This is a genomic window from Hamadaea tsunoensis DSM 44101 (assembly GCF_000428945.1).
Classification (GTDB): Bacteria; Actinomycetota; Actinomycetes; order Mycobacteriales; family Micromonosporaceae; genus Hamadaea; species Hamadaea tsunoensis.
Genome location: NZ_AUAX01000002.1, coordinates 287203 through 344414 on the forward strand (window position 1 = coordinate 287203; position 57212 = coordinate 344414).

At 71.2% G+C, this 57212-nt stretch carries 55 protein-coding genes (1 of these 55 running past the window's edge); 14 read left to right on the forward strand and 41 right to left on the reverse strand.

Going from position 1 to position 57212, the window contains the following annotated elements:
• The 4 genes from G401_RS52325 to G401_RS58240 all read right to left on the reverse strand — a co-directional run.
• Positions 1–152, reverse strand: the 5' end (the start) of a protein-coding gene (locus G401_RS52325) for a hypothetical protein (protein ID WP_051366098.1). 1198 nt of this gene lie to the left of the window's left edge; only the first 152 of its 1350 coding nucleotides appear in the window; the start codon lies at positions 150–152; its stop codon lies beyond the left edge, outside the window.
• Positions 153–182: 30 nt separating this feature from the next.
• Entirely contained in the window at positions 183–1181 is a 999-nt protein-coding gene (locus G401_RS0103885; protein ID WP_027341468.1) for an alpha/beta hydrolase family protein, read from the reverse strand.
• Positions 1182–1348: 167 nt separating this feature from the next.
• A complete protein-coding gene (locus G401_RS0103890; protein WP_027341469.1) occupies positions 1349–1831 on the reverse strand; it encodes a hypothetical protein in 483 nt (160 codons plus the stop codon).
• On the reverse strand, positions 1828–1953 hold the full coding sequence (locus tag G401_RS58240; protein ID WP_281174133.1) for a hypothetical protein: 126 nt from the start codon (positions 1951–1953) through the stop codon (positions 1828–1830). The genes G401_RS0103890 and G401_RS58240 overlap by 4 nt, the downstream gene beginning before the upstream one ends.
• A gap of 296 nt (positions 1954–2249) precedes the next feature.
• Here G401_RS58240 and G401_RS0103900 point away from each other — a divergent pair, with 296 nt between their 5' ends.
• Positions 2250–3341 (forward strand): winged helix DNA-binding domain-containing protein, encoded by a 1092-nt coding sequence (locus G401_RS0103900; protein ID WP_034590648.1) that lies wholly within the window; start codon positions 2250–2252, stop codon positions 3339–3341.
• A 257-nt stretch (positions 3342–3598) separates the two neighbouring features.
• On the opposite strand, the gene G401_RS0103905 is transcribed toward G401_RS0103900, so the two are convergent.
• The 6 genes from G401_RS0103905 to G401_RS0103930 form a co-directional block, all read right to left on the reverse strand.
• A complete protein-coding gene (locus G401_RS0103905) occupies positions 3599–4162 on the reverse strand; it encodes a hypothetical protein (RefSeq protein WP_157545294.1) in 564 nt (187 codons plus the stop codon).
• Between the two features lie 181 nt (positions 4163–4343).
• On the reverse strand, positions 4344–4865 hold the full coding sequence (locus G401_RS43295; protein ID WP_084556797.1) for a YdeI/OmpD-associated family protein: 522 nt from the start codon (positions 4863–4865) through the stop codon (positions 4344–4346).
• Complete coding sequence (locus G401_RS43300; protein WP_051366100.1) at positions 4862–5398, reverse strand: DUF2306 domain-containing protein; 537 nt, start codon at positions 5396–5398, stop codon at positions 4862–4864. The genes G401_RS43295 and G401_RS43300 overlap by 4 nt, the downstream gene beginning before the upstream one ends.
• Positions 5385–6083, reverse strand: coding sequence for an HAAS signaling domain-containing protein (locus G401_RS0103920; protein WP_027341472.1), 699 nt, complete (start codon positions 6081–6083; stop codon positions 5385–5387). Before G401_RS0103920 ends, G401_RS43300 begins: the two co-directional genes overlap by 14 nt.
• A complete protein-coding gene (locus tag G401_RS0103925; RefSeq protein ID WP_027341473.1) occupies positions 6065–6403 on the reverse strand; it encodes a PadR family transcriptional regulator in 339 nt (112 codons plus the stop codon). Before G401_RS0103925 ends, G401_RS0103920 begins: the two co-directional genes overlap by 19 nt.
• Positions 6404–6618: 215 nt before the next feature.
• A complete protein-coding gene (locus G401_RS0103930; protein ID WP_027341474.1) occupies positions 6619–7146 on the reverse strand; it encodes a hypothetical protein in 528 nt (175 codons plus the stop codon).
• Between the two features lie 134 nt (positions 7147–7280).
• Between G401_RS0103930 and G401_RS0103935 the strand changes: the two genes are divergently transcribed.
• Entirely contained in the window at positions 7281–7916 is a 636-nt protein-coding gene (locus G401_RS0103935) for an MBL fold metallo-hydrolase (RefSeq protein WP_027341475.1), read from the forward strand.
• Between the two features lie 5 nt (positions 7917–7921).
• On the opposite strand, the gene G401_RS0103940 is transcribed toward G401_RS0103935, so the two are convergent.
• The 4 genes from G401_RS0103940 to G401_RS0103955 form a co-directional block, all read right to left on the reverse strand.
• A complete protein-coding gene (locus G401_RS0103940) occupies positions 7922–8992 on the reverse strand; it encodes an NHL repeat-containing protein (protein WP_027341476.1) in 1071 nt (356 codons plus the stop codon).
• 153 nt (positions 8993–9145) lie between these two features.
• Positions 9146–11782, reverse strand: a complete 2637-nt coding sequence (locus tag G401_RS0103945; protein WP_027341477.1) for a glycosyl hydrolase 2 galactose-binding domain-containing protein — start codon at positions 11780–11782, stop codon at positions 9146–9148.
• A gap of 62 nt (positions 11783–11844) precedes the next feature.
• Positions 11845–13425 carry a beta-N-acetylhexosaminidase gene (locus G401_RS0103950; RefSeq protein WP_027341478.1) on the reverse strand — a complete coding sequence of 527 codons (1581 nt, stop codon included), beginning with the start codon at positions 13423–13425 and terminating at the stop codon, positions 11845–11847.
• Between the two features lie 158 nt (positions 13426–13583).
• A complete protein-coding gene (locus tag G401_RS0103955) occupies positions 13584–15011 on the reverse strand; it encodes a hypothetical protein (RefSeq protein ID WP_027341479.1) in 1428 nt (475 codons plus the stop codon).
• Positions 15012–15118: 107 nt separating this feature from the next.
• Between G401_RS0103955 and G401_RS0103960 the strand changes: the two genes are divergently transcribed.
• Positions 15119–16681 (forward strand): amidohydrolase, encoded by a 1563-nt coding sequence (locus G401_RS0103960; RefSeq protein ID WP_027341480.1) that lies wholly within the window; start codon positions 15119–15121, stop codon positions 16679–16681.
• Here G401_RS0103960 and G401_RS0103965 read toward each other — a convergent pair.
• A complete protein-coding gene (locus G401_RS0103965) occupies positions 16678–17292 on the reverse strand; it encodes a TetR/AcrR family transcriptional regulator (protein WP_027341481.1) in 615 nt (204 codons plus the stop codon). The genes G401_RS0103960 and G401_RS0103965 overlap by 4 nt on opposite strands.
• A gap of 105 nt (positions 17293–17397) precedes the next feature.
• Here G401_RS0103965 and G401_RS0103970 point away from each other — a divergent pair, with 105 nt between their 5' ends.
• Together G401_RS0103970 and G401_RS43305 are read left to right on the forward strand one after the other, a co-directional pair.
• On the forward strand, positions 17398–18390 hold the full coding sequence (locus G401_RS0103970; RefSeq protein WP_027341482.1) for an NADP-dependent oxidoreductase: 993 nt from the start codon (positions 17398–17400) through the stop codon (positions 18388–18390).
• Positions 18391–18513: 123 nt separating this feature from the next.
• Entirely contained in the window at positions 18514–19080 is a 567-nt protein-coding gene (locus G401_RS43305; RefSeq protein WP_051366101.1) for a helix-turn-helix domain-containing protein, read from the forward strand.
• A gap of 142 nt (positions 19081–19222) precedes the next feature.
• On the opposite strand, the gene G401_RS0103980 is transcribed toward G401_RS43305, so the two are convergent.
• Positions 19223–20260, reverse strand: a complete 1038-nt coding sequence (locus G401_RS0103980) for a hypothetical protein (RefSeq protein WP_027341483.1) — start codon at positions 20258–20260, stop codon at positions 19223–19225.
• Positions 20261–20481: 221 nt separating this feature from the next.
• Here G401_RS0103980 and G401_RS0103985 point away from each other — a divergent pair, with 221 nt between their 5' ends.
• A complete protein-coding gene (locus G401_RS0103985) occupies positions 20482–20889 on the forward strand; it encodes a hypothetical protein (RefSeq protein WP_051366102.1) in 408 nt (135 codons plus the stop codon).
• 138 nt (positions 20890–21027) lie between these two features.
• Positions 21028–21459, forward strand: coding sequence for a nucleoside deaminase (locus G401_RS0103990; protein WP_027341485.1), 432 nt, complete (start codon positions 21028–21030; stop codon positions 21457–21459).
• 28 nt (positions 21460–21487) lie between these two features.
• Here the strand turns inward: G401_RS0103990 and G401_RS0103995 are convergent, their stop codons facing one another.
• The 14 genes from G401_RS0103995 to G401_RS55575 form a co-directional block, all read right to left on the reverse strand.
• Positions 21488–22117: a hypothetical protein gene (locus tag G401_RS0103995; RefSeq protein ID WP_034590651.1), complete on the reverse strand. Its 630-nt coding sequence runs from the start codon at positions 22115–22117 to the stop codon at positions 21488–21490.
• Complete coding sequence (locus tag G401_RS0104000) at positions 22117–22737, reverse strand: MBL fold metallo-hydrolase (protein ID WP_027341487.1); 621 nt, start codon at positions 22735–22737, stop codon at positions 22117–22119. The genes G401_RS0103995 and G401_RS0104000 overlap by 1 nt, the downstream gene beginning before the upstream one ends.
• The gene (locus G401_RS0104005; RefSeq protein WP_027341488.1) at positions 22734–23759 is read right to left on the reverse strand and encodes an NAD(P)/FAD-dependent oxidoreductase; all 1026 of its coding nucleotides are present in this window, start codon (positions 23757–23759) and stop codon (positions 22734–22736) included. The genes G401_RS0104000 and G401_RS0104005 overlap by 4 nt, the downstream gene beginning before the upstream one ends.
• A complete protein-coding gene (locus G401_RS0104010; RefSeq protein WP_027341489.1) occupies positions 23752–25008 on the reverse strand; it encodes an ATP-grasp domain-containing protein in 1257 nt (418 codons plus the stop codon). The genes G401_RS0104005 and G401_RS0104010 overlap by 8 nt, the downstream gene beginning before the upstream one ends.
• 67 nt (positions 25009–25075) lie before the next feature.
• Entirely contained in the window at positions 25076–25630 is a 555-nt protein-coding gene (locus tag G401_RS0104015) for a YbaK/EbsC family protein (protein ID WP_084556798.1), read from the reverse strand.
• A 17-nt stretch (positions 25631–25647) separates the two neighbouring features.
• On the reverse strand, positions 25648–27405 hold the full coding sequence (locus tag G401_RS0104020; RefSeq protein ID WP_027341491.1) for an ABC transporter substrate-binding protein: 1758 nt from the start codon (positions 27403–27405) through the stop codon (positions 25648–25650).
• Positions 27402–27731, reverse strand: coding sequence for a hypothetical protein (locus G401_RS0104025; RefSeq protein WP_027341492.1), 330 nt, complete (start codon positions 27729–27731; stop codon positions 27402–27404). Before G401_RS0104025 ends, G401_RS0104020 begins: the two co-directional genes overlap by 4 nt.
• 20 nt (positions 27732–27751) lie before the next feature.
• Positions 27752–28693, reverse strand: a complete 942-nt coding sequence (ddaH, locus tag G401_RS0104030) for a dimethylargininase (protein ID WP_407636823.1) — start codon at positions 28691–28693, stop codon at positions 27752–27754.
• A gap of 24 nt (positions 28694–28717) precedes the next feature.
• Positions 28718–29959: an ATP-grasp domain-containing protein gene (locus tag G401_RS0104035; protein WP_027341494.1), complete on the reverse strand. Its 1242-nt coding sequence runs from the start codon at positions 29957–29959 to the stop codon at positions 28718–28720.
• Between the two features lie 14 nt (positions 29960–29973).
• Positions 29974–31197 carry an MFS transporter gene (locus G401_RS43310; protein ID WP_034590654.1) on the reverse strand — a complete coding sequence of 408 codons (1224 nt, stop codon included), beginning with the start codon at positions 31195–31197 and terminating at the stop codon, positions 29974–29976.
• A gap of 18 nt (positions 31198–31215) precedes the next feature.
• Positions 31216–32826, reverse strand: a complete 1611-nt coding sequence (locus tag G401_RS0104045; protein WP_027341495.1) for a class I tRNA ligase family protein — start codon at positions 32824–32826, stop codon at positions 31216–31218.
• A complete protein-coding gene (locus G401_RS0104050) occupies positions 32823–33191 on the reverse strand; it encodes a cupin domain-containing protein (RefSeq protein ID WP_027341496.1) in 369 nt (122 codons plus the stop codon). Before G401_RS0104050 ends, G401_RS0104045 begins: the two co-directional genes overlap by 4 nt.
• Positions 33173–34510, reverse strand: a complete 1338-nt coding sequence (locus G401_RS43315) for a SidA/IucD/PvdA family monooxygenase (protein ID WP_064741677.1) — start codon at positions 34508–34510, stop codon at positions 33173–33175. The genes G401_RS0104050 and G401_RS43315 overlap by 19 nt, the downstream gene beginning before the upstream one ends.
• Positions 34511–34548: 38 nt before the next feature.
• Positions 34549–34725: a hypothetical protein gene (locus tag G401_RS55575; RefSeq protein WP_157545296.1), complete on the reverse strand. Its 177-nt coding sequence runs from the start codon at positions 34723–34725 to the stop codon at positions 34549–34551.
• Between the two features lie 471 nt (positions 34726–35196).
• On the opposite strand from G401_RS55575, the gene G401_RS0104065 reads away from it, so the two are divergent.
• A complete protein-coding gene (locus G401_RS0104065; protein ID WP_027341497.1) occupies positions 35197–36417 on the forward strand; it encodes a helix-turn-helix domain-containing protein in 1221 nt (406 codons plus the stop codon).
• A gap of 205 nt (positions 36418–36622) precedes the next feature.
• Positions 36623–39223 (forward strand): aminopeptidase N, encoded by a 2601-nt coding sequence (pepN, locus tag G401_RS0104070; RefSeq protein ID WP_027341498.1) that lies wholly within the window; start codon positions 36623–36625, stop codon positions 39221–39223.
• A 79-nt stretch (positions 39224–39302) separates the two neighbouring features.
• On the opposite strand, the gene G401_RS0104075 is transcribed toward pepN, so the two are convergent.
• The 5 genes from G401_RS0104075 to G401_RS0104095 all read right to left on the reverse strand — a co-directional run bounded on the left by G401_RS0104075 (position 39303) and on the right by G401_RS0104095 (position 45978).
• Complete coding sequence (locus tag G401_RS0104075) at positions 39303–39512, reverse strand: hypothetical protein (RefSeq protein WP_157545298.1); 210 nt, start codon at positions 39510–39512, stop codon at positions 39303–39305.
• A 148-nt stretch (positions 39513–39660) separates the two neighbouring features.
• A complete protein-coding gene (locus G401_RS0104080; RefSeq protein WP_027341500.1) occupies positions 39661–39849 on the reverse strand; it encodes a hypothetical protein in 189 nt (62 codons plus the stop codon).
• Between the two features lie 185 nt (positions 39850–40034).
• Positions 40035–40595 (reverse strand): hypothetical protein, encoded by a 561-nt coding sequence (locus tag G401_RS55580; RefSeq protein WP_157545300.1) that lies wholly within the window; start codon positions 40593–40595, stop codon positions 40035–40037.
• A gap of 275 nt (positions 40596–40870) precedes the next feature.
• Positions 40871–43555 carry an NB-ARC domain-containing protein gene (locus G401_RS0104090; protein ID WP_027341502.1) on the reverse strand — a complete coding sequence of 895 codons (2685 nt, stop codon included), beginning with the start codon at positions 43553–43555 and terminating at the stop codon, positions 40871–40873.
• Positions 43552–45978, reverse strand: a complete 2427-nt coding sequence (locus tag G401_RS0104095) for an NB-ARC domain-containing protein (RefSeq protein WP_169734145.1) — start codon at positions 45976–45978, stop codon at positions 43552–43554. Before G401_RS0104095 ends, G401_RS0104090 begins: the two co-directional genes overlap by 4 nt.
• Before the next feature lie 250 nt (positions 45979–46228).
• Between G401_RS0104095 and G401_RS0104100 the strand changes: the two genes are divergently transcribed.
• From G401_RS0104100 to G401_RS0104110, 3 genes are all read left to right on the forward strand, one after another.
• On the forward strand, positions 46229–47116 hold the full coding sequence (locus G401_RS0104100) for a hypothetical protein (protein WP_027341504.1): 888 nt from the start codon (positions 46229–46231) through the stop codon (positions 47114–47116).
• A 112-nt stretch (positions 47117–47228) separates the two neighbouring features.
• Positions 47229–47924, forward strand: coding sequence for a response regulator transcription factor (locus G401_RS0104105; protein ID WP_157545346.1), 696 nt, complete (start codon positions 47229–47231; stop codon positions 47922–47924).
• Positions 47917–48927, forward strand: coding sequence for a sensor histidine kinase (locus G401_RS0104110; protein ID WP_027341506.1), 1011 nt, complete (start codon positions 47917–47919; stop codon positions 48925–48927). The genes G401_RS0104105 and G401_RS0104110 overlap by 8 nt, the downstream gene beginning before the upstream one ends.
• Here G401_RS0104110 and G401_RS0104115 read toward each other — a convergent pair.
• The 5 genes from G401_RS0104115 to G401_RS0104135 are packed head-to-tail and all read right to left on the reverse strand — an operon-like array spanning position 48887 to position 52365.
• The gene (locus G401_RS0104115; RefSeq protein WP_051366105.1) at positions 48887–49321 is read right to left on the reverse strand and encodes a hypothetical protein; all 435 of its coding nucleotides are present in this window, start codon (positions 49319–49321) and stop codon (positions 48887–48889) included. The genes G401_RS0104110 and G401_RS0104115 overlap by 41 nt on opposite strands.
• A complete protein-coding gene (locus G401_RS0104120; RefSeq protein ID WP_051366106.1) occupies positions 49318–50472 on the reverse strand; it encodes a molybdopterin-dependent oxidoreductase in 1155 nt (384 codons plus the stop codon). Before G401_RS0104120 ends, G401_RS0104115 begins: the two co-directional genes overlap by 4 nt.
• Positions 50448–51077, reverse strand: a complete 630-nt coding sequence (locus G401_RS0104125) for a methyltransferase domain-containing protein (RefSeq protein WP_027341509.1) — start codon at positions 51075–51077, stop codon at positions 50448–50450. The genes G401_RS0104120 and G401_RS0104125 overlap by 25 nt, the downstream gene beginning before the upstream one ends.
• A complete protein-coding gene (locus G401_RS0104130; protein WP_027341510.1) occupies positions 51074–51709 on the reverse strand; it encodes a DUF2064 domain-containing protein in 636 nt (211 codons plus the stop codon). Before G401_RS0104130 ends, G401_RS0104125 begins: the two co-directional genes overlap by 4 nt.
• Positions 51706–52365, reverse strand: coding sequence for a glycosyltransferase family 2 protein (locus G401_RS0104135; protein ID WP_211240663.1), 660 nt, complete (start codon positions 52363–52365; stop codon positions 51706–51708). The genes G401_RS0104130 and G401_RS0104135 overlap by 4 nt, the downstream gene beginning before the upstream one ends.
• Positions 52366–52469: 104 nt before the next feature.
• On the opposite strand from G401_RS0104135, the gene G401_RS0104140 reads away from it, so the two are divergent.
• Complete coding sequence (locus G401_RS0104140; protein WP_027341512.1) at positions 52470–53474, forward strand: NAD-dependent epimerase/dehydratase family protein; 1005 nt, start codon at positions 52470–52472, stop codon at positions 53472–53474.
• Entirely contained in the window at positions 53471–54742 is a 1272-nt protein-coding gene (locus tag G401_RS43320) for a hypothetical protein (RefSeq protein ID WP_034590656.1), read from the forward strand. The genes G401_RS0104140 and G401_RS43320 overlap by 4 nt, the downstream gene beginning before the upstream one ends.
• 1 nt (position 54743) lies before the next feature.
• Here G401_RS43320 and G401_RS0104150 read toward each other — a convergent pair whose 3' ends face one another.
• Entirely contained in the window at positions 54744–56978 is a 2235-nt protein-coding gene (locus G401_RS0104150; RefSeq protein ID WP_084556800.1) for an MMPL family transporter, read from the reverse strand.
• Positions 56979–57212 lie beyond the last annotated feature (234 nt).

Below are 57212 nucleotides of genomic sequence, written 5' to 3' on the forward strand. Positions count from 1 at the left end.
AGCCGGGTGAACACAAGGTCGACCAGCAGTTCGTAGGCCTCCGTACGGAGCCGGCGTCGCTGGTCCGGACCGGCGTTCTCGAAGTACCTCGCGAGTTGTCCACGCCGCGCCAGGGTCCGGACACCGGGCGGATAGTCTGGCGGTTCACGCACGATGGATACCTCGATCTTTCGACAGCCCGCTCACCGGGCCGAAGCGGCCAGGGCGAGGAGGAGATGCATCGACTCGGGGTGCCAGATGTCGGAGTGCGCGCCCTCGGGACGCCACCAACGTCCCTGGCGGAACCGCCAGTGCGCGTCCACGTTCCAGACCCGGGCGGACATCTGGGCGAAGTCGTACGGCTCGTCGAGGCGATGCAGGTTCCCGACCGAGGTCTGCCCGGCCGGTGACGTCGAACCTACGGCGCCAATGCCCTTCACGCCCTCGGCAAGTCGGTGCCACAGACGGGTCGCCCTATCGTATCGGGAGAACGTGAGCGCGACCGGGCCGCTGATGGGCGCGTCCCGCAGGAGACCGGCGAACTCCTCATCGAAGATCGTCGGCCGGGCGGCCATCTGAAAGACGAGCAGAGTATCCACCGCGTACGGGTAGTCGGGGTTGGTCCAGGGCCAGGCGAGCCGGGGTGGCCCCGACGGCGAAGCCGCCGCCATGATCGCCTCGCCGAGGAATCGGCCGCCGAAGGAATGCCCCACACAATGCAGGTACTGCGAGTCGACGGTCCCTAGGCGCGGTCCTCCCGCGATAGGTACCCGGCGTTCCCGGTTGAGGTATCCGAGCAGGTGAGCAAGGACATGTCCGGCCTGCCCCTCAGTCGTCATCGCGTGGGCGCGATCACGGATCCGGCGATAGCCCCAGGGAAAGGGATTGCTCATCGACGGCCACCGGACACCGACGGCGTACGGTCGGAAGTCCGGAATCCCCGGATAGCGCGTCCGGTGCTCCGCGTACTGGCTTTCGAGTCCGTCCAGGAGCCGCCGCACGGAGGCAGCCGCCCGAGGCCGGTCGTTGCGCCATCCGTGGGCGAATACCACGATGTCGGTGGCCGCCGACGGAACCCGCAGGCGCGCGGGCAGAAAGTGCCGGAGGTCGGCCGGGGCGACCGCCTTCCCGTTACCGTCGAGAAGGCTTCCGGCCTCATCAAGGTCAAGGAAGTCGATGCCAGGCTCAGCCGCCTTCGCCATGACCGGCATGATATGCGTGCGAGTGCGCCCTGCTCTGGCGCGAACCCGACAAGTGTCTGCTGTCCGGTGGTGTGTGCCCTATCGGCGTCAGCCGCGGTACATCCGGTCGAGGTCGATCAGTTGGTCACGGACTCCGCCTGCCTCCAGTTTCAGCCGTCAATATGTGGCTACGCCGGAGGCAGGAGCACCAGCGCCCTGTTCTTCGGGCCAGCGAAGTCCAGCACGACGCGCTCCACCGTCCCGCCCCGGGCATCGTGGAACTCGGCGATCTTGTCCGCCAGCTCGTCGCGACCGAGCTTGGTGTCGCGCGACCAGAAATTGCAGCACGGTACGACGAAGACGGGCGCTCGGTCGGCGGACTCGACCACCGCCCGCAGGGCCTCATCCGGGTGCAGGCCGACGAGCAGGTCGTAGTAGTCGGCCATCGCCGCGTCGAACTCCTCTGCTCGGCCCGGTACGCCCTTGAGCGTCCAGCCGCGCGGATCGATCACCTCGGCTTCCAGGCCGAACTTCTTGCGCAGGATGCGGGTCAGCATGCCCTGGCCGCCGGCCACGTCGGCGACATAGCGCGCGGCGGGGAAACGACCGGCGACGAACTGAGCCACGACGTCGAACCGCGCCGGATCACCGTGGAACCGGTGGCGGCTCACCGGAGGTCCCGCAGGACCCGGTTGCGCGCCGGATCGTGGTCCAGCCCGCTCACGCGGCGCGCCAGGTCGTCGGCCGCGGCGACGCCGTCCGCCAGTTCCGGCCCGGAGAGGTCGAAGTTCACACACCATGATGACCTACGCCGCCGTCACGGTGCGTACCGTCGTCCCTGGCCGAGCGAATGTCCATCAGGTGGGACGCCCGGCGGGGGCGTCCCACCTGCTCGGCGATCTCTACGCGATGGTGACGCCGACCGGCCTTCGCTCTGCGGAGTTTGCCGCCGCTCCCGGTCATCGGCAGTGCGAGGACGATCAGGCGAGCGTGAACCAGGCGGGGCCAAAGCGAGGCGCGGAACGGCCGAGCCGCGCCCGCGCCGCATTTGCGGCCGTTTCCCGCGCGAGGGATGGCAGGATCGTGGGCATGCTCACCGACCGCGCCCTCAACCGGGCCCTGCTCGACCGCCAGCTGCTGCTGGACCGGTCGGCGACGGACCCTCTCACCGCGATCGGGAGGGTTGCCGGGCTTCAGGCCCAGTCGCCGAACCCGCCCTACCTCGGGCTGTGGTCGCGGCTGGACCGGTTCGCGCTCGCCGACCTCACCGAGCTGATCGAGACCCGGCAGGTCGTGCGCGTGGCTCTCATGCACGGCAAGGTGCAGCTCGTCGCCGCCCGCCACGCACCGGGCCTACGCCAGGTCGTCCAGCCCGCCCTCCACGACGCGCTGCTGGCGACGCACGGCGAACGGCTACGCGGGGTGGCCTTGACCGAGGTCGCCCAGGTGACCCGGGAGCTGCTCGAAGACCTCCCCCGAACGATCGCCGACCTCGGCACCGAGCTGGCCGCCCGCTGGCCGGACGTCCCGGTGACGTCGCTGACCGCCGCCGCCCGCACCGAGGTCGCCCTGGTCCCCGTGCCGCCCGGCGGTGTCTGGGGTGCCGTCGGTCAGCCCGCCTGGACCACGCTGTCCGCGTGGCTCGGCCACCCGCAACCCGCGACGTCGACCGTGGCCGACCTCGTCGAGTGGTACCTGTCGGCCTACGGCCCGGCGACCCTCGCCGACCTACGGGCCTGGTCAGGCCTGCCGGGATTGAACGAGATCGTCGAGGACGCCGGCCTGCGCCTGGTACGCCTGCGCGGCCAGGAAGGCGCGCAGCTCTTCGACCTGCCCGACGCGACGCTGCCCGACGAGGACGAACCCGCGCCCGTCCGATACCTGGCCGAGTTCGACAACGTGCTCCAGGCCCACGACGACCGGGCACGCATCATGTACGACGACGACCGCAAGGCCATCTTCGCCACCCCGGGCGTCGTACCGGGCGTCGTGCTGGTCGACGGGTTCACCCAAGGCACCTGGAAGATCACCCGGTCGGGCCAGTCGGCATACCTGGTGGTGCGGCCGTTCGCCCAGATCCCGACCCGCGACGTTCACGACCTGACCGAGGAGGGACTGCGGTTGCTGGCATTCGCCGCGCCGGACGCATCGACCCACGACGTGCGTTTCAACTCCCGGTGACCGACGCCCCATCCGCTTGGATGCCTGCTGAGCCATTCGTGCAGTCCCCGCTCCGCAACTCGGCCCGCTCGCAGCTGGCCGCCGCCCCTGTGGACGCAAGCCAGTCCGATCGCGGTCGCGTCGGCGGGCACCGAGCCCGCCGATCGGGTCGACCTCGTGCAGTAGAGGTCACCTGTTAGGGCGGTTGACCCATTCCCCGGCGGACGCCTCGTGGCCCTGAGCCGCCCTGACGAGCTGGCCCGCCTCCTGGCCGGCGTCTAGCGGATCATGACTCTCGATCCGTTGACGTCCCGCGCGGACAGTTCGTTCGAGGAGCACGTGTACGCGTCGTCGGACCATGTGACGTCGGAGGAGTCCGTGACGGTCTCCTTGTGCTCCTCGCCGTCCAGATACCAGGTGTAGGTCGTCTCTCCGGTGCTGCTGGGCGTGTAGGAAATGACGCCGTCCTTCGCTTTGTACTTGTAGGTGAACTTGCCGTTCACCGTTTCCTTCCAATCCTTGCCGTCGATCGTCAGCGTGAGCGTCACGGCGAATTGCACATATCCGGTGCCGTCGGCGGCGAATCGCTGCGTCTTGTTCCCGGTCGCGTCGAACACATGGGCGACGCCGTCGATCTTCTTCGTACGCTCGTGCTCGCTACGGCTCCAATCGGTCGACCACAGCCCGAGCAGGCACTGGTCGATCGCCCGGCTGGGGCTCGGAATGCCGCGCGGCGACGGCGACGTGGCCGACGCACCGGAGGAGCTGCCCTCGTCGGCCGTGGGCGAGGTGTCGTCGCGCGTGGCGAGGACTCCCACGACCGCCACGATGATTCCCAGCACCGGAATCAGGATGCTCGCGACGATGTTGAAGGGTGTCCATTGACGACCGGACGATCCGCTGGATTCGCGCGACAGCTTCATCGGATCCCTTCAGGACATCGGTACCCGAATGCTATGGGCCCGATTGTTGAAGCATCCATCGTCCGAAGCGACGACCAGGCGTGGATCAGCGGGCGCGCTTCTAGTTCAGAAGGCTGATGCTGTTGGCCACCCGACGCGTACGCGTCTCGGCCGTCTTGGCGCCGGTGATCTGAAGGACATGCCACTGCCGGGCGCTGTAGGACAGGCCGTCCCAGAACGCCGACGCCTCGGGATTGTCCTTCAGCGCAGCGGCCAGATCATCGGGAACATCGACTGTACGCGGCGCCGTGTCGAGCACGACCTCGACGTCCACCACGTCGCCGGCCTTGATCCCGGCCGCCTCGCGGCGATCGGCGCTGACCCCGAGCAGGAGATCCTCGCCCATCCGGGCGATGGAGGTCCCGAACGTGAATCCGTTGACGGTCACCGACACCTTCGGACGCCCGCCGCCGTCCAGCCCGGCCAGCATCTCCGGCGAGATGCGGAACGCCGTACGGACCGGACCACGGCCTCGGGCGTACCGGGTGTCATCTCGGTGGGGAACCGAGCTGCGGCGACCTTCGCGATGGCGTCCTGCAGGCTCAGGCCACCGGTCAGTGACGAGCCGGCGCAACGCGGTCATGTGCGACGAGGGGGATCCTGGCCGCCCGTTCGCCGGGGATGGTTGAACCGGTGCAGCGCGCGCCAGATCAACGGCACACCCACCGCCGCGGGCAAGACCCAGTAAGTCCAGTGCGGCAGCCGGTTCCATAGCGGCAGGAACGGTCCGTTGTCGACGTAGAAGCCGGTGAACAGGGCGATGTAGGAGCCGCCGAGGCCGATGGCGTGCCGTGGTGGCCAGCCCGGCCGATGCCGGCGCCGGGCCCACCACCCGTAAGCGGCCAGACCGGCGGCGACGGTGGCGATCGCCAGGAGATGAGCGTCGTGTTCCCAGCGGATCGCGGCCATCACGGCGGCCGTCGCGAAGACTCCGCCCAGCGCCCACAGGTAGACGTGCCCGGCGCGCGGATGACGGCCCGCTCGCTTGCGGGCGGACGCGGCCAGCGCACCGGCCACCACAGCGGTCAGTCCACTCACGACATGCACCGCGAGGGCGGCGGCGAAGACCGGGCCGGCGTCGGGGACCGGCAGCCCGAACACGTCACCGGCCGGCATGACATCCGGCCAAGTGGTCGGCGGCGGCCAACTGCTGCCGTAACCGGTGCAGCGAGAACAGAACCCTTGCGGTGCAGCCGATCCGCACCAGGCTCGCCGCCGCCGCGATGAGTGCCGCCGTATGCCCGGCACGGGTCAGTGCAGCCCCGTCGCTGGCGATCATCAGCATGTCGGCGCTGGTGACCACGGCGCCGACCGCCGCCACGGCGGCCAGCGCCCATCGGGGCCGGGCTTCGGGCAGCCACCGCATCGCCCGCCCCGTCATGGCCGCGACCGCCGCGGCGGTGACGATCGCGGCGGCGATCAGCGGCCGTACCGGGATCGCCGCCACCGCAGCGCCGATCCCGGCGTGGGCCGGCCAACCGGCCATCAGCCACCAGATCCCGACCAAGGGTCCGGTGGCCACGTACCAGGCCAGAGTGCGGCGGGCGTAGGCGATCGTCAGCTCAGGGGCGAACCCGGCAGCAATCTGCTCAGGTGGACCGAACTCGTCCAGTGCTGCCGACAGCGCGGCGTCGGCGTCCACGCCGTGTCGTGCGGATGCCTCAGCGGCGTCGCGGACACCCTCGCCGATCTCGGCCACGATCCGGCGCCGTCGCATCCACGGCCCGCAGCCCAGCCCCGCCGACACCTCGGCCAGATATTCCGCCAGCCGGGCCTCGGCGGCTAGGGTGTGGCCGGCCATGGCGTCCTGCCCAGCACCGCGTCGACGGCGGTGGCGAACTGATGCCATATCGTCCGCTGCTGCGACAGGGCGGCGACACCCGCAGCCGTCAGCCGGTACATCCGACGACGCCGGCCGCCGACCACCTCGTCCTCGCTGACGATCAGCCCGGCGCGTTCGAGCCGGTGCAGCGCCGGATACACCGTCCCGGTCGGCAGATCGAACGCCCCTGTGCTCGCCGATCGGACCGCGTCGATCACCGCGTAGCCGTGCAGCGGATGCGGTTCGAGGACCGCCAGCAGCAGCCCGTCCAGATGGCCCTTGAGTAGTTCCGGCCGCACCACATCACCTCGCAGACACCGACTACCGCCGATACCTTGACCGTAGCATCACAATACTTTGCAACGCTACATATAAGCGGTACCACAATACCTCAATATTTTTTGAGGCGATGAATGTTGAGCCTTCCTAGGTGGAGGCGCGGCGAGAGCGAAACCTCACAGCCACAGCACAGGCGATGAGCGTGGAGCGGGCGACGAGCATCGACCGCACGTCGTCAGTTGGGCAGTCTGCTGAGCCAATCGTCCAGGCGCTGTTCCGCCGGCCGTGTCTCCTCCGTCAGGTACCCGTTCCGCCAGCCCGCGCACCGGTCACGGAGGATCGCGGCCTCCTCGGGATGTTCACCGAGCAGGGCCAGGTAGGGCGTCAGCTCCTCGCCCATCAGCATGACCCCGGTGAGCACCGCCTCCGGGTCGTCGCCGTCTTCGTCGTCGACCAGGGCCGAGTGGAGGTGCGCGAGCGAGAAGACGCGTACCGCTTCCTGTTCGGCGGGCGGCCAGGTGGCGAACTCGGCGTACGCGAGCCGGCCGTAGAGGGTCTCGGTGGCGGGGATGACGAAGCCGTCGGTGGCCGTCAGCTCGAACATTCGCGGCAGGAAGTGCTTGAAGTCCTCGACGGTCCCCCACGTGAACACGGCCGAGACGACGAAGTACTGCAGCTGGTCGACGTTCAGCTCGCGCAGCGGGGCGGCATGCACGTCGGCGTGGTCGGAAGGCGCGGTGCAGCAGGAGCAGCCGTCGATCACGTCGCGCAGCGGGTACGCGGCGAACGCGTCGTAGAGGCCGTCGACGGCCTGCTGGAGTCTCGTTTCGATGAGCTGAGCGTAGAAGCCGCGGACCGGCGGAGCATCCGGATATCGGGCGGGGCATGATGGCTGGCATGCGTATCACCAAGCTCGGGCATGCCTGCGTACGCGTCGAAAAAGACGACCGGGTGCTGGTCGTCGATCCCGGTATCTTCACTCCTGAGGCCGAGGCGCTGGCGGGCGTGGATGTCGTGCTGGTGACGCACGAGCACGCCGATCACGTCGACGACGACCGGCTCGCGGCCGCGCAGGCGGCCGATCCGCGGCTGCGGATCTTCGCGCCGCAGGGCGTGGCCGACGCGTTCCCGGCCTTGCGCGTCGAGCCGGTCGGGCACGGGGAGAGCTTCTCGGCCGCCGGTTTCACCGTGGACGTGTACGGCCACCGGCACGCCCTGTCGCACCCCGACGTCACCCCGTGCGCCAACAGCGGCTTCCTCATCGACGGTGAGGTGTTCCACCCCGGCGACTCGTACACCGTTCCGGACCGGCGGGTGCCGACGCTGCTGGTGCCCTGCGACGCGCCGTGGCTGAAGCTGCCGGAGATGGTGGAGTACCTGCGGCGGATGGAGCCGGCACGGGCGTACACGATCCATGACGCGTACGTGTCCGACATCGGGATGGACATCGTCGCGTCCTGGTTGGAGGACGAGGCCGAGCTTCTCAAGGCCGACATCCGCGTCTTCCGCCGCGGCGACACCGTCGAGGTCTGAGCCGCTCAGCCGTAGCTCAGGCGCGTGATCCAGTCGGTGCCGACGGCCCAGAGCGTCCCGCCCCGGCCCGCGTACAGGAGGCCGAGGCTGCGACCGGTGCCACCGAGATCGGTCGGGTAGCTCGTCGTGGTGCCGTCGGCGCCCACCCGGAGCAGGACGACTGGGACGGTGTTCGCCCGGGCCGCCCACACGGCGCCGCCGGATGCGAGCGCCAGCACCGGGGCCGGCGGGATGGTGTCGGGCTCGGCGACGTTGTTCACCGCGGGCAGGTCCCTGGTGGTCTGGTGGCCGTCCGCGGTGACGACCGCGAACCGATTCCATTGTGGAACGAGTACGCCGCCGTCGTCGGGTACTAGGTGGGTGCATTCGGCACGGTAGCCGTTGTCCGTCTCGTCCCGGGTACGCGCCAGTACGGTGCCGTCGGCAGGGCGTACGCGGAGGATCTCGCAGCCCTGGGCCGTCGTCAGCCACACCGTGCCGTCGGCGGCCGGGGCGATGCCCGCCAGGCCCGCGGGGGCGGCGTACTCGCTGATCCGGCCGTCGGCTGAGGCGTGGCCGTACACGTCGCCCGCCGGCCGGTACGCGACGTACCAGACGCCATCGTCGGAGTCGGCCACGAGCACTCGCAGCCGGTCGGCCGGATCCGGCAGGGGGACGGTGTGCACGGCCGCGTCGGTGCCGTTCAGCCATTCCAGTGTGGAGGTCGGGTCGGTCATCGCCGGTCCGCTGTCCACGGTCGGGTGGAAGCCGTGGGCGGTGACCTTCGCGTACCAGACGAGTCCGCGGCCGTCGACGACGATGTCCTGCGGGTATTGCAGAGCGGGGCCGACGTCGGTCCACGAGATGTGCCCGTCGGTGTCCAGCCGGCCCACGATGCCGCTGCCGGTCTGGGTGCTGGACCTCGACAGCGGGGTCGCCGCGACCCAGCCGCCGTCGCCGTCCGGCGCGAATCCGGTGATGGCGTAGCCGGCGGGGACCGTGGTGGAGCCGACCACGCGCAGGGGCGGCGAGGTGTCAGGTTGGCAGGCCGCGAGCAGGAGGACGAGCGCGGCACACGTCCAGGGCGAGCGCTTCATGACCGCTCTGACGTCGCGCCGCGGCCGAACGCCGCCACCGTTGCCGGATCGCAACGGTCGGGTGCCCCGGACCCGGTCTCCTGACCGCGCCGGGGCACCCGCTGAGCGGGAAAGGGGCTCCCGCTCAGACAAGCGGCGGAAACCCCTCCCCCGTCACGGGATCGGCTGGGACACCGTGGGGACGTTGAATCCGCGTACGCGTAGATAAGGAGCCTGACCACCGAGATCGCCGGTCTGGTACGCGGCGGTGAGGACCTTGCTCTCGCCGGGGAACAGCGAGACGTAGTTGTCGGAGTAGGTGACCGGGGTGACCTCGTTGCCGCCGTTGCCCGCGGTGATCTCGGGGCGCAGGAAGAAGCCGAGCGCGGTCGGGCTGGTGTTGGTCAGCGTGATGGTGACCGTGGTGGTGCCGCCGGTGACGGCGCGGGTGGCCGAGGCGGTGACGGCGTTGTCGGCCGCGAGGCTCGACAGGCCGGTGAGGTTGGCGTTGGTCTTGATGGCGGTCATGTACCAGTTGCTCTTGCGGCCGAGCGCGTCGGCGACGGTGGAGTACCAGTACAGGTTGTCGCTGACGAGCGCGCCGCCGGCGTCGGTGAGCCGCAGCCGCAGCAGGTAGGTCGACGAGAGACCGGACACGGTGGCGGGCAGCGTGAGGGCGACGGTGTTGGCGTTCGCCGTGGCGGTGACCGGTGCGCTGGTCGTGTACTTCTGCGACAGGTCGGGGACGTTGTAGTAGGTCGCGGTGGCGGTGAGCCCGCCGCGCGCCGCCAGCGTCGAGTTGATCACGTCGACGTTGCGGGTGGCGTAGTCGTACGCGATGTGCACCGGCTCGGTCGCCTTCTTGGTGCCGAAGTAGCCGCCGCCGGGCTTGAGGTAGTAGTCGTAGAGGTTCCAGTGCACCGACGGCCACGAGTTGTTGAGCATCCAGAAGATGGTCCCGAACGACTGCGTGAACTCGTGCGCGCTCCACGCCTCGAAGAACGCCCTGGTGTTCTCGTAGTTGGCCAGCTCGGACTTCTTGGAGTAGTCGGCCGCGCCGCTGGCGGTGCCGTAGCGGGCGTTGAGCGAGGCGGTGTAGACGGTGTTGTTGTCGAACACCGTGCCGGGTTTGCCCGCGTGGTAGTTGTACGCGGTCCCGATCGGCCACTGGTCGGCCGGGGACAGGAAGCGCTGCAACGATTCCAGCGGCGGCGGGGTCTCCGTGCCCTCCTCGGCGGTGGTGCCGAACGCGCTGCCGGCCTTGGTGGTGTCCCACCACAGCACCGGCGGCTCCCACTTGTAGGGGCCGTCCATCTTCACCCCGGCGTTGGCGTTGGAGTAGCTGGCGACGTTGTCGAGGGTCGGGTTCTGCCAGTGCAGCGCGGCGGCGACGTTCTTGTACGCGGTCAGGTGCGCCGCGGTCGGCGGCTGGTCGCTGCCGTACGCCCAGACGAACGAGCTGGCGTGGGCGCGCAGTGCCCGCATCTGGCTGTCGAGCGAGGCTGTGGCGACGCCCGCCTGCTCGGTGCTCCAGCCGCTGTCGTTCTCCCAGGCGCTGCAGCAGACGAAGCCCGGCATGATCATGACTCCGGCCTGGTCGGCGAGGTCGTAGAGCTCCTCGTTGCCGAGCGTGCCTTCGAGGCGGATGGTGTTGAGGCCCATGTCCTTCGTGTACTGCACGTGCGCGGCGTTCGTGCGGGTGTCCCAGCGCTGCAGCATGTCCCAGACGTAGCCGCCGCCCCGGAACAGGATGTTCTGCCCGTTCACCTTGTACCCGGCGAACGAGGTGCCCTGGACCGTCGTGCGGTAGTCGGTGAACTGGCGTACGCCGAACGAGATGCTCTTGCTGTCGGACGCGGAGCCGCCGACCGCCGCGGCCGCGGTCAGCTGGTACAGCTCGGGCGAGCCGAACTGGTAGGGCCACCACAGCGCCGGGTTGGCCACGTGCAGCTGCGGGTACGCGACCGGGTCGAACACGATCTCCCGGCGCTCGTTGGCGTTGAGCGTCACCGTCTGGCTGACCGAGATCGTCGGGTAGCCCGTCTTCGTGATCGTTGCGCTGACCGTCGTCGTCACCGGTGCGGCGGTCGCGTTGACCGCGTCGGCGTACACGGTGAGGTCGGCGGAGTTGGTGGCGGGCAACGGGAGCACCGTCTTGACGTAGGGATCGCGGATCGCCACCGCGCCCGTGGTGTCGACGAGGGTCCTGCCCCACAGACCGGCGTTCATGTCCGGCGCTTCGGGGTTCCAGTCGACCGTGCAGAACGAGAGGTCGTTGCAGTTGTGGGCCGGCGGGGTCACGCGTACGGCGAGGGCGTTGAGGCCGCCGGCGTTGATGATGCCGGTGACGTTGTACTCGTGCACGACCATCGAGCCGACCGCGTTGGCGTCCAGCTGCTGGCCGTTGAGCCAGACCTGGGCGCGGTAGCTGATCCCCTTGAACCGCAGCCAGTAGATCTGGCCCGGGTTGGCCGCCGCCGCCGTGAACTGCCCGCGGTACCACCAGTTCTGCCCGGTCAGGTCGGGCACGTTCTGCAGGTTGGTGCCGAAGTAGATGTTCGAGTAGACGTTGTTCGCGACCAGCCCGCCGAGCACCGTCGTGGGCAGGGTGACCGGATTCCAGCCGGCCGTCGAGTAGCCGACCTGCGAGATGGTCGCGCCCGTGTCGGCCAGCCCGGTCGCCGAGCGCAGCGCCCAGCCCCCGGTCAGCTCGCTGGAGCCGACGGTCGCCGCCGTCGCGCTGGGCGTGGCGACCGCACCGACCGCGAGGACCGTCACGAGCACGGCCAGCGCCGTGCGAAGTCGTTTCATGGGTGCCCTCCTCCTGCCCGGCCGCCCTTGCGGCGGCCGGGTTCGCGTGGGATGTGCGGGTCTCAGGAACCGGTGGGCCAGGTCACCTGCGTGGAGTGGTAGTAGTTGACGCCCATCACGTGCCACCGCGGCCCCTGCGCGCCGAGCCGTGTCTTGAACGCGGTCAGGTTGTGGGTGGCGTAGGGCGACCAGCCCAGCTCGGCGATCGCCGGCAGGCGCGGGAAGGCCATGTACTCGATGTCCGCGGACGTGCGCAGGGTCTCCGTCCACAGGGGAGCCTCGACCCCGAGCACCGCGGATTCGCCCACCCCCGCGAGATAATTGCCCGGATCCCACGAGTACGCCGTGTCGACGTCGATCAGTCCCGCCCAGGTCTGCCCGAGCTTGATCTTCCTGCTGTACTTCATGTCGAGGTACGCGCGGTTCGCCGGCGACATGACGACCTTGGTGCCGTTCGCGGCGGCGGCCGCCACGGCGCTGTCGGACGTCGTGGTCCCCCAGAACTGGGCGACGGTCGACGGCAACGGCGTCGCGTGCACGACGTCGTGCCAGCCCATGGCCGCCTTCCCGTACGCGGTCACCAACGGCTGTACGCGGTTGATGAACGTCGCGTAGTCGGCGGCCGTCGTCGAGCTGGCCTCGTCCCCGCCGATGTGCAGGTACGGCCCGGGAGTCAGCGCGGCGATCTCCCCCAGCACCTGGTTCACGAAGGTGTACGTCAGCTCCAGCGGTACGCACAGCGAGCTGAACCCGACGTTCGTCCCGGTGTACCGGTTCGGGGCGACGCCGTTGCAGTTGAGCTGGGCGTAGGAGGCGAGGGCGGCGTTGGTGTGGCCGGGCATGTCGATCTCCGGCACGATGGTCACGTACCGGGCGGCCGCGTACGCGACGATCGCCGAGTAGTCGGCCTGCGTGTAGTAGCCGCCGGGATCGCCGCCGACGGCCGTGCCCCCGCCGTAGGTCGCGAGGTTGGGCCAGCTGTTGATCGCGATCCGCCAGCCCTGGTCGTCGGACAGGTGCAGGTGCAGGTAGTTCACCTTGTAGAGGGCGATCTGGTCGATGTAGCGCTCGACCTGGGCGACGCTGAAGAAGTGCCGGGCCACGTCGAGCATCGCCCCCCGGTACGCGAACCGCGGGTAGTCGACGATGTGCCCGCCCGGCACCGGCCACGGTCCCGTCTGGAGGGTGGTGGCGTCGGCGGTCACCGGCAGCAGCTGCCGTAGGGTCTGCACCCCGGCGAACAGCCCGGCCGGGGCGTTGGCCCGGATCGTGATCGCACTCGACGTGACGTCGAGCTGGTAGCCCTGCGTACCGACCTGGGCGGGGGCGCCGTTGAGCAGGAGCGCCACGCCGTCGGTGGGGGCCGAGTTCGCGACGACCGGCAACGCGTACCCGGTGGCGGTGCGCAAGGGGGCGGCGAGCAGGGAGCCGATCGCGGCGGCCGCGCTCGATCCGGCTTCGGTGTAGACGGTGGTGGCCGAGGTGAGGCTGTAGGTGACGCCGGCGGACGGTGTGGACGACACCGGGGCCGGGACGACGGAGCCGAACGTGACGGCGGTGGCCGCCGCGGCGGGCTGCGGTTGAACGATTCCCATGATGACGACCGATGCGAGTACGCACAGGGGTGCGGTCAAACGGGCCATGGTTCTCCTCCACGGAGCAGACATCGACCTGTGTCCCAGTCCGCTCAGCTTAGGAGTCCGTTAATGGAATGGCAACTTACCTAACCAACCTTTCCGGCCGGACGGAAAGGTGCCCGGGGTCTGCGGGACCCCGGGCACCTTGTGAGGGGAGCAAAGTCTCAGAAGAGCGCCGCCACGGCGTCGAACGTGTCGGTGCTGAACGTCGGGCTGTACTGGTAGACGGTCGCCAGCACCGGGCCGCCGGAGCGGCTGACCGACCACGACGCGTCGCTCTCGAAGCCGGGGTCGGTGACGTGGCAGCCGGTCAGCTGCACGTCGTCGAACAGCACGCTCACGCTGTAGTTGCTGACCGCCTTCATCTCCATCAGGCGCAGCACGAGGGTGGCCGAACCGTTGGTCAGGTGCGAGGTGATGTCGAGCGCGCTCGAGGTGTACCAGTCGGTGCCCTCACTGGCCACATCGGACGCCCACACGAGCGACCCGCCCACGTACGCCTGCTTCTGGTGGTAACCGGCCGGCGACGTGGTGTCCCGGCTGTCCTGCCGCCACAGCACCATCGTGCAGCTGGACGAGCCCGCGTCGAGGGCGACCGTGGTGGCCGCCTGCGCGTACTGGCCGGCGACGGTGGCGCGGTTGGCCGCGACGGTGAAGCTGAGCACGCCCAGGCCGCTGCGCGCGAGGTTGCTGCTGCTGCCCGCCGGTACGCCGGTCGCGCCGAGCGGCAGGTTCCACAGGATCACGCCGGCGATCTGGCCGGACGCCGTGTCCGCGACCGCCTGGGCGGTCAGGGTCGCGACGTAGTCCTTGTCGGGGGCGAGCATGGAGCTGCTGAGCTTGTTGCCGTACAGCATGAGGATCAGCCGCTTGCCGTCCCGGTTGGCGATCGCGGTCACCGCGTCCACCTGGGCCTGCATCGTGCTCGCCGAGGACCAGATCGTGTTGCTGTACGGGTCGTCGCGGTAGGGCATGATGAGCCCGTCGATGCCGGCCGCGTAGCTGTCCACGAGGGACTGCGTGATGGCCGGCCGGTACAGCTGCAGGTAGAAGTCGAGGCTGGGCTGGACGGCCCGGGCCGCCGACCGCATCGACTGCACGTAGGACGCCGTGTACAGCGACAGCCAGTAGTCCATGTCGTCGACGGTCCACCCGGTCAGGTTCGGGTAGGTCAGCGACAGCTGGGCGATGGCCTTCCCCCAGGCCACGTAGTCCTTGTGGTACGGCGCGTACAGGTCGCAGGACTTCGGGGCGGCCGCGGAGCTCGGGCACTCCGACGGCGGCACCAGGTAGGCGAACACCCGGATCCCGGCGGCCTGGGCGGCCGGCAGGAACTCGGCAAAGTCGGGCCAGTCGGCTGCGTTCTCGATGACATAGTCGTAGGTGTTGGCGTGCAGGGCCAGCAGCCGCGAGATCATCGCGGGCGTGTCCAGGTGGCGCAGCCCGTCCGCGCGGTTGGCGCTCTCCCGGATGGTGCCCTCGGTCGCGCCCTTGATGCCGTTCGCCGGTGCGGCGGTGGCGGGCGCGGCCGGAACCGCGACGCTCAGCGCTGCGGAGACGAGCGCGAGTGCGGTGATGGCAAGGCGTTTCAACGGGTTCCCCTCTCGTTCATGGACGCCGTCGGGGACATGCTGCCCCGTCGCGGGCCGATGCGCGAAACTGTTCGGCCTGAACCGAAACGAAGGTACGGTGTTGATGCATGAGCATCACTGTCTTCCGGACCGCCGTCATCCATACCGGCGACGAGAGCCGGCCCCGCGCACAGGCGGTGGCCGTCGAGAATGGACAGATCGTCGCGATCGGCTCCGACAGCGAGGTCCGCGCGGCCGCCGGACCGGCCGCCGAGCTGGTCGACCTGCCCGGCGCCGCCGTCCTGCCCGGCATCTACGACGCCCACATCCACACCGCCCAGTACGCGCAGGGCCTCGTCACCGTCGACCTCGGCGGTACGCGTTCCCTGGCCGAGGCGCTCGCCCGCGTCGCCGACCGGGCGGCCCGGCTGCGTCCCGGCGAATGGCTGCTCGGCGGGCGCTGGAACAGCAACGTGTGGGACCCGCCCGTGCAGCCGGACCGGTACGCGCTGGACGCGGTGTGCCCGGACAACCCGGTCGCCCTGCCGAACATCGACGCCCACACGACCTGGGTGAACTCGGCCGCTCTGCGGATCGTCGGCATCGACGCGGCCACCCCGGACCCGGTCGGCGGCCAGATCGTGCGCGACGAGCGCGGCGAGCCGACCGGCATCCTGCGCGAGAACGCCACCCATCCGCTGCGGCCCTACACCGCCGCCGACGACCTCGGCGCGCTGCTGCGTACCGGGCAGGAGAAGCTGCTCGCCCTCGGCATCACCAGCCTGCACGACATCGACGGCGACGACTGCTGGCAGGCGTACCGGCGGCTGCACGCGGACGGCCAGCTGAAGATCAGGGTGCACAAGGCGATCCGGCTGGAGCACTTCGAGGCCGCCGTCGCCGAGGGCCGCCGCACCGGACAGGGCGACGACTGGCTGCGTACCGGGCCGTTGAAGGTGTTCAGCGACGGCGCCCTCGGCTCGCACACCTGCCACACCAGCGCGCCGATGGCCGGCGGCGGCCACGGCATCGAAGTCGTCCCCTACCCCGACCTGGTACGCATCTACCGCACCGCCGCCGAGGCCGGGATCGCGGTCGCCACCCACGCGATCGGCGACCGGGCGAACCATCTGGTGCTCGACGCGTACGAGGAGGTCGGGCCGACCCCCGGCCTGCGCAACCGGATCGAGCACGCGCAGCACCTGCGGCCCGCCGACGTGGCCCGGATGGCCCGGCTCGGCATCGTCGCCTCGATGCAGCCGGTGCACTGCACCAGCGACCTCGACCTCGTCGACGACCTGCTCGCCGGGCACGACCTCGCCTCCTACGCGTGGCGCGGCCTGCTGGACGCCGGTGCCCCGCTCGCGTTCGGCTCGGACGCGCCCGTCGAGGACCCCAACCCGTTCGCCGCCCTGTACGCCGCGGTCACGCGTACCCGGCCGGGCGGCGAACCGGCCGGGGGCTGGCAGCCCGGGCAGCGGATCACCATGGCCGAGGCCGTCCGGGCGCACACCGCCGGATCGGCGTACGCCGCCGGTGAGGAGAGCCGCAAGGGTGTCCTGGCCCCCGGCATGCTGGCCGATTTCATCGCCGTCGACACCGACCCGTACGCCGAGTCGCCGGAGGCGGTCCTGCGTACGCAGGTGCTGACGACGGTCGTCGGCGGAACGGTCGCCTGGGAACGCAGCTAGGGAAGAGGTGCGGGCGGGGCGGGGTGCGGCAGGTTGCGCGCCCCGTCCGGCCGCAGTCCATCCAGGATGATCGCGAGGTAGCGCCGCCACAGGTCCGGCGACGCCTTCGCCAGCGGCTCGGCCACGTGGGTCGGGGCGCACATCAGCAGCACCACGTCCGGCCCCGTCACGTCGGCCCGGATCGCGCCCTGCCCGCGGGCCCGGTCGACCAGCGCGTACACCGCCTGGAACATCCGCTCGCGGACCTCCTCGACGCCGGCCTCGCGCAGGACCGCGGGGTCGGCGGCGGCCAGGAAGGCCATGCTCTGCTCCTGCTGGCGCTCGGCGCTCGCGGCGAGGAAGTCCGCGAGCGCGGCGCCGGCGTCCGGCGCGCCGGCCAGCGACTCCGCGAGGCCGCCGAGGTCCTCCAGGCGGTCGGTGACGATCGCGGCCATCAGGTGGTCCTTGGAGGCGAAGTGGCGGAAGACCGTCCCTTTGCCGATTCCGGCCCGCCGGGCGATGCTCTCGATCGACGCGTCCGGCCCGCGCTCGCGGAACTCGTCGGCGGCCGCGCGCAGCAGCTCGCGCCGGTTGCGCGCGGCGTCCGCGCGCAGCGTGCGGGTCTCGGTCATCTCGTCCTCCGCGGGCCAGCCTACCGTAACTTGACCGCGCGGTCCGCTTCTGGGTAGCCTCGCCCCATAACCGGACCGAGCGGTCCGCTTACTGAAGGGACACCCGTGCGCGCCGTCATCGCCACCGACTACTGCCCGCCCGACCAGCTCACCGTCGCCGACCTGCCCATTCCCCGCCCCGGCCCCGGCCAGCTCCAGGTCCGCGTCGCCGCGGCCGCCATCAACCCCGCGGATGTACGCCTTCCCCGCGGCGACTTCCGCGACTTCGTCGATCTGACGTTCCCCCACGTCGTCGGCAACGACTTCGCCGGCACCGTGACCGAGACCGGGCCGGGCGTCACGGCGTACGCGGTCGGCGACGAGATCTTCGGCGTCGCGGTCCCCCGGGCGCTGCGCGGCATGGCCTCCGCCACCCGTCCCTCCGTGGGCACCGGCATGCTGGCCGAGTACGCCGTCATCGAAGCCGACACCGCCCTCGTCGCCCACCGGCCGCCCGGTCTCGCGGCCGAGGACGCCGCCGCCCTGGCCACCGCCGGGTTCACCGCGGTGGCCGTCCTGGGCGCGGGCGCGTTCCGGCCCGGCGAGACGGCTCTGGTCGTGGGCGCCACCGGCGGTGCCGGAACCGCGATCGTCCCCGTCCTGGCCAACGCCGGCGTACGCGTGCTGGCCACAGCCACCGCCGACGACGAGGAGATCCTGCGGAAACTCGGCGCGGCCGAGATCATCCGCTACCGCGAGACCGACACCGCCGACGAGACCCTGCGCCGCTACCCGGCCGGGATCGACGTCGTGGTCAACGCGACCCTGCCCGGGGACGGGCTGGCCGGCATCGCGCGTACGCTGCGCCCCGGCGGGCGGCTGGTGACCATCACGCTGCCCGCGCCCACCCCCGCCGACCTCGACCGGCCCGATCTGACCGTCACCGCCGTGCTCGACATGGACGGCGTCCACGGTGGCATGGCCGCCACCGCCCGGCTCGCCGAGAGCGGCGTCCTGCCCGCGACGATCGGCCGCCGGTACACCCTCGCCGAGGGCCCGCAGGCCTGCGCTGACTTCGCCGCGCTGCACACCACCGGCAAGCTGGTCGTCCTGCTCTGACTCCCGAGCTCGCGGTACGCGGACGGGCCCGGCTCGTACGGGCGGTGGTCGAGAGGAGTTGCCGGACGTTGTGGCCACTTGTTGCAGCTTGGATAATGGTTACAGTTATGACACAGTTCAGCGATGGAGCCCATCGAGCTGCTGCTGCATCCCGTGCGCCTGCGCATCATGGCCGTCCTGGCCGGCCGGCCGGACCTCTCCACGAACCAGCTGTGCACCCGCCTGCCCGACGTGTCGAAGGTGACGGTGTACCGGCAGCTCGCCCTGCTCGTCGAGGGCGGCTGCATCGAGGTGTCCGGCGAGCATCGCGTACGGGGAGCGGTCGAGCGACGGTACCGCCTGCGACCGCAGCGGCCGAGGATCGACGCCGGCATGGCCGCCACGATGACGCCGGACGACCACCGTCGCGGATTCGCCGCGGCCATGGCCGTCCTGATCGCCGAGTTCGAGGCCTACCTGGACAGTGACGGCGCCGACCCGGTGGCCGACGGAGTCGGCTACCGGCAGGCCGTGCTGTGGCTGAGCCCGGACGAACTCGCCGACATGGGCCGCGCGATAGTCGACGTCCTGCAACGGTCGGTCGCCAACAAGCCCGCACCCGGCCGCATCCCCTATCTGCTCAGCCCGGTCATGTTTCCACGGGTGAGCCTCTACGGCGCCGAGGCGCAGGACGCCGACACGATCGAGTAGGCGTTCACCTGCGTGGCCAGACAGCTGGACACCGAGAACTACGTATGGGCCGATGTGCGGGTCTACGGGGCGCAGTACGGACCCGCGCCGTTCCCTGACCCGTCGAGGAAGCCGGCCTATGTCAATCCACTCGCGCCGGAAGTCATCTGAACAGGCTTCCCTCCTCCGCCAGCGGTGAACGGCCGCACCAGCAGGAGGCCGGATCGAGATACGGCCGCAGCGCGGCGGTCAGCGCGGGATCGGCCGCCCCGCGCAGACTGTCCGAGGCGATCTTCCGGGCCACACCGGCCAGCAGATCGGCGACCTGCACCCGCGGCTCGGTACGCGAATCCGCCTGCCGCAACCGCAGGAAGCGGCCGTGTTCCGGGCGGCGGATCGCCTCGATCGGCGGCTCGGCGAGAACTTGTTCCATGAGGTGCATCCGTCGCTCAGTCAGCGCGGACTGTTCATCGTGGACGATCGCGATCGGCCGCTCTCCCCCGCTCCAGTGCAGCGCTGTGCGTACCAGGGCGGGGATCAGGGGTTCCAGGACGGGGTGCAGGACATGCCCGTCGAGCAGCCGGGTCCGGGCCGCGTACGCGCCGGCGCGGGCGTCGTGCAGTTCGTCGAGGATGTCGCTGCCGCGGCTGCGCCGAAGGACGTCCAATGCGGCGAAGAACGCGTCGACCGGGGCGTGCACCTGGGGATGGCGGTTCGCCCGCAGCACGGCGTTGGCCGTGAGGAGGAACGCCTGCCAGGGTTCCCGACCGTAGGCGTCGGGTCCCGTCCGGCACAGCTCGGCCGCCTGTCGGGACAGCCGCTCGTCGGGCCGCAGGCCGAGGCTGCGCGTATCGGCGAAGTCCCCGAGGAAGATGTCGAACGCGCGCCGCAGGACGAAGCACGACTTGTGCGTCAGGTGCACCCATGCGAGGCCGTGGACGGGACCGGCCGGCCCGAGGAACGCGGCAAGCTGCGATCCGTCGCGCAAGCGCATCAGATGCCCGGCCTTGAACTCGTCGCCGGGTCTGGACGACGAGCCGCGCAGCGTGCGGACGCACTCCTCGGCGGCCTCCGCGGTCAGCCCGACGCTCGCGTACGCGATGACGTCGGAGTTCGCGGCGGCGAAGTTGCTACCTTCCCAGCCCGATTCGTCGCAGGCGATCTCGGTGACGGGGTCGGTGAATGTCTGAAGGGTGTGCAAGGTCTCTCCCTGTGCTCCAACGGATGGGTCGACGTCGGTTCACAGGTCGACGCTCACATCGGAGCCGCAGGAAGACATGAGCCCATGGTGCCCGCCCGGGGCGGAATCGTGCCACGGCTTTTCGGGGCCGCAGGCAGGGCGGCTTTGACCGCGCGGCCCGGCGGCCTATCTTGATCACGCACCGATCCTTGATCATCATCCGTACGAGGAGGTCCTGGAGAGTGAGTCTCAGCAAGCGAAGCGCCACCGTGGCGGCCGGGCTGGCCGTCGGGCTGGCGGCGGCCGTCGGGCCGACAAGTCCGGCGCTGGCCGCGTCCACGCCGATCGAGGCCTGCGGCGGCGGCAGCTACCACGTCATCGACAGCCACGCGTACGGGTCCAGCGCGGTCACGTACCTGCTCTACAACGGCAGCACGGACTGCGTGATCACCTGGAAGACCGGTGCGGCCGGCAACAGCGCCTGGGTACGCGCGGTCGTGCAGGCGTACGGCTCGCCGGGGGTCGTGGACGCGGACTACTACCACTACTACGCCGGACCCGTGAAGGTGAAGGCACCGGGGAAATGCATCATGTGGGGCGGTTCGTACGGCGACTCCTGGTACGAGAGCCCGTTCGAGCACTGCGGCTGACGCTGTGAGAAGGATGGGGCGTGCGGGCCCCATCCGGCGCCGCTGCGCCCTTCGACCGGCCCCGGCCTGGTACGCGGCGTAGCCTGGCAGGAGTCGACCAGGTCAGCCACGCGGGCCGGCCGCACCGGAGGGAGCGCCATGATCACCGAAGCCGACGAGGTACTCCTGCGCCGGGCGATCGCCCTCGCGGCCCACGCCGTCACCATCGGCGACGCGCCCTACGGCTCGCTGCTCGCCGACGCCGACGGGGTCATCCTCGCCGAGGAGCACAACACCGTCCACCGTGACAATGACATCGCCGCGCACCCCGAGCTGAAGCTGGCCCGCTGGGCCGCCCGGGAACTCGATCCCGCCGTCGCGGCCCGCACCACGATGTACACCAGCTGCCAGCCGTGCGGCATGTGCACCGGCGGCATCGTCCGGTCCGGCCTCGGCCGGGTCGTGTACGCCCTCAGCACCGACCAGCTCATCGAGCTGAACCCGGACTCCGACCGGCCCGACGTCCAGCAGGAGGGTCCGGCGCTCTACGAGGAGGCCCACATCCCGATCGAGGCCTTCTACCTGCGTTGAGCGTGATCACTACCTGCGTTGAGTGTGATCAGCCGGCAGGCGCCATCCGGTTGTTGGCGATGAGGTAGGTGTACTCGTCGAGCAGCTTGGCGAGCGACACCGACGGCCGGCCGATGAGCTGCGGCAGCTGCTCCTCGGCGGTCCCCGTCGCCTCGACGAGCGTGCGGGCCCAGTCCCGCCCCAGCTTCTGGTGGGCGGCGAACGCACGGCCGTCCCGGGCGCCGTGCAGCCAGCCCGCGATCGCCGCGTCCCACGGCATGATTCCGTGGGGGCGCAACGCGTACAGCAGTTTGGCGGCGGCCGTGGGACCGACCCGGCGGCGGCCGACCCGGATCTCGGCGAGACCGTCGAACGCCACCCCGATCGCGTCGGCCTCGCTGTCGGACAGGGACAGCAGCCCGGCCGCGGCCGGCAGGTCCAGCGTGGACCACCAGGCGGCCACCCCGTCGCCGAACCCGGGCCCCCGCGGAATGCGGCACGCCCACGAGTTGAGCCAGGTCAGGGTGGCTTCGCGGTGCTCGGCGAGGGAGAGGTCGATCGCGGGGGCGGTCGCCTCGGCGTACCGGTTCCAGCTGCGGTCCACGTTGCCGAGTTCGGTGAACCGCGCCGACGCCGACCGCAGAACGGTCAGCGTCGGCGCGGCGGTGGTCGCGAGCATCAGGCGGGCGTCGTCTCGTCGGGCGTGAAGGCCGGGCCGTGCCCGGGGACGATGACGTCCGGCCCCAGCTCCAGGAGGGCCTTGCGGCTCTGGGAGAGCAGGGCGTTGTCGGCGATCGGGTCCTCGACCGGGCCGTCCGGCCACCACCACAGGTCCCCGACGAACGCGACGACACCGTCGGGCGTACCGGCGAGGACGGTGATGTCCTGCGGGCTGTGGCCGGGGGTCTTCACGAACCGGATCGAGTCGGAGATGTGCAGGTCCTCGACCTCGCGGTCGACCCACTCCTGGTCGCGGTAGCTGGCCTTGTGGTCGTGCACCCAGGCCTTCGCGAACAGGCCGGCGTTCATGATGTTGTCCGGGTGGTGGTGGCTGAGCACCACGTCGGTGATGTCGTCGGCGGTCAGGCCCAGCTCGGCGAGCGGGTCGAGGATCAGCGAACGGCTCTCCACCATGCCGGGGTCGATGACGATGTGGCGCACGCCTTCGGGTGAGGTGTCGCGCAGGTAGGACACCGTCGCCTGGGTGCCGGCGTGCGGGGCGCCCGGTCCGGTCGCGCTGGTGTATCCGACGACGAGGACCTGGTAGATGGCGCTCCGGCCGGGGGGAAGTACGGTCATGCATCAATCCTAGTGAGCAGGGCTGACGCGGCCGTGCGACTGGCGGCCACGGCCGTCTTCGCCGCACCGCCGCTGCCGCCGGTGAATGTGAACAGGCTGCCACCGCCGGGCACCGGCCGCAGGCGCAGCCCGGGGTCCCCGTGGTAGCAGTCCGCCGCGACCACGATGCGGTCGGGGGCGCCGGTGTGCCGGTCGCCGAGCACGTCGGCGGCGACCTGGCGTACGCGGGTGGCGAGCGGAGCGTCCACCGTCAGGGCCGACGGGTCGACGTCCCACCGCTGCCCGGGCAGTCCGAGCAGCAGCGTCCCGTCGGCGAACGTCCGTCCATACAGGCCGGTGATGTCGTCGACGAAGGGCCGGTCGACCGAGCCCGCGCGGGGGAACACGCTGTACTGGATCTGCTTGGTCCGCAGCGCCGGGTCGGGCAGGCCGCTCGCGGCGAGCAGCTTCGGCGTCCACGCGCCGGCGGAGACGACCACGGCGTCGTAGTCGCGGCCCTGGCCGTCGGCGAGGATCACCCCGTCGGCGACGACCGCCGCGACCGGCTCCGGGCAGACCGTGGCGCCGCTGTGGGCCAGGGCGGCGTTGCGCAGCGCGTGCGGCGAGATGTTGCCGGCCTGCCGTTCGACGACGGCCACGGCCGGCTCGCCGAGCGCGGCCAGCAGCGGGTGCGGCGGTTCGATCACCTCGGCCGAGCCGGGCAGCGCCTGCTCGATCAGGGCGACCCGCGCCGCGGCGGTCTCGCCGTCGCCGGCCGGCAGCCGGTACAGCGAGCCGCTCTCGCGGTACTGCGCCCACTCCCGCAGCCGCGCGTCGCCGAGCAGCTCGGTCAGGCTGGCCAGAGCGTCCCGGCAGGCGGCCTCGTCGGCTTCGAAGGCGCGGACCAGCCCGCCCGACGCCGCGGTGGCGTCGGAGCGGACCGGTCCGGTGTAGACGTCGACCCGGTGGCCGGACAGCCGCCAGGCCAGCAGGGCGCCGGCGATCCCGCCGCCGACGACCGCCACCCGCGGGCCGTCAGTCACCGGGAATCCCGTCGAGGTCGATGGAGACCAGCGCGGCCGCCTCGTCGAGGATGGCAGTCACCTCGGCCGGCGTCGCGGCCTCGGCGATCAGGTACGCGTACCGGGTGATGTAGCCGTCCGGCGGCAGCCGCAGGACCGCCCCGTCGGCGACGATCGCCCGGGTCTCGACCAGGCCGGGCAGCGTACCCTCGGCCGGGACGTGGATCGCGCGGACGGTGCCGTTCGCCGGCGGGTAGCAGAACCGGATCCCGACCGCCGTCGTCTTCGTGGCGGCCAGTTCCGGCGTACGCCCGGTGGCGATGGCGACGGCCGCGCGGCCGGGGTCGATGCCGGTGGCCCGCTTGCCGAGGTACGGGATGAGGTCGCCGCCGAGGCGCGCGTTGACCTCGACGATCGCCGGCCCGCGCGGGGTCAGCTTGACCTCGGTGTGCGTGATGCCGTCCTTGACCCCGAGGGCCTCGTGCGCGGTACGCAGCGTGGCCAGCAGCGCCTCGTCGGACAGCAGCGGATCGGCGGCGTCGACGACGTGGCCGACCTCCTCGAAGTAGGGTTCGAGGCCGATCTGCTTGTGGGCCAGGAACATCGGCGTGTACGCGCCGCCCACCACGGCGCCGTCGACGCTGATCTCGGGGCCGGTGAGGAACTCCTCGACCAGGACGCCGCCCTCGTAGGACGGCGACCCGCCGTAGCTGCCGGCCTCGGCCACGGCGAACGCGTGGGCGACGTCGTCGGGGCCGTCGGCGCGGATGACCCCGATGCTCGCGCCCATGCCGCGGGGCTTGAGCACGACCGGGTAGCCGAACTCCGCGGCCTTGCTCGCCGCCTCCTCGACCGAGGTGACGTACGCGAACCGCGGCTGCACGAGCCCGGCGGCGGTGAGCACCTGGCGGGTGTTGTGCTTGTTGCGGCAGTTCTCCACGCCGTCCAGGGTGAGCCCGGGCAGGCCGAGCCGGTCGGTGATGTGCGCGGCGGTGACGACCAGCGTCTCGTCCCACGAGAACGCGCCGATCACCTTGTGCGTGGCGGCCAGCTCGTCGGCGGTCTTGATCAGCTGCTCGCGGTCGGGGATGAGCCGGGCCCGGTCCAGCAGCGGCACGACGCTGGCGCCGCGTACGTAGCGCGCCTGCCAGGTCGGCTCGGCGCCCTCCAGCAGCCAGACGGCGGCGGTGTCGGCGGCCGCCGAGAGCAGGTACTCCCGGTAGGGCTGCCCGCCGCTGCCCAGCAGCAGGACGATCTCGTCGGTGCTCATGTCGAACCTCTCTTTCGCGTTCGGGCCGGTGCGCTCGGGCGACTGCCGCGACCGGGCGTGCGTACGCTCACGCCGCGATCCGCTCGACGCGCGGGCGGGCCAGGACGAGGTAGTCGTCGACGGCCAGGGCCACCGACCGGTCGAGCCGGGCGGCGTTGAAGAAGAACTCGTCCAGCTTGAGCAGGCTCTCGTCGACGATGAGATCCAGCTCGGGATGGAACGACAGCGGCGGGATCGAGCCGCTGACACTGCCGGACATGCGTTCGGCGACCTCGCGGCTGGCGAAGGCGGCCTTCGTTCCGCCGACGACCCGGCTCACCTCGTCGAGGTCGACCTTGCGGTCGCCCGGCACGACGGCGAGCACGTAGCGCCGGCCTTTCTTGGTCAGACTGACGCGGATCACGATGCACTTGGCTGCTTTGGCAAGTGGGTTGTCGCGGAGCAGGCTGGCCGCCTCGGTACGGCCCTCGGGGCCGTGCTCGATGAGCCGGTAGCGGGCTCCGCTGGTGTCCAGCAGGTCGATGATCCGGCCGTAGGTGCCCGTCGGCCGGTCCGGCCCGCCCGTGGCCCTCGACGGCGTGCCGTCGAGGGCCACGACGCTGTGCGCCGGGTGGTCGTGCATTCCTCGTCTCCCCGTGATCATTGCTCGACGTAGTGCCAGTCCTCGGGGTTGATGAGCCCGTACGGGTTGATCGGCGTGACGCCGCGCAGGTTGTTGTCGACCTCCAGCAGCCGGAACGGGAAGTTCGGCATCCAGATCACGGGCAGCTGGCGGGCGATGTAGTCCTGGTACTCGTGCAGGTCGGACAGGTCGTCGCTGACGACGGTGCGGGCGATGAGCTCGTCGGCCTTCGGGTCGCTGTAGCTGCCGAAGTTGACCGGCGATCCGGTGCCGTAGAGGCCCTCGCCGGTCGGGTAGTAGGCCGGGCCGTAGCCCCAGCCGCCGTTCCAGTCGCTGAACTGCCACAGGCACGGCGAGTCCGGTCCCGGCGTACAGGTGGTGTCCTCCAGCACGAGGATGTTCGCCGGCACCTCCTCCAGGGTGATCTCGATGCCGGCCAGGGCCGCGTCCGCGGAGAACTTCTGCATCAGCTGGGTCAGGGTGGCGTGGCCCTTGGCGTAGCGCAGGTGGAAGGTCAGCCGGTCACCCGCGCTGATCCCCTCGCCCGCCTCACCCTCACCCGTCCCGGGGCGTACGCACACCGCCGGGGTCTGGCCGGTGTCCCAGCCGTTCTCGGCGAGCACGGCCCGGGCGTGGTCCACATCGAACGGGTACGGGTGCTCGTGCGCCGCCGGCGAGATCAGCGGGCTGTCGGGCAGCCGCGGGATCGGGCCGGTGGTGGCGTAGCCGTAGCCCTTGTAGATGTCGCGGATCGCCCCGTCGACGTCCAGGCAGGACTGGATCGCCTGGCGGACGTAGAGCTGCCGGTACATCTTCCCGGCCAGCGTCGGGTTGTTGAAGTTGATCGGGAAGTAGTGGATCTTGTACGTGAGCTGCGGGACGAGCGTGTACCGCTCCGACAGCGGGTTCGGGCCGCCGGCCACCGGGTCGCCGGGCTCGGTGACCTTGCTGAACGGCAGGAAGCCGACCTGCGCGCCGCCCTTGCCCAGCAGCTCGTACTCCTCCTCGTCGGTGGCCGTCGGGATGAGCCGGAACTCGTCCAGGTACGCCTTGTTCGGCCCCGAGTACGCGTCGTTGCGGACGAGGACGGCCTCGCCCTCGAACCCGTCGATCGTGTAGGTGCGCAGCTTCCAGGGACCGTTGACCACGCTCCAGATCGGACTGGAGTCCCACGTCGACCGGTCGTCGTTCTGCTTGCGCAGGTACGCGTACACGGCCGAGGCCTGGGCCGGGTCGTGGGTGGCGTCGGCCGGGCCGGCTTCGGTCCGGTCCCAGGCCCGCGGCAGCGGAGTGATGGTGCTGAGCTGGTTCATCAGCACCCAGTTGCGCGAGTACGCCTTGTCGAACGTGAAGCTCACCTTGTCCTCGGCGACCTTCGCGAACGACGTCACGTTGTCCGGGAAGTAGCCGGGCGTGTAGCCGCCGAAGTTCTCCTTCTCGGCCAGCAGCAGGTGCATCCACAGCAGGACGTTGTCGGCGTTGACGACCTCGCCGTTCGACCACGCGTACGGCTTGATCGTGACGGTGACCGTCCGGCCGTCCTCGGCCCACTCCGGCGGCTCGCCGAGGCTGCGCTCGTAGTCGACGACCGGCTGGCCGCCCGAGCCGTACCAGTACAGCGGCCGGTAGAGCAGCACCTGGAACTCGTGCAGGTTCGCCACGCCGTAGTAGTCGCCGGGGGTGAAGGGGAAGATGAAGACCGGGGCGAAGCCGGTGGTGCACGCCCAGGTCACCGTGCCGCCCTGGACGCGGCCGTTCACGTCGTCCGCGGTCACCGGACCTCCTCCAGCTCCGAGACGCCGGTGGACGCGCCGTCGCCGTAGCGCTCCCACGTCTCGACCAGGCGGATGCGCCCGTCGTCGAGGACCAGCGGCTCGCTGTGGCAGCGACCGGCCACGACCTCGCCGTCGGCCAGGACCATCGTGTAGGTGAAGTCGAGGATGCCGTCCACATCGCTCACTCCGGTGAGCGAGCCCCGGCGTACGTCGCCGCCGGCGAAGTCGCCCCAGAGCAGGTCGCCCTGCTGCCGGTAGATGGCCAGCGGCGCCTCGTCCGCGGCGTACGCGGTGTTGCGGAACCGCCTGCCGTCGTAGTTGACCATGGGTTCTCCGTTTCCGTCTGCTACTCGTGCACGCCCGAGGGCTTTGCGCCGCGCAGTTCGAGGGTGCAGCACTTGACCGCGCCGCCCGCCTTGAGCAGCTCCGAGATGTCCACGCCGTGCGGCTGGAAGCCCCGCTTGCGCAGCTCGCCGATCAGGTGTGTGGCGGGCTGGGGCAGGACGACGTTGCGGCCGTCGCTGACCGCGTTCAGGCCGAAGACCTCCGCGTCGGCGTCGGTCGCGATGATGGCGTCGGGATAGAGGGCGGCGAGCACGTCCCGGCTCGCGGAGGAGAAGGCGGCCGGGTAGTACATGATCTGGCCGTGGCCGAGCACGGCCAGCGCGGTGTCGAGATGGTAGAACCGCGGGTCGGCCAGGTTCAGGGTGATCACCGGGCGGCCGAAGAACCTCCGCACCTCTTCGTGCGCCTCGATGTCGGTCCGGAAACCCGTGCCGGCCAGCACGATCCCGCCGTCCACCAGCAGGTCGCCCTCGCCCTCGTTGATGCGCTCGGGATCGCGTACTTCCCGGAAGGAGCGCTGCGCGAACCAGGCCCGGAAGGCGTCGGCCTCGGCCGCGCGCTCCTCGTGCCGGAACTTCGCCATCAGTACGCGACCGTCGGCGACCGTCGCGCCGTTGGCGGTGAACACCATGTCGGGCAGGCCGGGCACCGGGTCGATGAGCTCGACCTCGTGGCCGAAGGACAGGTACAGGTCGCGCAGGGTCTCCCACTGGTGCACGGCGAGGTCCGCGTCGACGGGCTTGCCCACGTGCATCCACGGGTTGATCGAATAGGTCACGCCGAAGTGGGTCGGCGGGCACATCAGGTAGCGCCGTCGCGTCTGGTGTCGCACAGTCGTCTCCCAACGTCTGGTCCGGAAAGGCCTCTTCCGCCCGCGTACAGGCGGATCGAGGGCAGCACCGACCGGCGCCGCGGTGGCGGCGCTCGGCGGTGTCGTGCGGATCGGTTGTGGTGCTGGGCGGTGCCTCTAGGAGAGAGTCACGGAGATCCGGTTGGCGAACGCGGTCGCGGTCTCGAGGGTGTCGTCGAGCGACGTGCCCTTCGCCCCGATGAACCCGAGGATGCTGTTGCCGTCCGGCGGCCGGCGGATGACGTCGCCGGGCTTGGCCGTGACCTTGAGGAAGAACAGTTCCTCGGCGGCCGCGACCTCCGGCGGCACCTCGACCGAGGCGATCGTGCCGGCCTTGGAGATGAGGCACATGGCCGCCGTGTGCACCTCGGTCGGCGCGAAGTGCCCGACCTTGGGCGCGACGCCGCGCGCGACGTCGACGACCGACTGGATCGGGTCGTAGCCCGCGCTGATGCGGGCCATGTAGTCCAGACCCCCGCCACCGGGGCGGACCGCGATCTCGAGGATGTGCGGTTCGCCCCGGTGGAAGCGGATCTCGGCGTGCATGACCGCGCGGCGCAGGCCCTGCCCGTGGGCGGCGGCCTTCACCACGCGGTGCACCGCGGCGACCTGCTCGGGGGTGAGCCCGGTCGGCGCGTGGTGCACGTCGTCGTCGAAGGTGTCGCCCTCGACGGTCACCCGGTCCACGATGGAGCCGAGATACACCTCGTCGTCCCAGGCCAGCGCCTCGATCAGGTGCTCGTGTCCGTCCAGGAAGGACTCCACGAGCAGCCCGTTCGGGCCCAGGTCCAGGCCGTCGGCCTCCATCAGCACCCACGACATCGACTCGATGCCGGTGAGCGCGTCCGCGAAGCGCTGGCGCATCTCGTCCGCGTCGTCGACGCGGAAGACGAAGTTGCTCGCCGCGCCGAGGGTCGGCTTGAGGATGACCGGGTAGCCGTACTCCTCCCCCGCCGCCAGCGCCGACTCGACGTCGGGCACGAAGCGGAAGGAGGGGTGCGGCGCGCCGCCCCGTTCGTGCGCCTGCCGCATGAGCAGCTTGTTGCGGCTGGCCACGGCGGCCTCGAAGCCCACACTCGGCAGTTTCAGCGCTTCGGCCACCACCGCCACGGTCACGACGCCGGACTCCGAGAACGTGATGACGCCCTCGAAGTTCTCCTCGGCGTGCCAGGCGGCCGCCGCGGCCACGATGTCGTCGATCTTCTTGGAACCGGCGACCCGATAGCGCGGCTGGGGCCAGAAGTCCTCGCTGCCTTCCCCGTTGAGCACGAACAACTCCGCACCGAGCGCCTCGACCTGCTGGTAGCGGGAGAGGTAGTAGGTGGCGTTCTGGCGTGCCTCGATAGCGAGCAACTTCATCACTCTGCTCCTTTCTAGGCGGTGGCTTCGGTCTTCGTGGCCGACTTCGGCAGCGAAGCCACGGTGATCGCCGCGATCACGACGACCAGCGACGCCAGGGCGTAGAAGCCGTAGCGCACGTCGGAGTTGTCGATCAGCAGCGAGATGGAGATGGTCGCGATGGTTCCCGCCGCGAGGCCGAAGGCGTTGGTGGCGCCGAAGATGAAGCCGACCCGGCTCTCCGGCGAGGCCTTCATCAGCGACGTACGCGCGGCGATGCGGGCCAGCCCGAAGGTGAGGCCGGCGAACGGGATGATGCCGATGAGGACCCAGAGGTTGGTCGTCTCCAGCGCCAGCACGGTCGCGAACGCGATGTAGCCGATCAGGGCCACCCGGGCGGTGGTGAACTTCGCGTTGAGCTTCTTGAACGACCAGGCGGCGAACAGTACGCCGATGCCGAACGCGGCGTCGGTGACACCCAGGATGCCGATGTCGCTCTTGAAGCCCTGGATCACCAGCACGATCAGGATCGTGTTGCCGACGATGATCACGATGTTGCCGATCGCGTACAGCAGCGCCAGCCGCTTGATCGGCTGCTGGACGGCCGCGGCGGCGGTCTTGGCGGCGTCGGCCGCAGCCGAGATCAGCTCCGGTGCCCGCTTGCCGACGAGCAGCAGCAGGATCGCCGAGCCGACGAACGTGATGCCGTTGAAGTAGAACAGCGGGTTGACCCCGACCGCCGCGATGACCCAACCGCCGATCGCCGCCGACAGCAGCGTACCGGCCTGCAGCGCGATCTCGAAGTTCGCGTTGAAGTGGCCGAGTCGCCCCTCCGGGATCCGTTCCTTGATCAGGGCGCTGCTCGCCGGCAGGAAGAGCGCCGACAGGATCGCCAGGGCGAAACTGACCACATAGGACGCTATGTCCGCCGCCCCGCCGAAGTGCAGCCACACCGGCAGCCCGATCGCGACCGCGGCACTGCCGACGTCGGCGATCACGGCGAGCGTACGCCGGTCCACCCGGTCGGCGAGCCGGCCGAAGAACAGCGAGAGGGCCACCTGCGGGATGGCGACCGCGATGAAGAGCCAGCCGACCGAGAGGGTGGTGTCCTTCGTGGTGAAGACCAGGTAGGACACAGCGGTCAGCTGGATCCCGTTACCCAGGTTGGTGATGAAGGTCGCCGGTACGATCAGCCGCTCCGCCCGGTTGGGTTTTGGCAGAGCGGCCGCGGGGGTTTCGGCGACCACAGTGTCAGTCATGCTGCTCCCTCATATTGATCATCTTGCACCCGTAACTGCGGGCACATTTTCTCCGACAACCGCGGATACGGAAACCCGCATCCGGGGCAACCGGAACGGCGCGATCTCCTTGACCGTGCTGCGCGTCGTGATCGCCAGCTCGACACCGTCCGCCTTCGCCTGGTCACCGGCGTCGGCGAGGATCGGGCTCGCGCAGGCGAGCAGCGTCCGGGCCGCGAGCAGCACGTCGCCCGGAGCGGCCGCCTGCTTCGTGACGCGGTCCACATAGGTCATGATCGCGTCGGCGGCGCGGTGCAGGCTGAAGGATTCCAGTTCGTACGACCGGGAGAACCGGTCGACGATGATGTCGGCCTGCTCCCGCCCGGTCTGGGTGACCTCCAGCCGCGCCTCGCCGTCCAGCCCCGCGCCCAGTTCGTCGACCCGGTCGGCGAGCCGGTTCCACGGCTTCACCAGCCGCTCGGCGACGAGCTTGTCCAGACCCGCCCGGCTGAAGTTCGTCCGGGAGTGCTCCGGCGCGGTGAGCGCGAGGTAGAAGTGGACCAGGTCGCGGGGGACCTCCGCGACCAGGTCCCGGGTCCATACCACGTGGCCCCGGCTTGTCGAGAACTTCTCGTTCTCCAGCTCGTAGAACTCGTTGCAGACGATCGCGTCCGGCACGACGTACCGGTCGCCGTGCGCCATCAGCAGGGCCAGGTGCGTCATGCCCCAGAAGTACGCGTTGTCGAAGCCGAGGAAGTACACCAGCGCGATGTCGTTCTCGGCGAGCCACTGCTCGTCGAAGCTCTCGGCGCGCTCGCCCATCTCCTTGGCCGCCCACCAGGTGCAGTACATCGAGGCGGGCATCCCCTCGACCCAGGCGTTGATCGTCTGCCCGGGCGTCTCGGGGAACGGCGCCGGGATGCCCCACGGCGTGGGATAGGTGACCGGGAAGTCCGGCAGCGGCCGGCTGAGCGCCTCGTCGATGAGCTGCAGCATGTGCGGGCGGAACCGCGTCCGGTTGGCCGCGTAGTACGCGGCGAGCCGGCCCCGGTACTCCTCCATCGGCAGCACGAGGATCTCGACCTCGCGGTACGCGACCTCGGCCGTCGGGTCGGTCGTGGACCGGGCGCCGATCAGGTCGTCGAAGTTGTTCGGGTGCCCGCAGGACTCGCACAGACCCCCGCGGCTCTCCAGCAGGCAGACCGGGCAGTCGCCGGCCACCAGCCCCTCCATGAGGTACTCGCCGGTAGCCACGACGTAGGGCAGCCGCACGGTGCGCAGCTTGAACCGGCCGGCCGCGTGCAGCGCGCCGACGAAGTCCAGGACCGTCTTGCGGTAGCCGTCGTCGAACGGGGCGAACCCGTCGACGGCGACCCCCGCCGCGTCGAGGGTGTCGCGGATCTGGTTCCAGCAGCGGGCGGCCAGTTCCTCCGGCGTCGTTCCGGCCCGGCGGGCACTGGCGACGACGTAGGTCTGGCTGTCGTCGGTGCCGGTCGTGTAGATCACCGGCCGGCCGGCGGCCCGCAGGTAGCGCGCGTACACGTCGCAGGCGAGGTAGGGCCCCGCCATGTGGCCGACGTGCAGATCGCCGTTGGGAGTGGGCGGCGGGGCGATGATCACCGTACGCCGCCCGGCGGGCGATGTGCTCATTGCGCGCCTTCGGCGTGCCGGTCGGCGAAGCGCTGAGCCATCTCCAGGTCCCACCAGACGCTGTACATCTCGAAGTCCTCATCGGACTCGTTGATGACGCTGTGCTCCTTCTGCGGCGTGAAGTGCACGATGTCGCCGGCGACGAACGGCCGCCGCTCGCCCTGCGACTCCAGGACCGCGCTGCCGCGCAGGGCGATGAAGATCTCGTACTCGTGGTGGGCGTGGGGAGTGGAGGCCGTGCCCGGCCGGATGACGCACCACGAGCCCTCGAACGGGGCGTTGAGGACGGGCCACGGCAGCAGACGCTGCGCGTCCAGGCCGTTCTCGTGGACCAGCTGTGCACGCTCTAGGCCGCGGATTTCCATGTGGAGACCCCCTTCTGCTGCGGGATGGTGGTGACGGTGGCCGGGGCGATGTGCCGGCGCTCGTGAGCGATCAGGTCGGCGGTGATCTCGCCGGACCGCGCCGCGAGCACGCTGAGGAGCGAGTCGGCGATGCCGTGCGTGGACTCGTTGACGCCCTGCAGGTAGCACAGGGCCGAGCCGGGCTTCACCGGTCCGTGGTCGAGCCGGTAGTGGCGGGTGACCGCCACGTCGGTCATGCCGAGAGACTCGCTGAGCTGGCGGACGAGCCGGGGCATCGCCCGCACGAATCCGGTGCCCAGCAGGAGCACGTCGGCCGTGTGCTGTTCGATCTGGCCGGTACGCCGGTCCTTGACCGTCAGCACCACCTCGTCGTCGCCGGCCTTCGCCTCGACGACGTCAGCCATGGTGACCATGCGCATGCGTTGGTTGCCCGACAGCCGCTGCAGGTACATCGTCCGGTAGAGACTGTCCAGCAGCCCGGGCGCGAGGCCCGCGTAGTTGGACCGGTGCATCTCCTGCAGCATCTGCTCGCGCGCGGCCGGCAGGGAGTTGTAGAACTCCTCGATGAATCCCGGGTAGTACAGCTCGTTGGTGAACTTGCTGCCGTCGTAGGCGAGCAGCCCGATCGACCGCATGACCATGGTCAGCTCGGCGTTGGGGAACTGCTCGTGCGTCGCCCACAGCATCTCGGCGGCACTCTGCGCGCCGCCCAGGACGAGGATGCGGTGCGCGCCGGCCGGGTCCAGCGCGGCGATGCGGGAGGTGTACTCGGTGCTGTGGATGAGGAACCGGCGCGGGATGTCGGCCAGCACCTCGGGGACGTGGGCGTCGCGGCCGGCCCCGATGACGAGGTAGCGGGACTCGATCGTGGAGCCGTCGGCCAGGTGCACGACCCAGCTGGTCGGCGTGCCGTCGGCGTCCAGCTGCGGAACGATGCGCCGCGCCGTACGCCCGAACTCGACGCGTACGCGTGACAGTGAGCCCGCCACCCATTTCAGGTAGCCGGAGATCTCGGCCCGGTAGGGCGTGAACGAGCCGAGGTTGATGAAGTCGTCGAGGCGACCCGTGCTGTGCAGGTAGCTGACGAAGGAGAAGCGGCTGGCCGGGTTGCGCAGGGTGACCAGGTCCTTGAGGAAGGACACCTGGCTCTGCGTCCACGACAACAGCATCCCGGGTTGCCAGGCGATGTCGTCGTTCTGCTCGATGATCAGTGCGTCGGCGGCCAGGGTGTCGGCGGCCAGTTCCTCCAGCGCGATCGCGAGTGCCAGATTGGATGGCCCGGCGCCGACGGCGAGAAGTTCGACATGTCTGTGAGTCAAGGGATCTTCCTCTCTACACGCGGGCGGGAGACGGCGGGTCAGGGCCAGTCGATCTCGTTCGTCGCACCGCCGAGGAAGTGCCACCCCTGAGCGGCCGGCGAAGGCTGCCGGGCGGCGCATCGGCCCTGGGCGCCGGCGGACTGGCCGGCCGCGCCGATCAGGGTCGCGGCGCCGGCCGCGATCACGAACAGCCGGAACAGGACGTGTCTGGTCACGGAAACCCCCGTGGGTTGGATGGATGATCGCGCCGAACGCTAGCCCATTGGCAACATTCGTGGCAAGGATTTTGGATGAGGTTTCCAAGTCATTGCCAAATAGTTGACTGCGGTTCGCCCGCCCGGCACGCAGGCCGGAGGCCTTGGCTGACAACGTTTTCAGGCGCCCTACCAGCAGAAATCACACTGATTCAGTAGGAATTTTCTCCAACGCCGGACGTCGATGCGTGACACGTGTCAACTGGTAGACGGCCGTCTATCAAGATCAGAGGGCCTCATGCCACCTCACACCGGCCGGACCTAGCGGCGAAGCGTCCCGCCTGTAAAGATTTTGTTGCCAAACACAACCACCTGCATGGGATAAATTGCCAAATCGCCGGAAACCGTGCTAACTCTACGAGAGGTCTTCGGAACACTGGGACCGTTCCAGTCTCGCCACGACATCGAAGATCATAGATTAAGAGGGTCGTAATGCTGCAACAACCCCACTTCGGCAGACGGCTGCGGGAATTGCGACTGGAACGCGGGCTCTCCCAGGCCACTCTGGCCGGCGAGGAGATGTCGGCGGGGTACCTGTCGCGCCTGGAGGGCGGCGCCCGGCCGCCGACCCCGCGCATCGTGGCGTACCTGGCCCGCAAGCTGAAGGTGCCGCTGGACTCGTTCGAACCGGCCAAGGCGCCCCCGCTGGCGCGCGTCATGCTGGAGGTGACCTCGGGGCCGCGGCCGACCGCGACCGCCGAGCTGCTCGCCGACGCCATCAAGGCCGCCGACGACCGCGACCCCGACCTGCGCTGGCAGGCCATCTGGCTGCTGGCCGAGATGCTGGGCAGCCAGGGCCGCTACCCGGAGCAGTCCGAGCAGCTCGTGGACCTCGTCCAGCTCAGCGACGCCCTCGACGAGCCCAGACTGCAGGTGCGGGCCCGCACCCAGCTCGCCCGGTGCATGCGGGCGCGCGGCGACAACGCCGGCGCCGGCCGCTACGCCCGCGAGGCGGTCCACCTCGCCGACGCCCACCAGGTCGCCGTACCCGACCGGGCCGCCGCGCTGCTCGTGCTGGTCTCCGCCGAGGCCGAGGCCGGCCTGCTGACCGACGCCCGCGAACACACCGACATCCTGCTCGGGCTGTGCGACTCCGAGACCGGCGGCAGCCTGCGCGTACAGGCGCTGTGGGCGGCCGCGACGGTCCGGGGCCGGCAGGGCGACTCGCTGACGGCGCTGAGCCTGCTCAACGACGCCCTCGCCGCGCTCGAGGCCCGCGACGACGTTCCCCTGTGGATCCGCCTGCACCTGGCCTTCGCCTCGCTGTGCCTGCAACAGCAGCAGCCCGACACCATCCACGCGAAGCGCCGCCTGGAGACGGTCGCGCCGATCCTCAACGTCCTCGGCACGCCCCTGCAGCGCCAGGAGTTCCGGGCGTTGCAGGCCCAGGTCGCCTTCTTCGACGACGACCTGGCCACCGCGCGCGCGTACGCCGAGGAGGTCCTCGCGGGCGCGCCGGCGCTGGCGTTCCGCGACTTCGTCCGGGTCACCATGCTGCTCAACCGCATCCTGATCCTCCAGGGCGAGAAGGCCGACGGCATCCGCAACCTGCAGGACCTCGCCCGGCAGGTGCAGGAGTCGCACAACGTCGACCTGGCTTCGGAGATCTGGCGGACGCTGGCCGAAACGCTCGCCTCGGTGACCGACCGCTGACCCTCCGCAGACCTCCGACGACGCCTTGGCAACAATTGGCACGGATTTGGAAAGTCGGACCGCCGAAAGTTGCCATAACGATCACCGGTGCGTTAGCCTCGGTCGGGCACGCGGCGAAATCACGCTGGTCAATTCCATGCGCCGATCGGTGCTCTGCCGCGCGTACGCCCTCAGCCGTCCTGGCAAGCGCAAAGGAGCCTGTCCGGTGCCCGGAACCAAGCTGACCTACGCCGCGGCGAAAGCCCGCAGCAACCTGCTCTCCGTGACCGCCTACGAGATCGAGCTCGACCTGACCGCCGGGCCGGAGGTCTTCCGGTCCACGACCCGGATCCGGTTCAGCGCCACGCAGCCGGGCGGCACGACCTTCGCCGACCTGATCGCCGACCGGGTCACCGAGATCGTCCTGAACGGCGAGTCGCTCGACCCCGCCTGGGCCTATCAGGACGACCGCATCCTGCTGACCGGACTGGCCGCCGACAACGAGCTGCTCGTCGTGGCCGACTGCCGCTACACCAACACCGGCGTCGGCCTGCACCGGTCGGTCGACCCGGCCGACGGCGAGGTCTACCTCTACACGCACTTCGAGGTGCAGGAGGCGCGCCGCGTCTACACGGCGTTCGACCAGCCCGACCTCAAGAGCCGGTTCACCTTCACCGTCACCGCCCCGGCGGACTGGACGGTCTTCTCCAACTCCCCCAGCCCCGAACCGGAGGCCGCCGGCCCGGACGCCGCCGTCTGGCGGTTCGAGCCGACCGAGCCGCTGCCGACCTACGTCACCGCGCTGGTCGCCGGCCGGTACCACCAGGTCTCGCGTACGCACACCGATCCGTCCGGGAAGGTGGTGCCGCTGCGCCTCGCGGTCCGCGCCTCGATGGCCGAGCACCTCGACGCCGACGAGATCTTCGAGATCACCACCCGCGGCCTGGACCACTACGTGACCACGTTCGGCCAGCCGTACCCGTTCGCCAAGTACGACCAGATCTTCGTGCCGGAGTACAACCTCAGCGCGATGGAGAACGCCGCCTGCGTCACCGTCCGCGAGTCGTTCATCTTCCGCTCGCGGGTCACCGACGCCGTGCGGCACCGCCGGGCCGCCGTGCTGCTGCACGAGCTGTCGCACGTCTGGTTCGGCAACCTGGTCACGATGCGCTGGTGGGACGACCTGTGGCTGAAGGAGACCTTCGCGACCTACATGTCGGTGCACGCGCAGGTGGCCACCACCCGGTGGACCGACTCGTGGGCCGGGTTCGCCAACGCCGACAAGGCCAACGCGTACCGGCAGGACCAGCTCCCGTCGACGCACCCGATCGCCACCGAGGCCGGCGACATCGACGACGCGGTCGCCAACTTCGACCCGATCACCTACTACAAGGGCGCGTCGGTCATCAAGCAGCTGATCGCGCTGGTCTCCGCGCGGGGCGCCGACGGCGACCCGGGCTCGACCGGACACGGCGAGGAGAGCTTCCTCGCCGGCATCCGGGCCTACTTCGCCCGGCACAAGTGGGGCAACGCCACCCTGAGCGACCTGCTCGCCGCGCTGGAGGAGGCCTCCGGACGCGACCTGTCCAGCTGGTCCAAGCAGTGGCTGCAGCAGGCCGGCGTCAACACCCTGCGGCCGCAGTCGGCCGTCGGCGGCGACGGCGCGTACACCGGCTTCACCGTGGTGCAGGAAGCCTCGGCCGAGCACCCCACGCTGCGGTCCCACCGCCTCGGGATCGGCCTCTACGACGGCGGCCCCGACGGGCTCGTGCGCCGCCACCGCGTCGAGGTCGACATCGACGGACCCCGCACCGAGGTGCCCCAGCTGATCGGCGTCACCCAGCCCGACCTCCTGCTGCTCAACGACGACGATCTCGCGTACGCCACCATCCGGCTCGACCAGCGGTCGCTGGCCACGGTGCGGGACGGCATCGGCCAGATCGCCGACCCGCTCGCGCGTTCCCTGTGCTGGGCCGCGTCCTGGGACGCGGTACGCGCCGGCGAGCTCGGCGCCCGCACCTACCTGCGGCAGGTCCTGGCCGGGATCGACACCGAGACCGACACCGAGGTCGTGCAGGCGCTGCACCAGTCGGTGCTGACCAGCGTGGACCGGTTCGTCGCGCCGGCCGCCCGGGCCGAGGCCGCCGGCTGGTTCGCCGAGGCCGCCGCGACCCGGATCCGGACGGCACCGTCCCCCGACCTCCAGCTCGCCTGGGCGTCGCTGCTCGCCCGGCTGGCCACCAAGCCGGCGGACCTGGGCCTGATCGAGGACCTGCTGGAGGCGCGTACCACGATCGAGGGCCTGACCGTCGACACCGAGCTGCGCTGGGCGCTGCTCGGGGCGCTCGTGCGGACCGGCCGGGCGGGGGCGGCGCGCATCGACGCCGAGCGGGAACGCGACCGCACCACCGCCGGCGAGGAGTACGCGCTCGGCGCCCGCGCCGCGCTGCCCGAGGCGGACGCGAAGGCCGCGGCCTGGTCGTCCATCGTGGACGGGCAGCTCAGCAACGGCGCGCAGAAGTCCATCATCGGCAGCTCGATCGGGCTCGGCTTCGCCCAGTCCAACCAGCTGAACCTGCTGCGCGACTACATCGACCGCTACTTCGCGGCCCTCGGCGACGTGTGGGCCGAGCAGCCGGCCGAGGTCGCGCGTACCTTCGCGATCGGGTTCTACCCCGGGCTGTTCGTGGAACCGGCCACGGTCACCCGGACCGACGAGTACCTCGCGAACGCGCAGCCCGCCCCAGCCCTGCGGCGGCTGCTCATCGAGGGACGCGACGAAGTACGCCGGGCCCTGCGCGCGCAGGCGGCCGACGTCTCAGGCTGACACTCCTCCCTCCGCGTGCGGCGTGCGGCAGATTCGGGTCTGCCGCACGCCGCACGCCCCTCGCCGGGAACTGCCCGCGTCAGCCGGCGACCGCGCAGCCGGACGGTGGCACCGCCGCGCAGACGGCGGGATCACGCCGCCAGCGCACCTCGATCGGCAGGCCCACCGCGATCAGGAGGGCGAACGCGTGCAGCGACCGCTCGTCCAGGTACGCGTCGAGCCGGAACAGCGTGGCCCGCAGCGCGGCGCCCGCCTCCTCGAAGGGCCGTCCGGCGTGGGTTTCCAGCACGGCGTTCACCGCCAGTTCGACGCCGTTGAGGGGTTGACCGCGACCGCACATAGTTGGGACAACGACACGCCGATCCCCGCGACACCGGGAGACGCGGCCATGAGTAACCGCCGCGCCGATTCCGAGTAGAAACCTGAGTAGCCAAACATCAGTTCATCGTCGAATCAGGTATCGCGGCTACGTGCGCGTCGACACCGTTGTCGGCTGGGTCGTCGGGCGGCAGGGGTCCGAGGTCGACGATGCGTACCCGGACGCCGAGGACCACTACCGCCACCGTCTCCATCCACGGCTGCCACCACGTGTATGTCGCGAAGAAGCCGCCGGTCGAGAACACCACACGGCGAACGTGGTGGATGTCATGACCTGCTGAGTCCGCCGGCGTACCCGCAAGACCCGGCTGGCGTCCAGGCAACGACCTTGATTCCTACGCAGGTATAGACAGTGCTGTGGGCCGCCAAGACTGTCCGGCACAGTGTGCCAACACCCCTAAGCGTGCCACGGCAGTATCACCTGGGCAGATACTCAGACAATCACGCCAGAACTGGCACGTTCCGGGCGCGAGACCGCGAGGGCAGCAGTATCCCGACGCGAGAACGTCCCCTGTACGGTGAGGCTCTGACGAGCGGCCGCATGGAAGTTGTTAAGGGCTGTGACCCACTTGTCCGCAAGTTCGTGCCACTCCTGCTCGGCGATCTCCGACCCCGTTCTCGCCGGGTGCTCAAGACGCCAGAGTGCATGGTTGAGTTCATGGGCGGCTTCGATGGTAGTTCCGTCGGCAAGGAGTGGCAGTGCCTCGAACCGTTCCGCGCGATGGCCCTCGCGCTCGGCAAGATCATTGATCAAGTCAACGAGGTCGCTCGCGCTGGCGCCCTGGAGGCGTCGTTCGTGCACCTCATTGGCTCGCATCCCTGCCATCTTGACGGCTGAAACATATGCGACGTAGGCATCAAGGCGTCTTTCATCCCATCGAAAGGCGAGGTCGCGAGCCAACCGGTCACGGTCAGACAGCCTGCCAAACATGTATGAGCCGATCGCACCCACCGCCACTGCGATGACGGTACCGATCTGATCCCCAAGATCCATCGAGGCTCCTCCCCCGCAAGACGTGGGTCGACGGTAACGTCACCAGTCAATGCCGACTCGGAGTCCGTCCTGCCCCGAGGTCGCCACCCTTGGGCGCCCTCCAGACGCGAGTACAGAAGCAGCGCGTCGACGACGTCCCCCAGCTGATCGCCCGGCTGGCGGGTAGCGCCACGCCGACAGCGCCCACGATGCCGCGAACGCGCTGGCTGTCGGGTACCAGCCCCGGCCGACTTGCTCGACGAGCGCCTGGTGCAGTTTCCGCGCGGTAGCTGTGATCACCGCGGCCGGCGCATCGCGGGCGGCGTCTGGATCGTGTCCCGGACGTCCCCTTCGGACATCGGATCGCCGAGCAGCGAGAAGATCCCGGCCGCCCGGATCAGCTCGGCCCGGGCCGCCGCCCGGTCGCCGAATCGGAACAGCAGCTCTCCGCGTACCTGGTGGACCCGCGCGAGCAGGTCCTGGTGGATGCGGTCCCAGTCGCGCTGCAGGTCGCGGACGTCGTTGTAGAGCCGGTCGGCCAGCTGCTCGGCCACGCCCAGCAGCTCGGCGGCGCCGAACGCCCGGGCGAGCTGGCACTTGGCCCGGTACTCGCCGCCGGGGTAGCGCATGCCGCGATAGCGGCGCATGGCGATGCAGGCCCACTCGATCGTGCGGCCGATCGCGATGTCCCTGGCCCGGCCGGCCGTCTGGGCGCGGGACAGATGCCAGGCGTGGCGCAGGCTCGCCTCCGAGGCGCGCAGGGCCACGTACGCGCCGCGGGACAGGTCCGACGCCGCCATCCGCTCCGCCGCGTCGAGGTGTTCGAACGCGGTACGCCATTCGCGCCCGCGGCAGGCGGAGTCGGCGAAGGCGAGCTGGGCGTAGAACCGGCCGGCGGTGTCCAGGGTGTCGTCGAGGAGGCGGTCCTGGACCCAGTACGGGCATTCGACGTGATGGTTGTACGCGATCATGATCTCGGCCGTGTGGACCAGCGTACTGTCGTTGGCGAGCTTGGCCTGGCGCAGGCAGCGCTGCAGCTTCTCGCTGGCGAGGTCGTGGGATCCCGCCTGCAGCAGTGTTTCCGCCAGCGCGAGCTGGCTGCGGACCTCGGCCGCGGTGGGCCGGCGCGCAGGCGCGGAGCCGCCGTGGGGGTAGGCGCCGGCGAGCCCGGATTCCGCGTCCTCGTAGCGGCCGACGGCCGCGTAGAACCGCCCGACCGCGATCTGGACCTTGGCGACGGCCTTGTCGTCGGAGTCCAGCCGGGCGGCTTCGAGGGCCTTCCGGTAGGCCTTGTCCGTCGCGTCGAAGTCCAGGCTGAGCGGCGTCGTCCCGTCGAGGAGAACGGCCAGCCGCCAGCACAGCCCGTAGCGGCCGGCGGCGAACGCGACCTCGATCTCGTGCAGGAGGTTGGCGTGCTCGGCCACCACCCAGCCGGTGAGGTCCTCGGCGATCCGCCGGGCGATCTGCGGCGTCTGCGCGATGCCCGCGGCCGGGACCTCGATCGGCTTGTCGGGCGTGTGCACGTTGAGGACGGTCGCGATCAGCGCCTGGTACGCCTGATCGACCTGGTCCAGGGCCTCCGTCCGCTCCTCCTCGGGCAGGTCGTCGGCGTGCTGGCGGGCGAAGAGCCAGGTGAGCGCGTGCATCGTGTACCGGCTGATGCCGCTGTGCGCCGCGGGCGCGGCGACCTCGAGCATCTGCGCGGCCACCAGGCGGTCGGCGAGCGCCTCGGCCTCCCCCGGATGTACGCCGAGCAGCGGGATGAGGATCCACGGCGAGAACGACCGCGACGGCAGCAGCGACAGGTAGACCAGCGCCTTCTGCTCCTGCTGGAGCAGGCGGTCGAACTCGGTCTGCAGGATGGTGCGTACCGGCCGGCCGGGTTGCTCCAGTCGCGACAGGCGGGTCGAGTCCTCGGACAGGTAGGTGGCGACCGCGCAGATGTTGGTCCCCTCGACCGCGATCCGCTCCGCCGCCGACCGGATCGCGACCGGCAGCCGCCCGCACAGCTCGACGATCTCCGCCGCGCACTCGGGCCGGTCCAGCGGGTTGGTCAACGACATCAGCCGGAAGATCTCCAGTGCCTCCGCGGCGGACGGTTCTTGGATCAGCATCGAGGGGGTGGCCTGCATCTCGGGATCCGACGTCAGGTCGCGGCGGCTGGTGACGATCACGGCGTTCTGCGGATCCGTCGGCAGGATCATCTTCACCTGGTCCGCCGTACGCGCCGCGTCGAAGATGAACAGCAGGTTGTGGCCGGCCGTGATGGTGCGGAAGGCGACCGCCCGGCCGTGCCGCTCCTCGGGCATCTCATGCTCCGACCAGCCGAGCTGCAGGAGCAGATCCTTGAGGACGTCGCCGGGCGGCCGCGCGGTCCCCGCCGTCCCCAGGTCCACGGAGATGACGTGGTCGTACTGCGGTGCGAGCCGGGCGGCGAGCTCCCAGGCGATCGCGCTCTTGCCGACGCCGGGCTGCCCGTGCAGATACAACGTCACGCAGCCGATCGCCGGCGGGTCGAATCCGCCGTCCTCGGCCAGGTCGTCCAGAGCGCTCGGCCGGGCATCCCGGTCGGCGCGCTGGTTGCGGTGCGAGGCGAGCAACGCGCCGAGTTCCGCCTCCCGCCCGGCGAACAGCTCCGTCCCGGGCGGTTTGATGGACGGCCGCTGCCGCCGGCCGACCCGGGGCGTGCTGACGCGTACGCTTGTCGGCCAGTCGCCGGAGACGTCGCGCGTGTAGTCCGCCGGTTTCGTCGACCCGAACTCGGTCAGCAGCAATGCCACGCCGCTGAGGACGCCCACCACGCCGAGCGCGGCGTACCGCAGCCCCGGTGGGAGGTCCTCGTAGATCGTGCTCAGGACGGTCGTCACGACGCCCGCGAGGGCCGCGAGCGGCAGCCGCAACGAGCGCAGCCGTCGCCGGACGGTACGCAGCTGCTTGCGCCAGCGCGGAAGGGTACCGGCGTCGGTGTTCTCCTCGGTCACACCGGCACCTCCGGGTTCTCCGTCAGAGCACGGTCACCGTGCGGCCCGGCTTCGGTCGGATCGCGGTCGGTACGCCGGGACAGCCGACCCCGCCGGCTCTCCAGCTCTCTGTCCTCGGCCCGGGTCGTCGCCACGCTGTCGGCGTCCTTGAGCGCTTCGAAGGTCCGGCGAGCCACGTCCAGCATGGAGCCCGCTTCGTCGTACCGTTCCCTCAGCACGTCGTCGGGCCAGGTCTTGCGCATGTACGCCCGGGCGAGCCAGACCAGGGTGTCGGCCTCGATCCAGCGGTCGCCGCAGCGCTCGAAGGTCTGCCGGGTCTCGGCAAGGGCCGGAATCGCCTGGTCGTAAGTGCGCTCCGCGAGATATGCCCGCCCGATCAGCTGACGGCAGTGCCCGGCCGCGTACCGGTGGATGAGGGCGGTGAACCCGCTCAGCGCACCCGCGGCGAGGCTGCGTGCGGTGTCGTACGACTTCTGCTCCAGCGCGAGGACCGCGCGCTGGTGACGGATCCACGGACGCCACAGGCCCTGCTCGAACCGCTCGACGCCGCTGAGGGTGTCGGCGCGTTCGAGCACGGCCTCCGCTTCGGGATACCGGCGGGCCGCCGTCAACGCCAGTCCGTACGCCCAGAGCACGCCGGGCAGCCGGTGCTCGGCCGAACCGCACAGCTTCTCGGCCTGCCCCGCACTGGCCAGCGCCTTGTCGCACTCGCCGGCCAGCGTGTACGCGACCGTCAGCTCCCGCAGGACGCGGACCCGCTCGGCGCCGTCCGTCACAGGCAGATCCCGGGCCAGTTCCTCGGCCTGCTGCAGCTTGGCGACGGCCGCGCCCGTCTGACGCAGGCGCCAGCGGACCCGGCCTTGGATCCGCAACGCGCGGACCCAGGTACGGGTCTCGGTCCCCTTCGCGCCCGCCCGGGCGTACGTGAGCGCGTCGTCGAACCAGCCCAGCTCGGCGAAGACCTCGGCCAACGCGACCTCGGCCAGGTGGGTCTCCTCGTCGGCGCCGGTGGCGGCCCAGTCCGCGTCGTCGGACGCCTGGAACAGCGCCTCTCGCGCGACCGCCAGCGCCTCGTCGAGCCGGCCCTGGTCGAGCAGCTGATAGACGCGTACGCGATGGGCGAGATCCGGATCCTGCCGCGAGCGCTCGTCCCGCCCGGCCCGGTACGCGGCGAGTGCCGCCACCGCTCCCTCCTCGGGGACCTCACTGGCCCGCAGGACGCGCGCGTACTCGGTGGTGTAGCGCGGGATGCGGTAGACGGCGACGCCGGAGCGCTCGTCGATGCGGACCTCGGCGAAGCGGACGCGGGCGAGCCGGTCCAGGATGCGGGCCGCGGTCATCTCGTCGAAGGACGACCACTCGGGGTAACCGCCCTGGGCCAGCGCCATCAGCATCCAGGGGGCGACCCGCCGAGTGTCCAGCAGGGACAGCAGCGCCAGGCAGGTGCGCTCCTGGTCGGTCAGCAGCGCGCACGCGAGATTGAGGACGCCGACGAACGGCGGCAGGTCGGCCTCCGGAGCGGCGATGGCGATCGCCTGTGCCTCGCCGAAGGCGACCTCCAGATCCCAGCCGCGCCGGGTCTGGATCGCCGCCCCGGCCATCTGCAAGGCGGCCGGATGCCCGGCGGAGGCCACCACGATCTGTTCCATCTGGCGGGCGTCCGGCGTTTCGGTGCGATCGCCGAGCAGCCGCCGCAGCAGCTGGCGCGAGGCGGCCGGGTCGAGCAGGCCCAGCTGCACCGGCAGGTCGGCGCTCACCTCCGTGACCGCCCGGCGCGAGGTGACGATCACCGCGCAGCCGGGAGCCGTGGGCAGAAAGCGCTTCACCGAGACCGAGTCGTCGACGTTGTCGAGGACGATGAGGATGCGTTTGCGGTGTGTCTTCCTGCGGTACCACTGGCCGAATTCGCGGTCTTCCGGCGGCGTCTCGGCCGGTGTTCCCAGAGCCCGCGCGAAATAGGCTCGCGCGTGCTTGTCGTTGTCGGGCCGCTGCGTGTCGAAGCGGACGAGAATCTGCCCGTCGGGAAAGGCGCGCGTGACGATGTGGCCGGCGGTGACCGCGAGGGCGGTCTTGCCGACGCCTTCGTCCCCGACGATCGTCACGACCCTTGCCCTCGGCGACTCGGGGCCTTGCAGTAGTCGGCATACCTGCAGCAGTTCGCGGTCGCGGCCGACCAGGATTCCGGGCGGCGGCGGGAGGTCGGCCGGCTCCAGGTACGGCCGGCGGATGATGAGCCGCGTCCGGCCCACGTACCGCCGGTTGAGCAGCGCCTGGGTCAGCAGCGCCCCGGCGATGCCGACGCCCATGACCGACAGCAGGGCGACCGCCGCCGTAGGCGATCCGAAGAAGACGGTCCCGCCCGCCGAGACCACCATGACCGCGGCGAAGATCAGCACGCCGTTGCGTGGCGAGGTCACTTTCATCGGCCGCACCTCCGGGGGCGATTTTGCCAGCGCCGGGCAAGTCCGGTAATGGTTGTGAGTCCACTGCGGACTTGTGACGGACATGAATGCGACCGGTCAGTGGCAAGCTCTCGTCCTTTTGTGTGCCGCCCGGGGAATTCGTCTGCCGGACCCTGCCGGGCGGCGGGCCTGCGCCGGCGTAATCCCCCTGTAAGCAGCCGATAAGCACTTCGCTCTCGCCAGGCCGCTGACCTGCGCGAACACTGGGTTCATGACTACCAACGACCAGCGGTCACCTGCGTACTCGTCGGATTTCTACGGCGATCGGGCGCGGTTGCGGGAGGCCGAGCGCGACCAGATCTACAAGGAGCGCGAGAAGATCGCCGAGCGTGCCTCCGACGAGGACCGGGGCCACACCCAGGCGGAACAGGACCGGCTCGACGACCTCGCCAAGGAGCTCGAACGCCTCGGCGACCAGGCGGAGCGCGACGAGCGGGAGCAGAACGGGCGGCTGACCGGCGAGGAGATCGACCGGTTGAACAAGCTCGCCGAGGATGAGGCCGCCGGCAAGGACCTGACGCCGGCGGAGCAGATGGAGTTGCAGCGGCTGGAGGATCTGTTCGACGCCGGGCCGCCCGACGCGCCGTCGACGACGCCGCCGTTCGACCCGCCCGGGCCGGACGCGGACGGCCGCATGATCGCCGGTACCGGCGGCGAGTCGGACGGCGGCAACGGCCAGCCGGGCGGCGGCCCGAGCGACGGCGGCCAGAACGGTGGCGGCCAGGGTGGTGGCGGGCAGAACGACGGCGGCCAGGGCGGCGGCCAGCCCGAGGACCACGGCGGCGGGCCGGACGGCGGTGGCGGTGGCGGCGAGGCGTACACCGACGGGGACACGGTCACCGGCGGCCGTCGCGGGCCCGCCCTGACCGGCCGGGGCCGGATCGGCCTGACCGACGCCGCCCGGCAGCGGCTCGGCGGGGTCCTGGACTCGGCGGACGGCGGCTTCGCGCCGACCCTCGACGGAACGGGACCGGCGCAGCCCGGCCGGGTCACCGGCGACCCCGCACCCGACGGCGGCGGCGTGCAGGCGCCCCGGGGACGCGACCGGTTCAGCCGGCCGGGAACCGACCCGGGGATGCCCGGCCCGGACGACCTGTGATCGACGGCTGGTGACCCGAGGAGGCGAGCGGGCGGCCTTACGAACCGGTGACGGATCCGTGTCCCGGCGGTACGCCGCCCGCCGCCGAACCTAGGCTGGGAAGGTGAACCGAGTGGCACCGACGATCCTGGTGGTCGACGACGACCGGACCGTGTCCGACGTGGTACGCCGTTATCTGGAGCGGGCCGGCCTGACCGTGGAGCTCGCCGAGGACGGGGACGCCGCGCTGGCCGCCTTCGCCGCGCGTACGCCGGATCTGGTGGTTCTCGATCTCATGCTGCCCGGCGTGGACGGGCTGGAGGTCTGCCGCCGGATGCGCCAGGCGTCGGCGGACATGCCGATCATCATGCTGACCGCGATGGGTGAGGAGATCGACCGGATCGTCGGCCTGCAGCTGGGCGCGGACGACTACGTCACGAAGCCCTTCTCCCCGCGCGAACTCGTGCTGCGGGTGCAGTCGGTCCTGCGGCGCACCGTGGCCCAGCCGGTGCAGCGGGAGCTGCTGACCGACGGCGACCTGGTCGTCGACCCGGCCCGGCGGACCGCCATGCTGCGCGGGCAACCGCTGTCGCTGACGGTACGCGAGTTCGACCTGCTGGTCGCGCTCATGTCGCAGCCGGGCGTGGCGCTCAAGCGGCCGCAGCTGCTCGAACAGGTCTGGGGCTGGTCGTTCGGCGACCAGTCCACGGTGACCGTCCACATCAGACGACTGCGGGAGAAGATCGAGCAGGATCCGGCCGAACCGCAGCGGATCCAGACCGTGTGGGGCATCGGCTACCGCTACGAGCCGGCGGCCTCCGGTGCGTGACATCCTGCTGATCGCCCTCGCCGCCCTGCTCGGCGCGCTGGCGGTCTGCGTACCGGGATTCGTGGCGGTACGCCTCATGCAGCGCAGGTCGATCACCGCGAACGTCGCCGTCCTGGTGGTCATGGTCGTCCTCGCGGTCGTGGCGGGCATCCTCGCCGTCGCCGAGGCGATGTTCATCTCCCCGCACGACCTGCAGGTCGTGCTCATCGTCGTGCCGATCGCCGGTGCGCTGTCGCTGGCCGTCGGGCTCTGGACGGGCCGCCGCATGGCCCGCGCCGCCGTCTGGGCCGCCGACGCCCGGCGCCGCGAACGCGAGCTGGAAGCCGGCCGCCGCCAGCTGATCGCCTGGGTCAGCCACGATCTGCGTACGCCGCTGGCGGGCATGCGGGCGATGGCCGAGGCGCTCGAGGACGGCGTGGTCGACGACCCCGCTTCGGTCCACGAGTACCACCGCCGGTTGCGGGTCGAGGCCGACCGGATGACCCGGCTGGTCGACGACCTGTTCGAGCTGTCGCGGATCCACGCCGGTGCGCTGAACCTCACGCTCGACGAGGTCGGCCTGCACGACGTGGTCTCGGACGCGATCGCGGCCGCCGCGCCGATCGCCGCCAACCTCGGCGTACGCCTGAGCACTCCCGGCGACGCGGCGTGGCCGACCGTCCGCGCCAGCGAGAAGGAGCTCAGCCGGGTCGTGGCGAACCTCGTGCTCAACGCGATCCGCTACACGCCGCCGGACGGCACCGTCACCATCGACGGCGGCCAGGATGCCTCAGGGGCCTGGCTCACCGTCAGCGACACCTGCGGCGGCATCCCCGAGACGGACCTGGACCAGGTGTTCGACGTGGCGTTCCGCGGATCGAGGGCGCGTACGCCCGACGCCTTCGGCAACGGCGGCGGGCTGGGCCTGGCCATCGTGCGCGGGCTCGTCGAGGCGCACGGGGGCGCGGTCGGCGTCCGCAACGTCAGCGGCGGCTGCCGGTTCGAGGTCCGGCTGCCCGCCTGACCCGCAGCCGCACGAGGACCGCCACCGCCGCGCCGGCCCAGACGACGGCCAGCACGATCAGCAGCCCGCGCGGGTAGTCGCGGGGCAGCGCCGAGGGCAGCGCCGGATCCCGCCCGTACCCCAGCAGCAGCGGCAGCGACACGAGAGCGACCGCGGCGGACACGGACAGCGCTGCCTGCACCGGTACGCGTACCGGGCCCGGCAGTGCCCGGGCGGCGATCGCCCCGGCGAGCAGGACGACCGGCATGACGAGGACGTCGCCGAACAGCAGGGCGAACAGCATGAACCGCAGGTAGGGAACGGTCCCGACGGAGGCCGACCGCAGGACGCCGGTCAGTCCGACGGCGGCCAGGGCGAGGCCGCCCGCGACGAGGAGGCGCCGGATCCACTTCATGGCCGGCCTACCACGATGCGGGCCACCCACTTGGTCTGCAGGACGCCGGGCCGGTTCGGTGCGATCAGCCGGCACGGGTAGCCGTGGTCCAGGTGCAGCGGTTCGCCGTGCAGCCGCAACGCGAGCAGCGTCAGCTCGTCGCGCGCGTGCGGCGGCGCGACCGTCGAGATCCGGTACGGGCCGTCGTCCTGCAGCGATTCCACGACGACCTGGTCGTCGGGGCCGCCGCCGGCCATCGTCACGAGATCGCGCAGGCGTACCCCGGTCCACACGGCGTCGGCGCTCCAGCCCTCCACGCAGGTGATCGGCAGCGCCGAAGTGTGCTGTGGCAGGGCTGCCAGCTCGGCGAGCGACAACCGGCGCGTACCGGCCGGCCCGGTCACCTCCAGCCGGTACGCCGGGTCGAGCGCCTTGTCCGCCACCCGGGCGCCCTTGGCCGAGCCGTTCACCGGTACGCCCTGTACGCCGACCCGGGGATCGCGGGGCGCCAGGACGGACACCCCGGCGAGCGGCCGGACGGTCTGCCCGACGGTCGACAGCGTGACGACGCCGATGGCCGCACCGACGGTGAGCAGGAAACCGCGCCGGGTCCAGCCGTCCCCGGCCGGCACCGGGCGTACCTTCGCGGTCAGGGCGCGGCGGATGATCGGCAGTTTCACGCCGACGTGGATGAGGATCGCGCCGGCGGCGATCCAGGCCGTCCAGAAGTGCGCGACGGTGAAGAAGAAGCCCATCGGCGCGTACCAGCGGGCGATGTTCAGCACGCCGGTCAGGACCTGGAACCCGGTCGCGGCGACCAGCCCGGCGACGCTCAGCCGTTCCAGTCCGTGGGCCAGGTCGCGGGCGGGCGGCCAGCGCAGCAGCTTCGGGTAGACCGACCAGATCTTCGCACCGATCAGCGGCACGATCGCGAGCCCGGTGGCGACGTGCAGCCCTTGCGTGACCCGGTAGAGGCCGACCGGGCGCGACGGCCACCAGAACCAGCCCGGCGGATGCTGGATGGCGTGGCTGAGCGCGCCGGTCGCCAGGCAGACCGAGAACGCCACGGCGAGCATCAGTCCGAGCTGGCTGGTCAGCCGGGGCGAGCGCAACCGCGACGAGAACGACCGCGACAGCGTACGCGGATCTACCGCGACAGGCAGGCGAACCATCGACCGTCCTCGTTCCATGATTCGATGACGCGCAGCCCGGCCGCGTACGCGTGGTGGTGCAGTTGATCGGCGCCGACGAGCGCCCAGGGGAACGGCGTACTGCCCCGGTCGCCGTCGTGCAGGACGGCCGCTCCGGACCAGCCGCCGGTGCCGGGCGGGTCGGCCTCGACGAGGACGTGCCCGTGCCGGCGGATCAGGGTGGCGCAGCGGCGCAGCAGCCGGGCGGGGTCGCCGCCGATGCCGATGTTGCCGTCGGCCAGCAGTGCCCGCGACCACTGCCCCGCCTCGGGGACGTCGCCGAAGACGTCGGCGGTGACCGCCCGGGCGCCGCGCCGGCGGGCCAGGCGTACCGCGGTCGTGCTGATGTCGATGCCCAGGGCGGGGATGCCGGCCCCGGCCAGCGCGCCGACCAGACGTCCGGGGCCGCAGCCGACGTCGAGGGTCGGCGCGGCGCACCGGTCGAGGATCGTGCGGTCACCCGGCCGCAGCCGCTGCCACAGGTTCGTGTCGACGTGGCGCAGCGGCCGCCCCGCGGTGTCGAGCAGCCGCAGGCGCGCCGTGTCGCGGCGTAGCGCTCCGCTGTAGACGGCCAGCGCGCTGGTCATCGGACCACCGCCGGCACGTGGGCTTGGACCGCGGCCGCGAACCGCCCGTGCGGGTGGGCGGCGGCGACGGCCCACGCGTCCGCCGCGGTGTCGACGTCGCGCAGCACCGGCAGCTCGGCCACCGCCAGGCCACGGGCCCGCAGTGCCGCCAGCGTGCGCAGGCCGGTGTCGTCCTGCGACATGCGCACGCCGATCAACGCCTCGGCGTGTGAGGGCTCCCGCAGGGCCAGCGCCCACCAGCCGCCGTCGGCGGCCAGGCCCAGCGCCGCGTCGGCATCCGACAGCGCGCCCGCCGCCGCGTCCAGCAGACCGGCGGTCGCCTGCGGGGTGTCCATGCCGATGAGCAGGCTGGCCCAGCCGGGCCGGGCAGTGGACCGGAAGGCGTGCGCCAGCCGGACGTCGAGATCGCCCGCGCACTGGGTGACGGCCGTCCACCCGGGACGGCCGTCGAGCGTACCGTCCAGCACCAGGACCCGGGCGGCGGCGGAACTGCCGTCGACGGCGTCGAGGGTGTCCTCGATCGCCGCCGCCGCGACCGCCGCGGCCTGCGGCGGCGTGCACGGCGGGCACAGCCGGGTCTTGACCCGGCCCGGCACGGGCTGCTTGGCCAGCACCAGGGTCTGCAGGTTCATCGGGCCAGCACCTTCGCCATGTCCCGGACCGCGCGGGCGGTGCCCGCCACGGTTCCGGTCACCTTCGAGCGGGTGCCCTCGGCCCGGGGCGCGTACGCGACCGGCACCTCGTGGATGCGCCAGCCGTCCCGGGCGGCGGCGATCACCATCTCCAGCGGATAGCCGAACCGCCGGTCACGCAGGCCCAGCCCGAGCAGCGCGGTACGCCGGGCCGCCCGCATCGGCCCGAGATCGTGCAGCGGTACGCCGATGTGCCGGCGCAACCGCCAGGCGAGCAGCCGGTTGGCCTGCCGGGCGTGCCAGGGCCAGGAACCCGGGCGCGGTACGCGCCGGCCGAGGACCAGGTCGGCCTGCCCGGCGGCGACCGGATCGGCGACGCTCGGCAGTTCGCCCAGGTCGAACGAGCCGTCGGCGTCGACGATGCAGACCAGTTCGGCGGTGGCCGCGCGCAGGCCCGCGTGCACGGCCGCGCCGAACCCGCGCTCGGGCACGTCAATCACGTGGGCGCCGAGCGAGCGGGCCACCCCGGCGCTGCCGTCGGTGGAACCGTTGTCGGCCACGATCGCCCGGTATCCGGCCGGGAGACCGGCGAGGACCTGCGGTAACGCCGCCGCTTCATTGAGGCACGGCAAGATCACATCCACCATGGACGTCAACGTACCGCCGATCCGGGGCGGAAATAGTTACCGACTTCGGCGTAATCCTTACGAACCGCTGACAATGGGCGGCATGGGGCTCGGCGTACCCATATGTTCGGTTCATGAGACTGCTCGTGACAGGTGCCGCCGGGTTCATCGGCAGCGAGATCAGCACGCTGGCCCGCGCGGCCGGCCACGAGGTGGTGGGGCTGGACCGCGTACCGGGGGTGGACGTGGTGGCCGACGTCCGCGACGCCGCCGCGCTCGACCGGGTGCTGTCCGGCGTGGACGCCGTCTGCCACCAGGCGGCCATGGTCGGCCTGGGCGTCGACCTGCAGGACCTGCCCGAGTACGCCGGCTGCAACGACCTCGGCACCGCCGTGCTGCTGGCGGCGATGGCCCGGCACGGCGTGACCCGGCTCGTCCTGGCCGGTTCGATGGTCGTCTACGGCGACGGCGCGTACACGTGTGCCGAGCACGGCGCGGTGCGGGCGGGTGTCCGCCCCGACGCGGACCTGGCCGCCGGCGATTTCGAGCCGACCTGCCCGCGCTGCGGCCGGCCGCTGGCCCACGGGACCGTCGACGAGGACGACCGGCTCGACCCCCGCAGCGTGTACGCGGCGACCAAGCTGGCCCAGGAGCACCTCGCGGCGGCGTGGGCGCACGCGGCGGGCGGCCGGTGCGCCTCGCTGCGCTACCACAACGTCTACGGACCCGGCATGCCCCGCGACACCCCGTACGCCGGTGTCGCCGCCATCTTCCGCTCGGCGGCCGCCCGCGGACTGGCGCCCCGGGTGTTCGAGGACGGCGGGCAGCTGCGCGATTTCATCCACGTACGCGACGTCGCGGCCGCCAACCTCGCCGCCCTGTCCTGGCTGGACACACCGGACGCGGTGCCGTTCCGGGCGTTCAACGTCGCCACCGGCCGGCCGCGGACGATCCTCGATCTCGCCGCGACCCTCGCCGCCGTGATGGACGCGCCGGAACCCGTGGTGACCGGGCAGTTCCGGGCCGGCGACGTGCGGCACATCCTCGCCTCGCCCGACCGCGCCCGCCGGGAACTCGGGTTCACCGCCGGCATCACGTTCGAGGAGGGTGTGGCCGAGTTCGCGGCGGTCCCGGCGTGAAGGCGTTCTCACGGGGCGACGCCGCGACCGTGGCCCTCACCGCCGCCCTGATCGCGGTGGCCGCCGTCGTCGGTGTCGCGGTCGGTGTCGAGGCCGCGACCCCGCCCCTGTACGCGTTGTGGCGCCCGCATGTCGGCCCCGGAACCCTGCCCGCGATCGCCGTCGCCGTTCTCGCCGTCGGCTGGGGACCCCGGTGGGCGGCGGTCCTGCCGTGGCGGCGGCTGCTGCTCTCGGCGTACGGGGTGGCGCTGGCGTGGACCCTCAGCCTGACCCTGGTCGACGGCTGGCACGCCACCGCGACGCGGCTGACCACCGACGCGGAGTACCTGTCGGCGTTGCCGTCCACGCCCGACATCCCCACGATGATCGGCACGTACGCCCGCCGGATCGTCGACTTCCAGCCCGATTCCTGGAACACCCAGGCCGCCGGGCATCCGCCGGGGGCGCTGCTCGTGTTCGCCGTCCTCGACCGGATCGGGCTGGGCGGCGGCGTACCGGCCGCGCTGCTGTGCGTGGTGGTCGGCTGCGTCGCCGCCGTCGCGGTCCCGTCGGCGCTGCGGTCGCTCGGTGACGAGGCCGCCGCCCGGGCCGCCGTGCCGTTCGTCGTGCTGTTCCCCGGCGCGGTCTGGGTCGGCGTCTCGGCGGACGGGCTGTTCCTCGGGGTCACCGCGGCCGCGGTCGCGGTGCTCGCCGCCGGTCTGCGCCGGCCGTGGCTCGCGGCCCTGTCCGGCGTCCTCTTCGGGTTCGCCTGCTTCCTGTCCTACGGCCTGGTCCTCATGGGCTTCCTCGCCCTCGCCGTGGCGGTCGCCGCGCGGCGGTACGTCCCGCTGGTCTGGGCGGCCCTCGGCGCGGCGGCCGTCGCGGTCTGCTTCGCGGTCGCCGGATTCTGGTGGTACGACGGCTACACCGCCGTCCGCGTCCGCTACTACCAGGGCATCGCGGCACACCGCCCCTACTGGTACTGGGTGTGGGCCAACCTCGGCGCGCTCGCCGCGAGCGCCGGGCCGGCCGGCTTCGCCGCCACCCGCCGGGCCCTGGTCGCCCGGCGCGGACCCGCTGCGCTGCTGTGCGCCGCGGCCGTCGCCGCGATCGTGGCGGCCGACGTGTCCGGGCTCAGCAAGGCGGAGGTCGAGCGGATCTGGCTGCCGTTCGCCGTCTGGCTGCCCGCGGCGGCCGTCTTCCTGCCCCGCCGGTCCCGGCCGTACTGGCTCGCGTTCCAGGCGGTCACGGCGCTGGTGGTGAACCACCTGTTCCACACCGTGTGGTGACTCAGCCGGTCTCACGGTCGGTCTCATCGCCGGTCTCAATGCCCGTCTCGGTGCCGGCCTCGACGCCCGTCCGGTCCCGGCCGAGCCTGCTCGGCCACCAGATGCGCGGCCCGATGTCCAGCGCCAGCGCCGGCACCAGCAGGGACCGCACCACGAGCGTGTCCAGCAGTACGCCGAACGCCACCGCGAACGCGATCTCGGCCAGGAACACGAGCGGCAGGACGGCCAGCGACGAGAAGGTGGCGGCCAGGACGAGACCGGCCGACGTGATCACCCCGCCGGTGACGGCCAGCGCCGTGAGGACGCCGGACCGGTGACCCCGTCGGGCCACTTCCTCGCGTACGCGGGTCATGAGGAAGATGTTGTAGTCGACGCCGAGGGCGACCAGGAAGATGAACGCGAACAGCGGGAACGACGAGTCCTCGCCGGCGAAGCCGATGACGTCGCGGAAGACCACGCCGCAGACGCCGAGGGTGGCCAGGAACGACAGGACGACGGTGGCGACGAGCAGCAGCGGCGCGACGACGGAGCGCAGCAGCAGCATCAGGATGACGAACACGACGACCAGGACCGGCGGGATGATCACCGTGCGGTCGCGGCGGGCGGTGTCCTGGACGTCGAGGTTGATCGCGACGAAGCCGCCGACCTTCGCCTGCGCGCCGGGCACGGCGTGCACGGCGGCGCGCAGGTCGCGGATGGTCTGGTAGGAGGCCTCGCTGTCGGGCGGGGCGGACAGCGCGACGTCGACGCGTGCCAGGCCGTCCACGACCTTCGGCGGCACGGCCGGTTGTCCCGGTACCACGGGTTGACCCGTGTAGGGCACCGCGTCGACCGCACCGGGGACCTGCTTGACCGCGGCCAGCACCGCTTCCAGCTGCGCGGCGGACATGATGATCTCCGCGCTGCCGCCCGCGCTGTCGAAATGCTCGGCCAGGACCTGCTGGCCGGCCTTGGAGTCCGGGGTCCCGGTGAAGGCGTCGCTCTGCGGGATGCCGTTGGCCTGCAACCGGAACAGGCCGAACGTCAGGGCGATCAGCACGACGCTGGTGAGGATCCAGACCAGCCGCGCGTGCCGGCCGACGTACGCGGCCACCTTGGCCCACACGCCGTGCTGCTCGGTGGGGTGCGAGTCGAAATGCGGCCGGAACGGCCAGAACGCGACCCGGCCGACCAGCGCCAGGATGGCCGGAAGCAGGCTCAGGCTCGCGATCATGGCGCAGGCGATGCCGATCGCGCCGACCGGGCCGAGTCCCTTGTTCGATCGCAGATCGGAGATGAGCAGGCAGAGCAGCGCGATGATGACCGTGCCGCCGCTCGCGACGATGGGCTCCACCACCGCCCGGTACGCCTTGCGTATCGCGTCGAACCGGCTGCGGTGCAGGCGCAGTTCCTCCCGGTAGCGGGCGACCAGCAGCAGGGCGTAGTCGGTCGCAGCCCCGAGGACGAGGACGTCCAGGATGCCCTGGCTCTGCCCGTTCAGGGTGATCACGTCGTTCTTGGCCAGCAGGTACACGACGCCGTTCGCGGCGCTGAGCGCGAACACGGCGGAGAACAGCACGATCAGGGGCAGCAGCGGGCTGCGGTACACGACGACGAGGATGAGCAGCACCACGGCGCCGGTGACGAGCACCAGGACGCCGTCGATGCCGGCGAACGAGTTCACGAGGTCGGCCAGCAGGCCGCCCGGGCCGGCGACGTTGACCTGTAGGCCCGGCTCGTGCGGGAGGTCGCGCAGCCAGCCGACGTTCGCCGAGAGGGTGTCGCCGTCGCTGCTCGTGAACGGCACGATCAGCTGCGCGGCGGTGTCGTCCTTCGTCGACGGGATCGGACCGGCCGGCGGGGCGGCGAGCTGATCGCCGAAGTGGGCCGTGATCTTCGCGCGGTCCGCGGCGATCTGCGTCCGGTCCGCCGCGGTCAGGCCGCCCGGCCGGGAGTACACCATGATGGCGGGCGTCGACTCGGCGCTGACGAACTTCCGGTCCAGCTCGTTGACCTCGGCGGATTCGACGCCGGTGGGCAGGAACGCGGAGTTGTCGTTCTTCTGCACCTCCGACGTGCGGCCCGACAACGGCCCCAGCGCCGCCCCCACCACCAGCCAGGCCACCAGTGTCAGTGCGGGCAGCAGCCACCGCCAGACCGACGTCCTTGCCGTGGTTTCGCGCAACTCGATCCCCCGTAGCGGTGCGCGCGCCGCCGGAACCGGCCGGGCGCTGCCCTGAATCCGATGATCCGTCATGAGGGCACTGAAAGGGGGGCGAAACGGAAAGCTGAGCGGACGTGTCGGCGAATGTGGCCCGGTGCGAGACCGCCCCCGTCGGTGATCCGCCGGGTGCCGGACTCCTTCCGGGTTCGGCCGGTCAGCCCGTCTTGGCGTACGCGACCGGCCCGGTCGTCCACGGGCGGCGAAAACCCGGCGGCATCGCCCGGGAACCAGGTCATGCGGGCGTTGCCACCGGACTCCCGCAGGCTG

Excerpts from the sequence above, each read along its gene's own strand:
- G401_RS0104000 (WP_027341487.1), bottom strand. The coding sequence starts at position 22,737 with ATGACCGTACTTCCCCCCGGCCGGAGCGCCATCTACCAGGTCCTCGTC.
- G401_RS0103885 (WP_027341468.1), bottom strand. The coding sequence starts at position 1,181 with ATGGCGAAGGCGGCTGAGCCTGGCATCGACTTCCTTGACCTTGATGAG.
- G401_RS0103920 (WP_027341472.1), bottom strand. The coding sequence starts at position 6,083 with ATGGCCGGCCACACCCTAGCCGCCGAGGCCCGGCTGGCGGAATATCTG.
- G401_RS0104095 (WP_169734145.1), bottom strand. The coding sequence starts at position 45,978 with ATGAAAGTGACCTCGCCACGCAACGGCGTGCTGATCTTCGCCGCGGTC.
- G401_RS0104045 (WP_027341495.1), bottom strand. The coding sequence starts at position 32,826 with ATGAGCACATCGCCCGCCGGGCGGCGTACGGTGATCATCGCCCCGCCG.
- G401_RS0104115 (WP_051366105.1), bottom strand. The coding sequence starts at position 49,321 with ATGAAGTGGATCCGGCGCCTCCTCGTCGCGGGCGGCCTCGCCCTGGCC.
- G401_RS0104140 (WP_027341512.1), top strand. The coding sequence starts at position 52,470 with ATGAGACTGCTCGTGACAGGTGCCGCCGGGTTCATCGGCAGCGAGATC.
- G401_RS0104050 (WP_027341496.1), bottom strand. The coding sequence starts at position 33,191 with ATGGAAATCCGCGGCCTAGAGCGTGCACAGCTGGTCCACGAGAACGGC.
- G401_RS43305 (WP_051366101.1), top strand. The coding sequence starts at position 18,514 with ATGGAGCCCATCGAGCTGCTGCTGCATCCCGTGCGCCTGCGCATCATG.
- G401_RS43310 (WP_034590654.1), bottom strand. The coding sequence starts at position 31,197 with ATGACTGACACTGTGGTCGCCGAAACCCCCGCGGCCGCTCTGCCAAAA.
- G401_RS0104010 (WP_027341489.1), bottom strand. The coding sequence starts at position 25,008 with ATGAGCACCGACGAGATCGTCCTGCTGCTGGGCAGCGGCGGGCAGCCC.
- G401_RS0103945 (WP_027341477.1), bottom strand. The coding sequence starts at position 11,782 with ATGAAACGACTTCGCACGGCGCTGGCCGTGCTCGTGACGGTCCTCGCG.
- G401_RS0104130 (WP_027341510.1), bottom strand. The coding sequence starts at position 51,709 with ATGAACCTGCAGACCCTGGTGCTGGCCAAGCAGCCCGTGCCGGGCCGG.
- G401_RS0104100 (WP_027341504.1), top strand. The coding sequence starts at position 46,229 with ATGACTACCAACGACCAGCGGTCACCTGCGTACTCGTCGGATTTCTAC.
- G401_RS0103900 (WP_034590648.1), top strand. The coding sequence starts at position 2,250 with ATGCTCACCGACCGCGCCCTCAACCGGGCCCTGCTCGACCGCCAGCTG.
- G401_RS0104025 (WP_027341492.1), bottom strand. The coding sequence starts at position 27,731 with ATGGTCAACTACGACGGCAGGCGGTTCCGCAACACCGCGTACGCCGCG.
- G401_RS43295 (WP_084556797.1), bottom strand. The coding sequence starts at position 4,865 with ATGACCGCGTTGCGCCGGCTCGTCACTGACCGGTGGCCTGAGCCTGCA.
- G401_RS0103935 (WP_027341475.1), top strand. The coding sequence starts at position 7,281 with ATGCGTATCACCAAGCTCGGGCATGCCTGCGTACGCGTCGAAAAAGAC.
- G401_RS0103995 (WP_034590651.1), bottom strand. The coding sequence starts at position 22,117 with ATGCTCGCGACCACCGCCGCGCCGACGCTGACCGTTCTGCGGTCGGCG.
- G401_RS0103965 (WP_027341481.1), bottom strand. The coding sequence starts at position 17,292 with ATGACCGAGACCCGCACGCTGCGCGCGGACGCCGCGCGCAACCGGCGC.
- G401_RS0104120 (WP_051366106.1), bottom strand. The coding sequence starts at position 50,472 with ATGGTTCGCCTGCCTGTCGCGGTAGATCCGCGTACGCTGTCGCGGTCG.
- G401_RS0104035 (WP_027341494.1), bottom strand. The coding sequence starts at position 29,959 with ATGAAGTTGCTCGCTATCGAGGCACGCCAGAACGCCACCTACTACCTC.
- G401_RS0104065 (WP_027341497.1), top strand. The coding sequence starts at position 35,197 with ATGCTGCAACAACCCCACTTCGGCAGACGGCTGCGGGAATTGCGACTG.
- G401_RS0104125 (WP_027341509.1), bottom strand. The coding sequence starts at position 51,077 with ATGACCAGCGCGCTGGCCGTCTACAGCGGAGCGCTACGCCGCGACACG.
- G401_RS0103990 (WP_027341485.1), top strand. The coding sequence starts at position 21,028 with ATGATCACCGAAGCCGACGAGGTACTCCTGCGCCGGGCGATCGCCCTC.
- G401_RS0103960 (WP_027341480.1), top strand. The coding sequence starts at position 15,119 with ATGAGCATCACTGTCTTCCGGACCGCCGTCATCCATACCGGCGACGAG.
- G401_RS0103950 (WP_027341478.1), bottom strand. The coding sequence starts at position 13,425 with ATGGCCCGTTTGACCGCACCCCTGTGCGTACTCGCATCGGTCGTCATC.
- G401_RS0104015 (WP_084556798.1), bottom strand. The coding sequence starts at position 25,630 with ATGCACGACCACCCGGCGCACAGCGTCGTGGCCCTCGACGGCACGCCG.
- G401_RS0104150 (WP_084556800.1), bottom strand. The coding sequence starts at position 56,978 with ATGACGGATCATCGGATTCAGGGCAGCGCCCGGCCGGTTCCGGCGGCG.
- G401_RS43300 (WP_051366100.1), bottom strand. The coding sequence starts at position 5,398 with ATGCCGGCCGGTGACGTGTTCGGGCTGCCGGTCCCCGACGCCGGCCCG.
- G401_RS0103940 (WP_027341476.1), bottom strand. The coding sequence starts at position 8,992 with ATGAAGCGCTCGCCCTGGACGTGTGCCGCGCTCGTCCTCCTGCTCGCG.
- G401_RS55580 (WP_157545300.1), bottom strand. The coding sequence starts at position 40,595 with ATGGATCTTGGGGATCAGATCGGTACCGTCATCGCAGTGGCGGTGGGT.